Origin of the sequence: Brenneria nigrifluens DSM 30175 = ATCC 13028, assembly GCF_005484965.1 — a bacterium.
In the GTDB taxonomy this organism is placed as follows: domain Bacteria; phylum Pseudomonadota; class Gammaproteobacteria; order Enterobacterales; family Enterobacteriaceae; genus Brenneria; species Brenneria nigrifluens.
Window position 1 is genome coordinate 4,825,138 of record NZ_CP034036.1, and the last position, 57,671, is coordinate 4,882,808.

The window sequence follows — 57,671 nt, forward strand, 5'->3', positions numbered from 1 at the left end:
CTGGATAAAACCGATATCAGCATCCTCAATAAGCTACAGGAAAATGCCAAAGTCACCCATGCTGAATTGGCGAAAGCGGTCAATCTTTCCACCACGCCCTGTTTTAACCGGGTGAAAGCGCTGGAGGAGCTCGGGCTGATCCGCCAGCAGGTCACGCTGCTTTCGCCGCAGCGGCTTGGGCTGCACGTAAACGTGTTTATCCACGTCAGCCTCGACCGCCAGGTGGAAGAGGTGCTGCAACGCTTTGAACAGGCCATCGCCGAGCGTCCGGAAGTGATGGAGTGCTATCTGATGACCGGGGACGCGGACTATCTTCTGCGGGTACTGGTTAAAAATATCAATGAGATAGAGAGTTTTATCCTCAATCATCTGACTCGTATCCCCGGAGTGGCCAATATCCGATCCAGCTTTGCGCTCAAGCAGGTGCGCTATAAGACCACCCTGCCTCTGCCGCCGGAGGGGATGGTGCTGCCGTAGCGGTTAATTTTATTTCGTTATAGAGAGGTTTTTTTAATATAAAGGATAGATTTTGGTGGTTTGTTGAAATTTAAAGGATAAATTTTAATGAATTTAGCAATTTAAATTCATCCGTTTATGGGTAATATGATGGCTATGGGATGACGGTATTTCTCAACGGAATATTGACAACCAGCGGCTACCATTCCTTATTATTTTGCGGAGCGTTATTATGAATCTGGAGAAATTTCCACGTTATCCATTAACTTTTGGCCCTTCCCCGATTACGCCGATGAAAAGACTCAGCGAATATTTAGGGGGAGAGGTGGAAATATATGCCAAGCGCGAAGATTGTAATAGCGGTCTGGCGTTTGGCGGCAATAAAACCCGTAAACTGGAATACCTTATTCCCGAGGCTTTGGAACAGGGATGCGATACGCTGGTTTCCATCGGCGGCATTCAATCGAACCAGACGCGTCAGGTCGCCGCCGTTGCCGCTCATCTGGGAATGAAATGTATTCTGGTGCAGGAAAACTGGGTTAATTACGCCGACGCGGTGTATGACCGGGTGGGTAATATCGAGCTGTCGCGCATTATGGGCGCGGATGTCCGCCTGGATGCCGCCGGTTTTGATATCGGCATCCGGGAAAGCTGGAAAAACGCCATGGAAGAGGCGTCGCAGAATGGCGGCAAACCGTTCCCGATCCCGGCCGGCTGTTCCGAACACCCTTACGGCGGTCTGGGCTTCGTCGGTTTCGCCGAGGAAGTTCGCCAGCAGGAAAAAGAGCTGGGCTTCAAGTTTGACTACATCGTGGTCTGTTCCGTCACCGGCAGCACCCAGGCCGGCATGGTGGTCGGGTTTGCCGCCGACGGCCGCTCCCGCAACGTTATCGGTATTGATGCGTCGGCAAAACCGGAAAAAACCAAGGCGCAGATCCTGCGTATTGCGCAGAACACGGCAAATCTGGTGGAGCTGGGCCAGGAGATCACCGAAGAAGACGTGGTGCTGGATACCCGCTACGGCGGGCCGGAATACGGTCTGCCGAGCGAGGGCACGCTGGAAGCCATTCGCTTGTGCGCCCGTCTGGAAGGGGTGATGACCGATCCGGTGTATGAAGGCAAATCCATGCAGGGGATGATCGGTATGATCCGCAACGGTGAATTCCCCAAAGGCTCGAAAGTGCTCTACGCCCATCTGGGCGGCGCCCCGGCGCTGAGCGCCTACAGCTATATTTTCCGTAATGGCTGAGGATTCCGCTCCACCTCTCTCCTTCGCCGCGGAGTAAAAACGCAGGCTCCTCCCCCTGGCAAGGGCTGTCTCTTATACACAAATCCAAGGAACCTCTAGAGACCATGTGTATTCTGGTCTTGGGTTCATTCTTGGTTCTTTGTTTTTTGCTTTTCGTCGGCGTAAAAAATTATGCTGAGGAATGGGAGGTCTCCCGAATGAGCCGCATGGATGCGGCGAAAGCCAGTGCCGCGCCGGGAGCGCGTCAATGGCGGTTCGACAGGAGACCTCCGATTCCGAAGGCACCGCGAAGCGGCATAATTTCAGCCGATAGCCAGGGTTCGCAGGGCTGCGGCGACTGAGCGCCCTGCGTCGGGCGCGTGCTTCGACGTGGCATAAAAATCCCTTTCTTTTCGCGCACGAAATAGCGCTGAACTCACATATACCGTTAACAGTATATGTGACTAAGAGACAGGGCAAGGGGGAGGCTGGGTGGGGGTCACCGGGCCTGAATTTTTCAGAACGTCAGCTGGGTGGTGGAAAGCACCTCCCGCAGCCCGATAAAGGAGCGGATCTGGCGCACGCCGGGCAGAAAAAGCAGCTGTTCGGCGTGCAGCCGGTTAAAGCTCTGATTATCTTTAGTACGGATCTTCAAAATATAATCGAACTCGCCGGTGACCACATGGCACTCCATACAGCCGCTGATCCGCTGCACCGACGCTTCGAAATCCTCAAACGAGCTTGGCGTCGAGCGATCCAGCACCACCCCGATTAATACCACCAGACCGGCGTTAAGCGCCTGCGGGTCAAGCAGCGCGACCAGGTGTTTAATCAGGCCGATCTGTTTCAGCCGTTCAACGCGGCGCAGACAGGCCGGCGGGCTGAGATTGACTTTTTCCGCCAGCGCTACATTGGATAGCGAGGCGTCCGCCTGCAAAAGGCGCAGGATGGCCGTATCGAAGCGATCCAGCTCATAGGATTTCTTCTCCTCCGCGGGAGGGGTGACGATGGGGGATTTGGCTTTCATGGCGGGTTTCCTCTGGGCGCCTGATAACGCATAAGGATAATAATTGCGCCATTAAGGTATTTTTGGCAATTAAATAAGGGAAAGATCGCTTACGGCCGATAAAAAATTATAAAAACCTATCTCGATAAGCAACGACTGGCGGTTCGTCGTCATAAACCACATGTAACATAAGGTTATATTATAGCTGTTTATGTTATTTCCCGCTTGTTCGCCCCGCTGATAGCCTACAATCAATATGTTAACTGGTTAGGGGCAGGGAATGAAGAATCGTATCGTGGCATTGGCGTTGCTGGCGGGTCTGGCTTCCGTTTCCGGAATGGCGCAGGCGGATAAGCTGGATGATATTCAAAAGGCGGGCGTGGTTAAAATTGCGGTATTCGACAGCAATCCGCCGTTCGGTTTCGTTGATCCGCAAAGCAAAAAGCTGGTGGGTTACGATGTTGATATCGCCGAAGAAATTGGTAAGGCGCTGGGGGTGAAGGTGGAACTGCGCGCCACTAACCCGGCGAACCGTATTCCGCTGTTAAGCTCCAAAAAGGTGGACCTGATTGCCGCGAACTTCACCATTACCGATGAACGCGCCAAGCAGGTAAACTTCAGTATTCCTTATTTTGCCACCGGACAAAAATTCATCGCCCGCAAAGGCGTGCTGAAAACTCCGGAAGACATTAAAGCGCTGCGTATCGGCGCGGATAAAGGCACGGTACAGGAAATCACCCTGCGCGAGCATTATCCCACCGCCAAAGTGATCTCCTACGATGATACGCCGCTGGCGTTCGCCGCGCTGCGTAACGGTAATGTGCAGGCCATCACCCAGGACGATGCCAAACTAGTCGGCCTGCTGGCCAACGTACCGGATGCCCAGAAAGCCGAGTTCGAAATTTCGCCTTTCAGCATCACCAAAGAGTACCAGGGCGTGGGTATTCCCAAAGGCGAGGAACGTTTGACGGAGAAAGTCAACGAAACTCTACTGAACCTGGAAAAACAGGGCACGGCGAAAACGATCTATGACCGCTGGTTCGGACCGCAGACAAAATCGTCCCAGCCGCGCGGCGACTTTACTTTCGCCCCCCTGGATCAACAGCCAAAAGCCTGATTAACGCCATAATTTGCACTTAGACCCGCCGTGCGGGTATAACAGGATTTTGGCAGGTATTCTCCCGGCCCTCTGCTTTGCAGGGGGCATTGTTGTTTATGACACGCGGCGTTTATGAAAATTAGTGACCTATGAAACTGACCGACACGATACTGCAATACGTCGAAGCCTGGCTGCTGGCTCCCCAATACCTCGGCTGGCTGTGGCAGGGTTTTCTGGTCACGTTATGGATTTCCCTCTGTACGATCATCCTGGCGACGTCGCTGGGCTTCCTGCTGGCGGCGGCGCGAGACAGTCAACTGCGCCTACTGCGCTGGCCCGTTATGGCTTACAGCTCGCTATTCCGTAATACGCCGTTGCTGATACAGCTTTTTTTCTGGTACTTCGGCGCCGGTCAGCTATTTCCCTCGGAGATGATGCAGTGGCTTAACATGCCGCACGTCATCACGCTGCTGGGGATGGGCGTGGTGTGGCCCTCGTTCGAGTTTCTCGCCGGACTGTTCGGCCTGACGCTCTATTCCAGCGCGTTTATCGCCGAAGAAATCCGCGCCGGTATCGGCGGCGTGGCGCGCGGACAAAAGTACGCGGCGCTGGCGCTGGGATTAACCGGATGGCAATCCATGCGCTATATCGTATTGCCGCAGGCCTTGAAAATCGCTCTGCCGCCGCTGCTGGGCCAGTATATGAACGTTATCAAGAACTCATCATTGGCGATGGCTATCGGCGTGGCCGAACTCTCTTATGCATCCCGTCAGGTGGAAACCGAAACCCTGCGCACCTTTCAGGCGTTCGGGGTGGCGACGTTCCTGTATATCGCGGTGATTGCGCTGATGGAGGGCTGGGGCATGTGGCGTCAGCAACGTAGCCGGGCCGGGGAGCGCTGAAAATGGATTTCACCATTATTTACGACAACTTCAGTTACCTTATGTGGGGCCGGTTTCCGGACGGCCCGCCGGGCGGGGCGGCGCTTACGCTGGTGATTAGCCTGCTGGCGGGGTTGGCCTCCGCCGTGCTGGGAACCCTCCTCGGGGTGGCGCTGGCGATGTCCCGCGGCTGGTGCGCGGCGCTGCTGGCGATGGTTCTCGGTTTTTTCCGCGCCATTCCGGTCATCATGCTGATTTTCTGGACCTACTTCCTGCTCCCCATTCTGTTCGGCGTCGAGATTCCTGAAATTACCACCGTGGTCTGCGCTCTGGCGCTGATTGCGTCGGCTTATCTGGCGCATGGGGTGAAAGCGGGGATCGTGGCGATTGGCCGCGGTCAGTGGCAGGCCGGGTTATCTCTGGGCTTCAATCGCTGGCGGGTGCTGTGGCATATTGTTTTGCCGCAGGCGCTGAGGATGATGGTGCCGTCTTTTATCAACCAGTGGGTTTCGCTGATTAAGGATACTTCGCTGGCGTACATCGTGGGGGTGGGCGAACTGACGTTTTTAGCCACCCAGGTGAACAATCGCAGCATGGTTTATCCCATGGAGGTTTTCCTGTTCGTCGCGCTGGTCTATTTTGTTTTTTGCCTGTCGCTTGAGCTGCTGGCGAACGGGCTTAACAAGCGTTTCAGCCGGCAGGAAAAGCCGCTAAAACGCTCATGGCTATGGCGGCGTAACCGGCCGGCCTGATGCCATCGGGCGACAATAGCCGCCGTCATTATGGAATGAAAAAAAGTGGGGGAATCAGCGTTAATGCGCGCCATTTTGTTATAGGATACCCGAAAACCATTATCCCCTCTTTGGAACGCTGACAATGAATAAATCACAATCGGGCCATGTCGCCGAGCAAGGCCTGCTGGAGCGTGTGTTTAAACTGACACAACACGGCACCACCGCGCGGACGGAAACGATAGCGGGCTTCACCACCTTTTTGACCATGGTATACATCGTGTTCGTCAACCCGCAGATTTTGGGCGTGGCGGGCATGGATACCAGCGCCGTTTTTGTCACCACCTGTTTGATCGCCGCCTTCGGCAGCATCCTGATGGGGCTGTTGGCGAACCTGCCCGTGGCGCTGGCGCCGGCCATGGGGCTGAACGCCTTTTTTGCTTTCGTCGTCGTCGGGGCGATGGGGCTTTCATGGCAGGTCGCCATGGGCGCGATTTTCTGGGGCGCAATCGGTTTCCTGTTGCTGACCATTTTCCAGATCCGTTACTGGATGATCGCCAATATTCCGCTCAGCCTGCGGCTGGGCATCGCCAGTGGCATCGGGCTGTTTATCGCCATGATGGGGCTGAAGAACGCCGGCATTATCGTTTCCAATCCAGAGACGCTGGTCGCCGTGGGTGATTTGACCTCGCACGGCGTTTTGCTGGGCGCGCTGGGCTTCTTCATTATCGCGGCTCTCGCCTCGCGCCATATCCACGCCGCGGTACTGATTTCAATTGTGGTGACCACCTCGATCGGTTTGCTGCTCGGCGACGTCAAGTTTAGCGGCGTTTTCTCGATGCCGCCGAGCATCACCACCGTGGTCGGGCAGGTTGATTTGGCGGGAGCGTTGAATTTGGGGCTTTCCGGGGTGATTTTTTCCTTTATGCTGGTCAACCTGTTCGACTCTTCCGGAACCCTGATTGGGGTAACGGACAAGGCCGGTCTGGTCGATTCCCGCGGCAAATTTCCCCGCATGAAGCAGGCGCTGTATGTGGATAGCGTTAGCTCCGTCGCCGGGGCTTTTCTCGGCACCTCGTCGGTTACCGCCTATATCGAAAGCTCTTCCGGCGTTTCCGTCGGCGGGCGCACCGGCCTGACCGCGGTGATTGTCGGCCTGTTGTTCCTGCTGGTTATTTTCCTGTCGCCGCTGGCGGGGATGGTGCCCGCTTACGCCGCCGCAGGCGCGCTGATCTACGTTGGCGTATTGATGACGTCAAGCCTGGCGCGGGTTAAATGGGATGATTTGACCGAAGCCGTCCCGGCCTTTATTACCGCGGTGATGATGCCGTTCAGCTTCTCGATCACCGAAGGGATTGCGCTGGGCTTTATTTCTTACTGCGTGATGAAGCTGGCGACGGGACGCTGGCGCGAAATCAGCCCCTGCGTAATTGTGGTGGCGCTGCTGTTCCTGTTGAAAATCGTTTTTATCGACGGGCACTGATCTTTGAATGAACCGGGGGGGCGACCGTCCCCCTGCTACTGCGATATCGCGGATGCCGCTTTTTCTGCGCTATGGCTGGTCAGTTTCATATAACGCGGCGGCGGCCGCTGTTGCCGCCCGATTTCCCCGGTTTTCTTCATGCCCGACCCCGTAGCGTACGTCCACATCACCAGCCGGTTAAGCGCCGGGACGTGCGCGCACGCCCAGGCGAGATAATCATCGATATCGCTCATGACTTCAACGGCTGGAAAGTAGTCGGAGCGCAGGCGCCCCGACGCCGGGTGAAGCTTGAGACTTTCCGCCCGGCACCCGTTCGAGCGTGGAATTTTCATCAGCGACCGGCGAATCGTGCCCAACTGAGTGGCGGCCTCCAGGGGGTCGTGTTGCGCCTCGATCCAGGCTTTTTCCGCCGCGGTCGGCGTTGGCGTATGGGGCGATGTGTTGATATTGACTATCTCGATATCCATACCGACGTCGCCTTCTTCGCTCATCAGAATGGCAATGGTATTTCCGGCGTAGCCCAGGCTGAAATTAGGCAGGTTGGGATCGGCGAAATAGGGGCGTCCATCCGCAGAGGCAAGCAGTGTGGGCAATCGCGGATAGCCGAGAAAATAACACATCATCTCAGCCAGCAACGCCCGGCTTTTTAGATAGCGCTCGCGGCGTTTGGCGGAAAAACCCTGCGTTGATGCAATGAGCTCGTCTGGCAGTCTTTGTAGATCGGGAAGGGCTTCCGTACTTGTCCACCTGACAAAATGGCAGGTCATGGGTTCACTCCGTGAGGACGATAAATTTTGATCATGTTTAAATATATAATAGATGCATATTATCAGACTAAAATATGAACTAAATAAAAATAAATGGATAAATCGGCGATTATTATCCATGAATCACAATTTTCTTCCGAAATACCATTTTTTATCGAAAAATGGTATTTCGCCGGCGCTACAGTAAGCGAATGTCCCCATTGCCCCGCGCCGAGCGCAGTTGCTTTTCATGGACCCGCCGCTGCAATTCGTCCGGCGTAACCAGCCGCAGAGCCGCGGTAGGACACACGCGCACGCAGGAAGGGCCGGCGGCGACACCGGCGCACAAATCGCATTTGTGCGCTTCACTTCTCAGCGTCCTGTGTGGTTCGTCCTCCTGGCCGCTTTCCCTGATGACCACGTTAATCGCGCCAAAAGGGCAGGCAATCACACAGCTTTTGCAACCGATGCAGCGTGACTGGATAACCTGAATGCCGTTGCGATCGCGCACCAGCGCGTCTTGCGGGCAGACGGCGGCGCAGGGCGCGTTCTCACACTGATGACAGAGCACGGGTACGCTGACGTTGGCGTTTTTTATCACTTTTAAACGGGGAAAAAAGTGCGTGGATCGCAGTGTGGCGCTGTCGCCGCCGGCGTGGGCCACCGCGCATGCTATTTCGCAGGTCCGGCAGCCGATGCACTTCTGCGCATCGGCGATAACGAATTGATTAATCATGGCGTTTCCTCCGGGGATGCGTTGACATCGGCCGTCGGCGATATTGCCGCGCCCGCAGACGTAGCGGATGTTAATCTCATCATTTCCAGCATCCCCATGGCGGCTTTGCGGCCGTCGGCAATCGCCGTCACCACCAGATCGGCGCCGCGTACGGCGTCGCCGCCGGCAAAAATCTGCGGATGGTTGGTCTGGCAGGGGAAGCGGCCGACGGCCGGCGCGGTAATATGCCCCCATCTGTCCAGGCTGACGTTCGCCTCTTCAAGCCAGGGCATACTGTGGGCCTGAAAGCCGAAGGCGATAATGACGGCATCGGCGGGCTGCACAAATTCAGATCCGGGGACAGGACGGGGACGGCGGCGTCCGCTGGCATCGGGGACGCCCAGTTCCGTACGCACCAGCTCGATGCCGCACACCTCCCCCTGCTCATTCAGGCAAATTTCCTGCGGCTGTACGTTGAACATAAAATCAACGCCTTCCTCGCGGGAGTTTTTTACCTCTTTTTTCGAACCCGGCATATTGGCCTCATCGCGGCGATAGGCGCAGGTAACCGATACCGCTCCCTGACGGATCGAGGTACGCAGACAGTCCATCGCCGTGTCTCCGCCCCCCAGCACCACGACTTTTTTGCCCGCCATTGAAATATAGGGCTCGTCTTCCAGCTCGGGTAACCCCATCACGCGTTTGGTGTTGGCAATCAGAAAAGGCAGCGCCGCGAATACCCCCGGCGCGTCTTCGTTTTCCAGGCCGGCTTTCATCGAACGATAGGTTCCCACCCCGACAAAGACGCTGTCGAACTCCTGCAGGATGTGAGTCAGGGAGATATCCTTGCCCACTTCGGCATTCAGGCGAAATTCGATGCCCATCTTGCTGAAGATCCCCCGGCGGCGGGCTAAAACCTGTTTATCCAACTTGAAAGGCGGGATGCCGAACGTCAGTAGCCCGCCAATTTCAGGATGGCGATCGAACACCACGGCCTGAACGCCATTGCGCGTCAGCACGTCGGCGCAGGCCAGTCCGGCCGGGCCGGCGCCGATAATGGCGGCCCGTTTGCCGCTTGACCCGACGCGGCTCATATCGGGGGTCCATCCCATTTCCAGCGCGGTGTCGGTAATGTAGCGCTCAATGTTGCCGACGGTGACCGCGCCATACTCCTTGCCCAGCGTACAGGCGCCCTCGCATAAGCGATCCTGCGGGCATACCCGGCCGCAGATTTCCGGCAGGCTGCTGGTCTGGTGCGACAACTCGACTGCGTCCAGGATCCGTCCTTGTTTGGCCAGGCTCAGCAGCGCGGGGATGTTGTTATGCAGCGGGCAGGTCCACTCGCAGATGGCGTGTTTGCCGCAGGAGAGGCAGCGGTCGGCCTGATCCTGCGTCTGTTGAGGCGTAAAGCCGTGGTAAATTTCGTCAAATGTGGTTTTGCGCCGCGGCAGAGGCTTTTTCTCAGCGTCGAGACGCGGCCAGTTTTTTCGTTTATACAGCGGATTGCTCTCGGCGGCTTTAAGCGCCGGGGCGGCGTGTTGCCAGGGAGAGGCGGTGCGCAACGCCATGCTTTGCTGTTTTTCCCGGCGGCGGCTTTCCAGCGTTTGCTCGCTGATTAAGCGCAGCGCCTGGGTCGGGCAGGCTGCTACGCAGGCTTGCCCTTGCGGTCTGCCCGCGCACAGATCGCATTTATGCGCCATAGCGGCGTCATTGGCCGCGTCCGTCACCACGGATACGGCGCCAAACGGGCAGGCCAGCACGCAGTTTTTACAACCGATGCATTTTTCTTCGATGATTTGAATACTGTCGTCTTGCTGCGCCAGCGCCTGGGTGGGGCAGGCGCTGGCGCAGGGCGCATCTTCACAATGGTGGCAGGTGACCGCGGAACGCAGGCCTGGCGTATTGAACGCTTTTATTCTGGGCTGGAACATTCCGGCGCTGGTTGGATATTGATCGTTGTTGTGTGAAATAACGCAGGCGATTTCGCAAGCGCGGCAACCAATGCAATCCTGAGAATTTGCAATAACGAATCTATTCATAACTTCCTCTTCCGACTCCATTACCGGTAAAGAACACAGAAGCGTCTCAGCCCAACGCCGCCAGACCGGCTTGCCGTTGCGGCGTAGTTATCCATCAGATATAAGCGTTTGCTTAGATCCGCATCGGTAGCCTCTGATTTTTGGCGTTCGATTTTTTATCTGGTCACCCAGAAAATGGTTTGGAAGGGGTTGGTATGGATCTCGTCAGGAGAAAATACAACTATCCCCATTTTACTCTGGTTCCAATTAATTTGGGGGATGTCCCCCATTTATTGCTTCTCATCCTAATGATTTCGGTAGGCTGTTACTTTGATGTAGGACATGTAACCAGTCGGTTAATGCAAAATAATGTGGTGAAAAATATTGAATCGATTCAGTTGGTTGTGTATTTACATTCAGGTAACAGCCGTACCAGATATCATCTTGTTTTTATCCCATTTATCGGGTTGATTGAACACGATGTTGCGCCGTGCGGCGGGTGCAAGGGGTCAGACTACCGTGAGCGTGACATCAATATTGTTGCGGGTGGCATTCGAGTAGGGGCAAACCACGTGCGCTTTCTTCACCAATTCTTCAGTTTTGGCCTTATCAAAGCCCGGAACGGTGATTTTCAGCTCGACTTCAATACCGAAGCCGGTGGCGATCTTGCCGATACCGACGCTGCCTTCGATTGACGTTTCGGACGGGAGTGAGACTTTCTCACTTGAGGCCACGCTCTTCAGCGCGCCAAGAAAGCAGGCGGAGTAACCCGCGGCAAACAGCTGTTCGGGGTTTGTCCCCTCACCGCCGCTACCGCCCAGCTCTTTGGGCACATCCAGCTTGACGTCGAGATGTTTGTCTGAGGAAACCGCGCGGCCGTCACGCCCACCGGTGGCTTTAGCATGTGCAACATAGAGAACTTTTTCGATAGACATAATTTTTCCTGTGGTTTACGAGAACACCATTAAGCATAGACCATGACGGCGCGCTATGTGGCGTGGAGTCGGGCGGCAAAGCACAGGTCCTTGATACGTTTAATCGATCGGGTAACGCCGCAGGGGGGCTGCGCCCGGCGATCACTTGTCCTGATGCGCCGCCTGCGCCGCTGATATCGTCGCTATATTTTCTTCTATCCAGTCGGCCAGGATTTTAACGCGCTCGCTGGCTTCTCTGCCCAGCGGGGTCAGGCTGTATTCAACGTGCGGCGGTACGACGGGATAGGCGATGCGCAGGATAAAACCATCGTTTTCCAGCCATTGCAGCGTTTGCGCCAGCATACGCTCGCTGACGCCGCCGATTCTGCGACGTAACTGACTGAAACGGAGCGTTCCATCCAGCAATGCGACTAAAATCAATACCCCCCAGCGGCTGGTGATATGGTTAAGGATTTGGCGGGACGGGCATTTTTCGGCGAAAAGATTTCCCTGCAACGGCGTAGCCGCTGAAGAGACGACGGGTGATATTTTTTCCGACACTATACTTACCTTTATGTGCGTACTTACTTTAAGTTAGTTTGTCGACTATTATGCCAGTTGATGACAGTCAAAAAAAGGAGCTTGGTGATGATTGCGATTACAGGTGCATCCGGCCGGTTGGGCCGGTTAGTGATAGAACAACTGCTGGCGAAACTACCGGCGGGCGACATTCTGGCGTTGGCGCGGGATGTCGACAAAGTCGCTGATTTAGCCGCCCGCGGCGTGCAGGTAAAGGCGGCGGACTACACGCAGCCGGACTCTCTGGTTGCCGCGTTGCAAGGCGTGGATAAACTTTTGCTGATCTCCTCCAGCGAAGTGGGGAAACGTGTGGCGCAACATCGCAATGTGATTGAGGCGGCGCGTCAGGCCAAGGTAAAACTGTTGGCCTATACCAGCATCTTGCATGCCGATCGCTCGCCGCTGGGCCTGGCGAAAGAGCATCGTGAAACCGAGGCGCTGATCAAAGCCTCCGGCCTGCCTTATGTGCTGCTGCGCAATGGCTGGTACAGCGAAAACTATGCGGCCAGCATACCGTCGGCATTACAGTATGGCGTATTTATCGGTAGCGCCGGAGAGGGAAAAATTGCTTCCGCCGCGCGTGCCGACTATGCGGCGGCCGCGGCCGCCGCGCTGACGCAGGACAATCAGGCCGGTAAGGTTTATGAACTGGCGGGTGATGAGCCATACACGCTGGCGGAATTGGCCGCTGAAGTGAGCCTTCAGTCTGGTAAGCCTCTGCATTACCAGAATATGTCCGAGGCGGAATTCAGCGCGGCGCTGGTCGCGGCAGGCCTGCCTCCGGTTATCGCCGATATGCTCGCTGACTCTGATGTCGGCGCAGCCCAAGGCGGCTTGTTTGACGACAGCCATCAACTGAGCCAGTTGATTGGCCGTCCCGCCACGCCGCTGGCGATCGTGGTGAAATCGGCCATCCAATAGGCCGGATAGCGGTCTGGCTGGCATAAGCGCGTCAGGCGTCGCCAGCCTTCAGCGCCGCCGCAGTAATGGGAATTTTGTTTCCATATAGTGATATCATCCGGCATGATACCGTGACGTTCTTATCTCTGCCTGAAACGAACGCTATTAGCCCCTTACCTCAGCATCGGCTTCAATCCGGTTAAATAATATGTTCAGCAGCAATGCCGCCAGACATGAGGCGCTGATGCCGGAGTGCAACAAGGTGCGGACCCAGTTCGGGAACTGATCGTAAAACGTCGGCATCACGATCGGGATCATGCCGAAGGCAATGGCCGTTGCCACCACGACCAGATTCATATTGTCCTTATAGTCGACTCTGGCCAACGTGCGGATACCGCTGGCTGCCACGGAGCCAAACAGCACCACCCCGGCGCCGCCCAGCACCGGCAACGGAATACAGGCCATCACCGTCCCCAGTATCGGCAATACGCCCAGCAGCACCAGGATCGCGCCGCCGGCGCTGACCACAAAACGGCTTTTGACGCCGGTGAGCGCCACCAGCCCGATATTCTGGGCGAACGAGCTTTGCGGGAACGAGTTGAATACCGGCGACAATGCGCTGGAAAGCATATCGGCACGCAGGCCGTTGGCGATACGACGGGTATCCACCGGTGATCCGACAATTTCGCCCACGGCGATCAGCCCGGCGGTGGTTTCCGTTAATAGCACCAGCACAATCAGCAGCATTGAGAGAATGGCGCTCAGTTCGAAGATCGGCCAGCCGAAAGCAAAGGGTTCCGGTATCGCCAGCCAGGTTCCGTCGCCCACGGCAGAGAAATTCACTTTGCCCGCCAGCGCCGCCGCCACACAGCCCACGGCCATCGCCAACAGTACCGACAGGCGCTTCAGGGCTGGCGATCCCACTTTATTCAGCAACAGGATCACCGCCAGCGTAAAGGCCGCCAGCCCGATATTACCGGGCGTGCCCCAGTCCGGCGCTTTGGCATTTCCGCCCATTATCCAGCGGACAGTCACCGGCATCAGCGACAGACCGATTACCGTCACCACCGTACCGGTTACCACCGGGGGGAAGAAGCGGATGATCTGCGAAAAGAAAGGGGCGATCAGTAAACCAATCAGCGAAGCCGCAATCACCGCACCAAACACCGCCGGTAATCCGCCACCGCCGTTCACAATGGTGACCATCGTTGCCACGCCGGCAAAGGAAACCCCTTGCACCAGCGGCAAGCGTGAGCCAAACCAGGGTACGCCCAGCGTTTGCAATAGCGTGGCCAATCCGCTGACAAACAGGGCCGCCGTAACCAACATGCCGATTTGCGGTGCGCTCAGCCCGGCAGCCGAACCGATAATCAGCGGCGGCGTAATAATGCCGCCATACATCGTCAAAATATGCTGTAAACCGTAGGTAACTGTTTTACCCAGCGGCAACTGTTCATCTTCCGGACGGACCGCTGCCGCGCCCCTCTTTTGCGATAGATCCATAGTTTCTCCCGCTAACTGGGTAATTAAGATTTTATTTATCGGGCGTGGATGTTCGCCGGTTACTTAGCTTGCCGCGTGGCGCGGCCTGAGCTTAACTGCCGCGATATGTCGAATAAGAATACGGGCTGACCAGCAGTGGCAGATGGTAATGCTGCTGCGCATCGTCAATAACGAAATCAATGATTGCCGTGACGTAAAGGGTTTGGCGCTGGCTTTGCGCAAAATACCCGCCCAGATCGGCGCACAGGCGGTAGTGCCCGTTGCTCAGGCCATCGGGCGTCAGATCGCGCACGCGGCCATCGGCATCGGTGCGGCTTTCCGCCGCGACCTGCCACTGTCGGCTGTTCTGCCGCTCCAGCCAAACACGTACCCCGGCGGCCGGCTTGCCCAGAGAGGTATCGAGAATATGGGTGCTGATATTACTCATCGTTTAATAGCTCCTTAAAACGCAGCAACACGATTTCTCGCAATTGCTCAGTGGTTTCCTGCTGTTCCTGCTCTGGGGTATTCTGCAACCGGCGCGCCAACTCACGCAGGATGGTTTGCCCGTCACGCCCGGCCGCGCGGATCAGAAACACCTGACCAAAACGCGCCTCATAACGTCTATTACCCTCCTGTAAGGCTTGCGTCAATGCGGCATCTTGTGCGTTCACCGCCGCCTGCTCACGTTGGGAAAACGTCGCTTCCCGCCCCTGTCCTTTGGCTTGCTCGCCGATGCGCGGATGCCGGGCCAGCGCCGCCGCCACTTCCGCCGGGCGCCAGCGAAGCGATGCCTGCCGGCCAAAGAGCACTGCGGCATCCACGCTGGCGAAGGGTCGAGCGGCGGCGACGGCGTCGATCCATGATGTAATATCCACGCAGGGGCGCAGTAAACGCGCCGCCTCATGCGCCGGCAATTGATTAAACTGTTGTAACCTCATACGTCTTCCTCCAATGCCGCTACCCGTATTTTTTGCTACTCATATAAATATAAAAAGGTGTCGCTGATAACGAGATTGTGAAACAAAAGATTCTTTTATTTCTTTGTTGCAACCAATGTGCCAAATAATCAGAGCGGGGCGAGTCTGCATAAAACCCTTAAAAATTGCACCTTAGAAGGCATTTTTCGTTGTTTTGGAAGGTGATGGGACGGCCGTAAAGGGTAAAGAAACGCACTAATTTGGTGCTTTGGCACTCAAAAGGCGCTTCGCTATCGTTTTTTATCAGGGAAACGGGACAGAATGATGAAAAGTAAATATGTTGATCGTCCGGCGGTGCTGGCTAAGGTCAACGCCGCGTCAGTTTGAAAAGGTAACGAAAGCGACGGTTATCTAACGGCGCTTAACCCGGATAGGGATAGTGTTCCGCCCAATGCGCAAGCTGGTATGCAAATTGCTTTATTTAGCTCCTAAAAAAGGAGGAAAATATGAAAGCACTTATCATCGGCGGCGGTATCGGCGGGCTATGCGCGGCTATCGCATTACGGCGCTGCGGTATTGAAACCCAAGTCTTTGAAGCGGTTAAAGAGATCAAACCGGTCGGCGCGGCGCTGTCAATCTGGCCTAACGGGGTGAAGTGCCTTAACTACCTGGGCATGAAAGAGCAGGTGCGCCAACTGGGCGGGCCGATGCACTACATGGCCTATAATGATTACCAGAAAGGCCGTACGTTGACCCGCTTTAGCCTGAATCCGCTGGTGGAAAGCGTGGGCGAACGGCCTTACCCGGTGTCTCGGGCGGCGTTGCAGACTATGCTGCTGGAAACCTATGGCCGCGATAAGGTGCAATTCGGCAAGCGTGTGAGCGGCGTTGAAGAAACCGCCGACGGCGTTACCGCCTGGTTTGAAGACGGCGGCCGGGTGAGCGCCGATCTCCTGGTGGCGGCCGACGGCACCCATTCGGCGATCCGCCCCTATGTGCTGAGTCAACAAGTGGAGCGCCGCTATGCAGGTTATGTCAACTGGAACGGGCTGGTCGCTATCGATGAAACCATCGCGCCGGCCAATCAGTGGACGACGTTTGTGGGCGAAGGTAAACGTGTTTCGCTGATGCCGATTGCCGGCAACCGTTTTTACTTTTTCTTCGATGTACCGCTGCCGAAAGGATTACCGCAAGATCGCAGCACTGTGCGTGACGATTTACGCCGTTACTTTGCCGGTTGGGCCGAACCGGTACAAAAACTGATTTCCGCGATTAATCCTGAAACCACCAACCGGATAGAAATCCACGATATTGAACCGTTCAAGCAGCTGGTGCGCGGACGCGTGGCGCTGCTGGGCGACGCCGGCCATAGCACCACGCCGGATATCGGCCAGGGCGGCTGCGCGGCGATGGAAGATGCGGTGGTATTGGCGATAGCCTTACAAACCAACTCGCTGGGTATTGCCGATGCTCTGCAACGCTATCAGGAAAAACGCAGCGCCCGGGTGAGGGATTTGGTGTTGAAAGCGCGTAAACGCTGCGATGTTACCCACGGTAAAGAGATGTGCATCACCCAGGGCTGGTATGAAGAACTGAAAACCGAAACCGGTGAAGGTATTATCGCCGGCATGCGGGAAACCATCCTGGGCGGGCCTTTGGCATAAGCGCCGGGGTTACGGCAAAGAGCGCTCGCGCAAGCCTGATACTCCTCAGACCAGGGAGGCGCCATTGCGGGACATGGCCCGGCGCCCATAGCAAGCGATAATTTCCCCGGCCACCGCCACGGCGATCTCCGCCGGCAGCTTGCCCTTGACATCCGGCAGCCCCAGCGGGCAACGCATGGCGGCCAGGGCATCGGCGCTGATGCCGCGCTGTCCGAGTTTATACTCGAAGCGCTTACGTTTGGTCAACGAGCCGATCAGGCCAAAGTAAGCGGCGTCGTTCCGCCGCAGAATGCGCTCTGCCAGCGCCAGATCGAGCGGATGATCATGGGTCATCACAATGTAATAGCTCCCCGGCGGACAGGCGTCCACTTCATCCAGTGGATCCTCACTGACGATTTTGTCTATTCCCTCGGGAATGGCGGCCGGGAACTGTTCCGGGCGGTTGTCAATCCAGCGCATGCGCAGCGGCAGCGTGGCGAGGATCCGCGCCAGCGCGCGGCCGACATGGCCGGCGCCGAACAGCGCGACCTGCGGGCGCGGCGGAATTAGCGGTTCGAACAGTACACTGATTGCGCCGCCGCAGCACTGGCCCAGTCGGGCCGCCAGCGGAAAACGATCCAGCCGCAGGGTAACGTCCCCTTTTTTCAGCATGTTACGGGCGATTTCCAGGGCCTGGAATTCCAGATGGCCGCCGCCGATGGTATCGACCGCCCGTTCGGCGGTTACCAGCATTTTACTGCCGCGGTTGCGCGGCGTGGAACCCTGTTCGTCCACCAGAGTGACCAGGACGCAGGGCGCGCCGCGCCGCCGCAGTGCGGCCAGCTCGTCAATCCACGCGTCCATCGTTACCGCCCTCCAGCGCCGTGTCTGTAATATCGTTATGCATTAACATCTGCTGCACCCCCCACAGCACTCTTTCCGGCGTGGCGGGCGCATCGATGGCCGGCTGGACGCGGTAGTCCGCCAGGCTGGCGACGGCGTCTTTAATGGCGCACCAGACGGAAATTCCCAGCATGAACGGCGGCTCTCCCACCGCTTTGGAATGAAACACGGTATCTTCGGGGTTTTTGCGGTTTTGCAACAGCGTCACCCGCAGATCGGCGGGTATATCGCCAATCGCCGGGATCTTGTAACTGGCCGGGCCGTTGGTCAGTAGTTTGCCGTGCTGATCCCATACCAGTTCTTCGCTGGTCAGCCAGCCCATGCCTTGCACAAATCCCCCTTCGACCTGACCGATATCGATCGCCGGGTTAAGCGAATCGCCCACGTCGTGCAGGATGTCGGCCCGCAGCAGTTTGTATTCGCCGGTCAGGGTATCGATCAGCGCTTCGGCGCAGGCGGCGCCGTAGGCAAAGTAATAAAATGGGTGACCGGCCGCTTTGTCGCGATCGTAGAAAATCTTTGGCGTTCGGTAATAGCCGGTACAGGCCAACGATACCTGATTGAAATACGCCTGCTCCACCACCTGTTCAAAACTGAGATAGCGCTCGCCCACGCGCACCTGGCCATTGCGGAATTCAATCTGTGATGCGTTCACCCCATGCTGTTCCATCAGCATATCGATCAACCGCTGCTTGATGGTCAACGCCGCATTTTGCGCCGCTTTGCCGTTGAGATCGGTGCCGGAGGAGGCGGCGGTCGGCGAGGTGTTCGGTACTTTGCCGGTGTCGGTGGCGGTAATTTGGATACGCTCAATATCCACCTGGAACACCTCGGCGACAATCTGCGCCACTTTGGTATTCAGCCCCTGGCCCATTTCGGTGCCTCCATGGTTGAGCTGGATACTGCCATCGGTGTAGATCAGCACCAGCGCCCCTGCCTGGTTAAGAAAGCTGGCGGTAAACGAAATACCAAATTTCACCGGCGTCAACGCCAGCCCTTTCTTCAGTATCGGGTTTTGCGCGTTGAAAGCCCGAATAGCGGCGCGGCGTTGCTGATACTGGGCGCTGTGTTCCAATTGTGCGGTGATCTCTTGCAGTAGGTTTTGCTCCACCGGCTGCTGATAATGGGTGACGTTGCGCGTTTTTTTGCCGTAATAATTGGTTTTGCGCACCTCCAGCGGATCGCATGCCAGATAGCGGGCAATATGGTCCATGATCTGTTCTATCGCCATCATGCCTTGCGGGCCGCCAAAGCCCCGGTAGGCGGTATTCGAGGCGATATGGGTTTTGCAGCGATGGCCGGTAATCAGTACGTCCTGCAAGAAATAGGCGTTATCCGCATGAAACATGGCGCGATCGACAATCGAGCCGGACAGGTCGAGCGAATAGCCGCAGTTGCCGGCCAGATCGATTTTTACTCCGTGCAACAGCCCGTTGTCGTCAAAACCCACGTCATAACGGATATAAAACGGGTGGCGTTTGCCGGTAATGACCATATCATCATGGCGATTCAGGCGCATTTTCGCCGGCCGTCCGGTAAGACGGGCGGCTAGCGCGCACAGACATGCCGGCCCGGCGGCCTGCGTCTCCTTACCGCCGAAACCGCCGCCCATCCTGCGCATATCGACAACCACTTTATGCATCGGGATCGCTAACACCGAGGCCACCAGCTTCTGCACTTCCGTGGGATTCTGGGTGGAGCAATAGACCATCATGCCGCCGTCTTCCGTTGGCGCCACCGAGGAGATCTGGGTTTCCAGGTAAAAATGTTCCTGGCCGCCAACGTGTAACTCGCCTTGAATGCGGTGCGGCGCGCTCGCCAAGGCGCCATCGGCATTACCGCGTTGATGGCGGTGACACTCCTGCACCACATACCCCTCGCGCAACGATTCGGCAACGTCCAATTTCACGGGCAGGTCTTGGTACTCTACCTGTACCGCTTGCGCCGCACGCCAGGCCGTTTCAGGATCTTCCGCCGCCACCACGGCAATCACCTGTCCGACATATTCCACCCGATCTTTTGCCAGCAACGGATCGCCGTGGGTCAAAGGCGCAATGTCAAGTTCGCCGGGCACATCCTGCCAGGTGAGCGTCCGCACCACGCCGGGGAAATCATGGCAGGCGGAAACATCCACCCGGATTAAACGCGCATGAGCGCGATCGCTCAGCCGGGCGGCCAGATGCAGTTGATTAGGAAACTCCAGCCGATCATCAATATACTGTGCCTCGCCGCTGACGTGTTTATCCGCGCTTTCGTGTTTGCGGCTGCGGCCAACGCCGCTGGATAACGATTGGCGAAAGCGCTCGGCCAATTGCGCCTGGGTATACGCAATATGCGTGGTATTACTCATAGGCGGTCACCTCTATCGCTGACAGCGGCGCCGTCAGCGCCATAAAATAACGGCGCAACAGGTTTCGCGCCACCAACAGGCGATAGGCGCCGCTGGCGCGGAAGTCACTCAACGGCGTGTAATCTTGCGCCAGCGCCAGCGCGGCTAATTCGATGGTGGCGCGTTGCCACGGCCTGCCGATTAATGCCTGTTCACAAGCCGACGCCCGTTTGGGCGTGGCAGCCATGCCGCCGAATGCAATGTACGCCTGGCGCACCATCCCCTGTTCGACCACCAGATTAAAGGCGCCGCATACGGCGGAAATATCGTCCTCCAGGCGCTTGGAGACTTTCCAGGCGCGGAACGCCGGCGGCGCGCTGGCCGGCAGCACAATACGTTCGATAAACTCCCCCGGCTGTAATGCGGTCTGCCGGTAATCAAGAAAGAACTTGCTCAGCGGCAGTTCACGCCGGGCCTCTCCCCGGCGTAACACCAACGCGGCATCCAGCGCCAGCAACAACGGCGCGCTATCGCCAATCGGCGAGGCATTGGCAATATTGCCGCCCAGCGTGGCTTGATTGCGGATCTGCCGGGAAGCGAAACGCGCCAGTAGTTCACCAAACGCCGGATGATAATCGGCCAGCATGAGATAAACGTCGCTCAATGCCGCGCCGGCGCCAATCTCCAGCCGTTCCCCGCGGGTGATTTGTTTCAGTTCCGGCACCTGGCCGATGGCAATCATTAGCGGCAAGTCCTGATGGCATTGCGTCACCTCCAGCGCCAGATCGGTCCCGCCGGCCAATAGGCGCGCCTGCGGGTTTTGCCGGTACATCGCCGCCAGTTCATCAATGTTCTGCGGCAACAGGCAGCGTTTTCCGGCCGCCTGCAATGACGTAGCCAACGGGATGCGCCGCAAGCGCTGCAACGTTTGCGCCTGTTGCCGATCGAACTCATCGACCGGACGCTGTTCGCACGCCTGCCGCGCCGCCGCCATAATGGGCCGGTAGCCGGTGCAGCGGCACAGGTTACCCGCTAGCGCCTGCAATATTTCCCCGCGTGGGTAATCATCACCGCTCTTTTGCAGGCAGAATATCGACATCACCACCCCCGGCGTGCAGAAGCCGCATTGCGATCCATGGCAATCCACCATGGCCTGCTGCACGCTGTGCAACTTACCGTTTTGCCGCAAATCTTCGACGGTAATCAGCTGCTTGCCATGCAGCTCGCTGACAAACGTCAGGCATGCATTGATGCTGCGGTAGCGCAACCTGTCGCCGTCCGGCTCCGCCAGCGCCACGGTACAGGCGCCGCAATCCCCGGAGGCGCAACCTTCCTTGGTGCCGCAGCGGCCTAAATTCCGGCGCAGGTAGTTCAAGACCGTGGTGTTGGGATTGATATCCGCTTCGTTTTTTAACGTCTGGTTCAATAGAAACTGGATCATGCCGCCTCCTTGGCCTCGCCGGATTGATACACCACTTTGCCGTCGACATAGGTGCGATAAATGTTGCGATCGTCCCCCAGCGTCATCAGTACGAACAATTGATCGGCCAGTTGGCGGCTGTTTGCATGGCGCAGTGCCTGCAAGGCGGAAACCGCCGGATCCAGCACCACAAAGTCCGCTTCTTTGCCAACCGTAAAGTTGCCGATATTGGCTTCCAGCCCCAGGGCGCGCGCGCCGCCAAGCGTGGCATGATAGAACGCTTCGCCGGCGGAAAGTCGATAATGCTGCAACTGTCCCACTTTGTAGGCCTCCCCCAGCGTTTGCAGCATATTGAAGGTGGTGCCCGCCCCCACATCGGTACCTATTCCCACATTTACCTGTTTCTGCCAGGCCTTTTGCATATTGAACAAGCCGCTGCCCAGAAACAGATTGGAGGTCGGGCAGAAAGCGATCGCGGAATGGGTATCATGCAGGCAGTTCCATTCTTCCTCTTCCAGGTGCAGGCAGTGGGCAAATACGCTTTTGCGGCCGGTCAGCCCATACTGGTGGTAGACATCCAGATAACCGCTGTTTTCCGGGAACAGTTCTTTTACCCACGCCACTTCGTCCGGGGTTTCGCTCAGATGCGTATGCAGATAAACGTCGGGGAATTCTTTGTGCAGGCGCTGCACCTGCGCCAGCAGTTCCGGGGTGCTGGTCGGCGCAAAACGCGGGGTGATGGCATAACTCAGGCGCTGCTTGCCATGCCAGCGCAAAATCAGTTCGCGCGTTTGCAGATAGCTTTGCATCGGAGTTTCCAGCAGCGCTTGCGGCGCGTGGCGATCCATCATCACCTTGCCGGCAATCAGACGCATGTTCAGCCTTGCCGCTTGTTCAAACAGCGCCTCTACGGACTGTGGATGAATCGTGCCGAATACCAGCGCCGTCGTTGTGCCGTTACTCAGGAGTTGTTGTAGGAAAAACGCCGACATCCGCTCGGCATGCTGCTTGCAGCAATATTGGCTTTCCGTCGGGAAAGTATATTGCTGGAGCCACGACAATAGTTGCTCGCCGTAGGCGCCGATCATCTCGGTCTGTGGATAATGAATATGTGTGTCTATAAAGCCTGGCACGATCAGCTTGTCGCGGTAATCCGTCACCTCAACGCCGGCGTGCAGCAATGCCTCGCCCTGCCCCCAACCGCCATACCACGCAATGGTGCCGCCATTGAGCAGCATCAGCCCGTCGGGGATGTGCCGAATATGTTGCTCCAGTTGCTGTGGTTGAGCCACACAGGCTGCAATATCGAAAAAATTGCCGCGAATAGCCGTAGTGAATGACATGTTCATTACCGTATTTCCTCTATCCCAAACCGCACTCGTTTTCTCTGTGCTGGGGCGACCCTGTCGGCGGTTTTTTATCGATCGCAGGTGTTAACCAAAAGTTAGCAATTTACATACCAGAATATTTTTTTGTTTTAAAAACAAAAAGATAAAAACATAAAAATAACAATCAAAAAAACAGGCGATAACAGGAAAATAAGCAAACGGTTGCTTATGTTGATGAGGTCATAGGATGCACCAATACTGTGCGTATGAATGAAATGAAGAAACCGACAACGGCGCCTAAAGGCTGATGGCTCCCTGGAAAATAATGAAACATTGTTTGATAAATTGTTTTAGGTGGTAATGTGTTGTTTTTTTAAAGGTTTTATGTTGCGTAAAAAATTGCGCTGGGATGGGCGTGACCGCCGGGTGATCAACGTCCATCGCGATGTCGTCGCCCGCGGCACCGCGCCGATGATGTCCACGGTCGGGGCATTCCTGCTATTTGGCGAACAACTGACCGTATCAGGCGTCGTCGGTCTTGGCGCCATCGTGATCGATATCCTGCTGATTTTCAGTCAGGGAAATCTTGCCGGCTTTTGCCAGCCCGCCCCGCCCTGGCTTAGTGTCTGTTCAACCGTTTTTCCAGCCGACGCGTAATACGGGAAATCGGGTAGCAGTAGAAGAAAAACAGCAGCAGCAGCGTGAAGTACACCAGAATGGTGAAGTCGATGCGCGACACGGTATTGCTGGCGATGGTGGCCATATCCACCACATCATGCACCCCCACCAGCGAAGCCAGCGAGGTGCTCATGGTGATGCTGGCATACACGTTCATCCACGGCGGCAGCATACGGCGCACGCACTGCGGCAGAATGATGTAGCGAAAAATCTGGCTGCGGCGGAAGGCCATCGACTGCGCGGTTTCCCACTGCGTGCTGGGAATGGACTGTACCGCGCCGCGAAAAATTTCCGCAATGATGGCGCTGGCCGGCAGGCCGAGCCCGATGACTACCTTAATCCAGTCGGGGAAAGGGATATACCTGTGCAGGAAAACGATTTCGAAGGGAAACACATAGGTGGTGAAGTAAATCAACACCAGCACCGGCGCGTTACGAAAGGCCTGCACCCAGAGATGCGTCGCCGCGCGCAGCGGACGCGAAGGCGCCAGCGACAGGCCGCCCACCACCAGCCCCAACAGCGTGCCCAGCAGCATGGCCGACGCGCTAATCCCGATATTGACCCCCAGCCCCCGAAACAGCGCCGGCAGCCAGATCCACAGTTGCGCTACGGCAAGCGGCGCGCTGTCGGTGACCGCCCAGAGCAGATTCAGCGCCACGATCGCCAGCAGCATGATCACCCAGAAATCGGACAATACCGCGCCAAGGAGCGGTCGGTTTTTATGCGGGACCGTTTTTATCACGACATCATTGGCCATAGCCCGGCATCCTCAGGTGATTCTCCAGCCATCTCCCGGCCACGCTGACCAGCCAGGTCAGCACGGCGAAATAGATCAGAATAAGCAGGATCAACTCCAGTACGTTGTCGCGCTGCGACCAGATCATGATGGACTGATAGGTCACATCACCCACGGCGATGGCCGACGCTATCGCCGTCATTTTGACCAGGTCCACCAGATTATTGATCAGCGACGGGAGAGCGAAACGCACCGCCAGCGGCAGCTGCACATACCAGAAAATCTGCCGCCGGCTGAACGCCATCGAACGGGAGGCCTCCAGCGTAATCGACGGCACCGCTTCAACGCCGGCGCGCAGCGCTTCGGCATGGAACACCGCCTTGTGCAGGGATACCACCAGCACCACCCACGCCAGCGGTGAAATCGGGCTGCCGCCCTCCAGATGCTGGCTGATCAGCATATTGAGCACCAGGAAAGCAAAATAGAGCTGTACCAGCGTCGGCGTATTGCGGATCAGTTCAACAAAGGCGCCGACCGGCGCGGCCAGCCAGCGCCGCGGGCTGGTCAGCAGCGCGGTAATAATCACCCCCGCCAGCAGGCTGCACGGGATGGTCAGCAAACAGAGCTCAAGGGAAACCCCCATGCCGCTGAGAAACGCCGCCCGGTCGACCGGGTCCAGCACGAATGAATAGTTCAGACCCAGCGGTTTGAAAAACTCCACCAGCCCGGTCAGGAAAGAGTCCGTCATCATCGTCCTCCCCACGGCGTTGCGGCCGCCGCTATCATGATGTTATTCCCTCTTTCTCGCCGCTCAGGAAGCCGGTTCCAACGGCGCCGCCGGCCATCTCTGCGCGGCCGTCAGCCGTTGCCGCCGAATTTGGCGTGCAGTTCCTGCAATATGGGGTTGGGCGGGGCGATGCCCAGCCGTTTTTCCGTCTCGATGAGCCAGCCGCCGTGGTGCCATGACTGTACGACTCGGTCGACGGCGGCGATAGTGTCGGTCTCGCCCTTGCGCGTCCACACCACCGAGTCCGATGACAGGATCTCACCGGGAATGGCTACGTGGTAGTCCGCCCACTCTCCGCCCTTGCGCACCAGAGGATGTATCAGGGTGGAGTCATGCACCGCCGCCACGCACTGGTTTCCCTTCAGGGCCAGCAGTGAATCGGACGAACTCTTGAAGCCTTTGACCTGCGCGCCGTAGTCCGCGGTCAGCGGGCGGGCGAAATTGCTGCCCTGCGAAAGGCAGACGGGTTTGCCGCGCAGATCCTCCCAGCGGGAGATGCCGCTGTTGCGCAGCGTCAGGGCCGCTCCTCCCACACGGTAGTAGGGGGTCGGCGCGTAGCCCAGAATCTCGGCGCGTTCCTTGGTCAGATCCATGGAGGCGATCAGCAGATCCACCTTGCCGGAGAGCAGAAACTGAGCGCGGGTGGCGGTCTGCACCTGCACCAGTTCCGTCTCGACCCCCAGCCCCTCGGCCAGCTTGCGCGCCAGTTCCGGGTTCCAGCCGATTAATTGCCGGGTTGCGGGGTCAATCGAACCGAAATCCCCGCCGTTGACCAGAACGCCGATAGTGACCTTGCCGCGGGATTTTATTTTGTCCAGCGTGGCGTCGGCCTGCGCCATGTTCGGTAATAGCGCCGCCATTACGAGAGGCATAAACCATTTGCGCCACGCGGTCCGGCGCTGATATTTATTTATCTTCATCGAATATTCTCATCATCCATTTAAAACCAAGAAAAGATAATTCACTTTTCCCAGTACGTTTTGACATTATCGCCAATATATTTATCCAAATAGTTTTCAGGGGCAGGAAAACAACCGACGAAAAAATAAAAAGGTATTTTCCTCTATGGTAATTAGCGCCTCTGCTTTAACGCCAGCGCCTGATCTTCTTCATTCAGCCTGACCCCCGAGGTCAGACGTTTATAATAAGAGTGGCTGGTGTTTAATGCGCCGATAGGATTATGCGCCAGCACCCGGTCTTTGACGATCAGGTAGGTGACCGGCGCCGCGGAGTGTTTAATAAATAACGAGTCATGGCCGACGCACAGCCCGCTAATGACGTTTAAATCCGTTTTTTCCTTATTGCATAATTCCGCCTGCATAAGCGGGTTACACATGGCTTCATACTGACCGGGCTGAATTTTATCCTGATCGTCAATACCGACATTGCACTTATCCTGCGCGCCGACTTTGCACAGCACGCCAAATGCCTGCAGGCCGTTGGCGCGCAGGATATCGGCGAAGATGCGGTTCTCGCGAATCAGGCCGGCGCAGGAGGCGATGCCGATTTTACGCGCCCCAATCTTTTTGGCGAAAACAATAATCTCCTCCACCCGCGTCAACTGGCCGTAATACTGTCCTTCCACCTGCGCGGAGGCTTGCATAATCTTCGCCACCTGCTCATCGTCCGCGTACCTGCCCAGGCTAACCTGCAGCAGGTCGTCACTCTCCGGCGCCGTGGTCAGACACTTCCTTGGGAATTCACTATCCTGACTCTGACAATTGAGGAAATTACATTCCGTACAGCTAAATTTATTGGCCACCACACAACTCCATAACCTATAGCCTGAGCTTCCTTACAAAATAAAGGGTGACGGCCGGAGTTGGAAACTGATGATTCTGTCTATCGATAGTATAAATATGACAATCAAGCAATCACGCCCGGTATTCAATCGCGGGCAGGGCGCGGAAAATTAGCATATGTTATATCGTAATACGGAATTAAATATATATACCCGTCATACTTCAAGTTGCAGGTGCGTTGGCTTTCCTCACTCACCCCGGTCACTTACTGGTGTAAGCTCCCGGGGATTCGCTGCGTCGCCGCCTTCCTGCAACTCGAATTATTTAGGGTATAAAATAATGCTATTGAAAAATTACGCTTTAATTATCTGATATTGTCGTTTGACCGCTCTTTTTATTTATGCGGAGAATAGCAATTCTGTTTACCATTTAGCTAATAATTAATGACATTAAAATAACATTAATTTGTCGCCTCGCCGCCCGAAAGATTACCGCTCCGATGTTCAATTCACGTAATTAAGGAAACCCGATGTCCATATCCTCCTCTGACCGGCCTCTGCCGCAGTCGCTCACTCCCCGGCAGCTGCGCGACGCGCTCGATGCCGCCACGGAAATTGCCCTGATCGACGTCCGGGAGCATGGGTTATATACCCGCGGCCATCTGCTGCTGGCCGCTAATGCGCCGCTGTGGCGACTGGGGCTGCTGATTGGCGATTTGGTGCCGCGTCGCGCAACGCGCATCGTGCTGATTGACGAAGACGGTTCCCTGCTGGAAGAAGCCGCCCGGCGCCTTGAGCGTCTCGGCTATGGCAATCTGGCGCTGCTGAGCGGCGGAACCCTGGCCTGGCAGGCCGCCGGGCTGGAAATCTTTATTGATGAGAACGTTCCCAGCAAAGCGCTGGGCGAAGTCATTGAGGTAGAGGCTCATACGCCGAACATTTCGGTGGAGGAGCTACGCCGGCGCCAGGCGAACGGCGAAAAGCTGGTGATCGTCGATGGGCGCACGCCGGAAGAGTTCGCCAATTTCAGCCTGCCGGGCGCCCACAATATTCCCAATGGCGAACTGCCTTACCGCATCCGGGAACTGGCGCCCGATGCGCAGACGATGGTGGTGGTGAACTGCGCCGGACGCACGCGCAGCATTGTCGGCGCGCAGACGCTGATCGACGGCGGCCTGCCCAATCCGGTCGTCGCCTTGACCAACGGCACCATGGCCTGGCTGCTGGCGGACCTGCCGCTGGAGCAGGGGCGGCGGACCGCGCTGCCGCAGCCGGGCGCCGAAAACCTGAGCGCCGCCCGCGAACAGGCGCGCCGACTGACGCAACGGGCCGGGATCGCGACTATCGACGCGCCGGCGCTGGCCGCTCTGCGCGCCGATGCCGAACGTACGCTGTATCAATTTGATACTCGCACGCACGACGAATATCAGGCCGGCCATCTGCCCGGTTTCCGCTGGGCGCCGGGCGGTCAGCTGGTTCAGGCGACCGATCGTTTCGCCGCGGCGCGCGGCGCGCGCATTGTGCTGGCGGACTGGGACGGCGTTCGCGCCCGGCATACCGCCGCGTGGCTGCGGCGGCTGGGCGGGTTTGAGATCTTTCTCTATGAACCCGGTGCGGATGATGAGCGGGAACAGGGGCCGTCAACGCCGCTCGTCCTGCGCGATAGCGCGCTGCCGCCGGCAACGGAAATTGCACCCCGGCAGCTCAGCCAACTGCTGGAGCGGCAGGCGGCTCAGGTTATTGACGTGGATGATAGCCTGCGCTTTATTCGCCGGCATATCGCCGGCGCGCGCTTTATCGCCCCGCATCGCCTGACGGAATGGCTGCCGAAGCTGGCCGCGGCGGACGATGGGCGCCAGTGGGTGCTGACCTCTAACGATGGCGTGCTGGCCGGCCTGATCGCCGGCGAACTACAGCGCTACGACATCAGCGCCGCGGCGCTGGCGGGGGGCAATCAGGCGTGGTTCGCCGCCGGTTTGCCGGTGGAAAGCGGCGATGAAAACATTCTCACCGCCGAGGAAGACCGGCAGCACAACGGCTATAGCGTCAGCGATCCGGCGCGGCGCGATCGGCTGTTCCGGGACTATCTGGACTGGGAAATCGGCCTGGTGCGGCAGTTGGAGCAACCGGGCGGCGAACTGCGCTTTAACCTGCCGTGATCGGCGTATTACGGCGTTTCGCCGTCAGCCAGACGAAACGCCGTATCAATGTCCTGCGCCAGATCCCGCCAGTCCTCCAGCCCCACATGCAGCCTCACCAGCGGCTGTTGCGTCGCGCCAGGCGGCGTGTTAGGCCAGGCGGGAGGGTTCGGCAATCTATATGCGCCAGACTTTCACAGCCGCCCGTCATTGTGTCTTTGGTTTCATCTGCGCCTTATGCCCGATTTTCAGAGGGTTTCATCTGCGTGGCGTTGTAGTTGGTCACCTTGCCGGTTTGCGGATCGATAGCCACCCGCCGCACCAGCGTTTCCAGCGGCTGACCGTACAGATGTAAATGGCGGATCGGCCGGTCGCCGGCGACATGAATGCTGTGGATATCGTCCGGCAGGAAAGCGAGCGGTTCGCCGGGCCGCACCACTACTTCGCGCACCAGTTGCAGATCGGCCCGATCGGGCTGGCTGCCGTCATCCAGACGCTGGTAAATCCGGTTCAGCTCATCGCCCTCGACGGCGGCGATCGCCGCCCAGGTGGTGTGGTTGTGGGGCAGGGTGCTCTTGCCGGGCAACAGCGAATTGAGGTAGAGCGCCAGATCGTCATCGCCATCCTCGCTGTTCAGGCGGTAACGGGTTGACGTTTCCACCGTTTCCGACGGCGGGGGGAAATCCTCCGGACCGAATAGCTCATGGCGTGCGGCGAGCTGCGCCAGACGATGAGCCACCCGATCGAGAATAACCCGCGACAGTTCCCCCTGCGCCAGAATGGCGCGGATATCGGTCAGCGCGGCGGTGACCGCCTGTTGGCGCTGTATGACTTTGGTTTCTGCAGATGCCATGGTCTTGCTCCTGTCGTTATAAATATATTGTTGTAAGTAACTGAATATAGAGCGGAAAATCCTGCCGGCCGCTAGGGTTTGGCCAGCCACACCTCCGCCAGATTGCCCTCCACGCCGTCGGCGGTGACCGAGTGGTCGTGCACCCGGCGGTTATAGATGGTGATAAATTCGGGCGACACCAGGCTGACGTCCGGCAGTTCCTGCCCGACAATCTGCTGGAAGCGTTGGAATTGCTGCACGCGCCGCGCCGGATCGTTCTCCGTCTGCGCCGTTTCCAGTAACCGATCCACCTCGGGATTGTGATAGTGGGAGGCATTCGAGAACGGCACCCCTTTGCGGAAGTTCTTCGACCAGTAAATACGCTGCACGCCGACGGTCGGATCGAACAGATTGCTGTGTCCGTTAACGGTAAAGGCGAAATCGCGGTTGGTATAAACCCGGCGCACAAAGGTGGAAAGGTCCTGGGAGCGCAGCGTGACGCCGATACCGATTTTGGCCAGCGACGAACGCAGGTATTCCGCCGTTTTGCGCAGATCTTCCGCTATCGGGTTATAGTCGAGGGCTACTTTGAAACGAACCCCGTCGGCGCCGCGCCGGTAGCCCGCCTCATCCAGCAGCGCGTTAGCCTTTTCGATATCAAAGGTATAGGGGGACGGAGCGGCGTCGTGGTACTCGCTGATGCCGGGGGCAATCGGGGAGGTGCTGACTTTGCCCAGACCGAAGTAGGCCACCTGCAAAACGATATCGCGATTGATGGCGTGCGCCACCGCCTGCCTGACGCGCAGATCGCGGAAATGTTCATCGTCCAGATTGAACTGCAACGACGACACGTTATAGGAATAGCTATTGCCCTTGGTTTCAAACCCCAGTTGAGGCAACGCCTTCAGCCGCGCGATATCGCTTAGCGCCACCGGAGAACGGTAGCCCAGATCGGCGGCGTTGGTTTCAAACGCCAGCGAACGCGCGGCGGCGTCCGGGATAAACTTCACCACCAGTTGATCGAGGTAAGGCCGCCCAGGCTGCCAGTAATGGGGGTTACGCTTATACAGCACGTGGCTGCCGCGCACCCACTGGTCGAACACATAGGGTCCGGTGCCTATCGGCGCGCCGTTGTGCGGATTGGTCAGCGGATCTTGGCCCTCGTACAGGTGACGCGGGACAATGGGCGACTCCGCCGCCGCAAACGCCTTGATCAAATAGGGCGCGGGCTTCGACAGCACAATCACCGCCGTGTGGGGATCCGGCGTCTCGATGGCGGTGACATTGGCAAAGGTGCTTGAGCCGCGTGGGTGCACATTCTTCAGCAGATCGATGGACCAGGCGACGTCGGCCGAGGTGAAATCCCGACCGTCGTGCCATTTCACCCCCTGGCGCAGATTAAACGTATAGCGCGTACCGTCGGGGCTGATTTCCCAGGCGGTCGCCAGCTGCGGCTGCGGGTTCAGGTCGTAATCGTAGCTGAGCAGCCCTTCGGTTACCTTGGCGCTGACGCTCAGCGCCGGCGTCGCCACCGTGGTCAGCGCCACCAGCGCCGGGGGCTCATAGTTAATCACCAGCGTCAGCGTGCCGCCGCGCTGCGGTTGAACATCGGCTGCCTGCCCGGTACCGGTCAGCAGTAGTAAAAACGTCGCGGCCATCACTGGCCGCAGCCCCGCTAAACGCAACATAAAAACTCCTGTGCTGGTTAATCCTGAACGGTATAGCCGTACAGCGTACGGGCGGCGTCAGGCGTCACTAATTGATTGTCGATATCCTGGCGCACGGCGGCCCGATCGCGGGTTGACGGTTCGCCCAGCCCGCCGCCGCCTGGCGTTTCCACCACCAGGCGTTCACCGGGCGGGATAATTTGCTGCCCTTTGCCCGACAGCGGCTGCCCCGATCCCAGGCTGACCCGCCCGCCGGCGCCGTTGCGCCCTCCTTCCGCCCCGCGCGCCGGGAAGGCGATGCGATCCCAGGCCGCTCCCAGCGCCATCGGCGCCCCGCCGCCGTGGGATAGCTCAATCACCTGTCCCAGGCCGCCGCGAAACTGTCCGGCGCCGCCGGAATCCGGACGGTACTCTTTGCGCCAGAACACCACCGGGCTGATGGATTCGAGGATCTCCACCGAGACATTGCGCACCCCGCTGGGAAACGAGGTGGTGGAGAGGCCGTCGATGCCCGGCCGGGCGCCGGTGCCGCCGGTGGAAAAGCTGGTGATGGAAAAACGGGGTTGCCGCAGAAAGCTGCCGGCGTCGAAACCGGGCAGGACATGACCGCCGGACAGTTGGATATTCCACAGGCAGGAAGCGCCTTCGGCGGGAACCGCATTGGGTTTCGCCTGACGCAGGCAGCCAAAGATCACATCCGGCAGCATCTGGCCGACGATATGGCGCGAGGTCACCGCGGCGGGATAAGGCGCGTTGAGTATCGATCCCTCCGGCGCCTTGACGGTTATCACCTCCAGCGAACCGGCGTTGTTGGGCACCTCGGAACCGATAAGGCAGCGCACGCCAAATGAGCTGTAGGCGTCGGTATAGGCCTTGACCACGTTGATCCCTTTGGCGACAAACGGCGAGGTGCCGTCAAAATCGATCTCGATGCCCTGTTCGCTAAGGGTCAGCGCCGCGCGCAGCAGGATCGGCGCGTCATAGCCGTCAATCCACATCTCCGACTGCCAGCGCCCCGCCGGCCACCGGCGCACGGCGGCCAGCATCGCCTGGCGGGAATGGGTGAGAATATGCTCCCCCACCGCGAGCAGATCGCTCAGCGAGAATTCATCCAGCATGGCGGTGAGTCGGCGTCCGCCCACCTCGTTACACGCCACCAGCGCCAGAATATCTCCTTCCACCTGCTCGGGTTCGCGCACGTTGGCTTTAATAATCCGCAGTACCGTATTATCCAGCCTGCCGGCCTGGATAAAGCGCAAAATCGGCAGGAACAGGCCTTCATGGTAGATCTGGTGGCCGTCGGGCCCCGGTCCCAGACCGCCGATGTCCACCACGTGCAGCGTCGAGGCGAACAGCGCCACGCTTTGCCCCCGGTGGAAGACCGGCGTCACCATGGTGATGTCGTACAAATGGCCGGTGCCTTTCCACGGATCGTTGGTCAGGAACACGTCGCCCGGCGCCATATCGGACAGCGGAAACTGGCGCAGAAAGTGTTTTACCGACTCGGCCATGGAGTTGACGTGCCCCGGCGTACCGGTGACCGCCTGGGCGATCATCCGGCCGTCAGGCAGAAATACGCCGGCGGACAGATCGCCCGCTTCGCGGGTCGAGGTGCCGAACGCCGTGCGGATCAGCGTCTGCGCCTGCTCTTCCACCACGGCGATCAGGCGATTCCATATCACCTGATACTGGATCGTGCTCAGACTCATGGCTGCGCTCCTCCGGTTTGCTCTTCTTCCAGCAACAGATGCCCCTCGGCCGTCAGCCAGGCGATAAAGCCGCTCTCCACCACGGTGGTGGTTTCCGCTTCGGCGATCAGGGCGGGTCCGCGGACGGCCGTCCGCGGCGGCAGATCGCGGCGGGCAAAGACCGGCGCCTGAAGACGCGCGGACTGATTCGCCAGCAATACCTCACGCCGTTCGCCGCTTTCGTCCGGGGCCAGCACGTCGTGCGGCCTCGTCTCCGGGCGCCCTGCGACCGGGGCGCTCAGCGTACTGACCGTGACCGTCCAACTGATGGCCTCCACCGCCACGTGATCCAGGCTGCGGCCGTACAGCTGGCGATAGACGGCGGTAAAGCGCTGTTGCAGTTCGCCGACCGCCGCCGCCGTCAGCGGGCCTTGCGGCAGTTCGACCGGGACTTCATGCCCCTGACCGGCATAGCGCAGGTAGACGATGCGCCGCAGGGATAACGGCGCGCTATCGCCGCTGGCCTGGCGGACGATGCCGAGCGCCTGATCTTCCAGATCGCGCAACAGGGTTTCCACCGCGTGCTGGTCGAGCTGCGCCAGCCGCTGGTAGAAGCTGCGCACCGCCTGATAGGCGATCGGCGCCGACAAAAACCCGAGCGCAGAACCCACCCCGGCGGAGTGCGGGATCACCACGCGCCTGATCCCCAGCTTGCGCGCCAGCCGGGCGGCGTGTAGCGGCGCGGCGCCGCCAAAGGCCACCAGGGTGTAGTTCTCCACCTGCTTGCCCAGCTCGGTGGCGTGCACCCGCGCCGCATTGGCCATGTTTTCCGCCACGATTTCCGTGACCGCCAGCGCCGCGAGATCGGTGTTCAGCGACAGCGGCCCGCCAATTTGCTGCGCGATCGCCTGAGCGGCCAGTTGGGGATTAAGGGTGATTTTACCCTGCGCGAAGGTGGCGGGATCGATAATGCCGAGCCGCACATTGGCATCGGTAATGGTGACCTGCGTGCCGCCCAGCTGGTAACTTACCGGGCCGGGCTGCGAGCCGGCGCTGTCGGGGCCGACCTGCACCCGGCCCAGGGTATCGATGCGGGCGATCGATCCGCCGCCCGCGCCGATCTCCACCATTTCGATCACCGGGATCCTCACCGGCAGGCCGGATCCCTTCTGGTAGCGGTGTACCCGACCAAATTCGAAACTGCGGGAAATCTGCGGCTGGTAGTCGTCGATAAAACAAATTTTGGCGGTGGTGCCGCCCATATCGAACGACAGCACCTGCGGCGTCTGTAGCTGTTCGCCGGTTAAGCGGGCCAGAATGGCGCCGCCGGCCGGGCCGGACTCCACCAATCTCACCGGCTGGTCGATCCCGGTCGCCAGCGTGGTGATCCCGCCGCCGGAGGTCATTAAAAACAGCGGGGCGTTCAGCCCCTTGGCGGAGAGAATCTGCTCCAGCCGCGTCAGATAGCCCGCCACCAGCGGCTGTACGTAGGCATTGGCGCAGGCGGTGGACAGGCGTTCATATTCGCGGATTTCCGGACAGACATCGCTGGAAAGGGTGATCGCCAGGTCCGGCAACCACTGACGCAGGATTTCCGCCGTGCGCCGCTCATGCGCGGGATTGGTGAAACTCTGCAAATAGACGATGGCGACGCTATCGATCTCTTCGCGCTTTAGCGTCTGCGCCAGCTGGTGCACCGCCGCTTCATCCAGCGGCGTCAGGATATGGCCCCGGGCGTCGATCCGCTCGGCGATGCCGAAACGCCACCGCCTTGCCACCAGCGGACTCGGCTTATGCAAAAAGATATCGTACTGGGCAAACCGGTCTTCAAGACCGATTTCCACCAGGTCGCGGAATCCCTGCGTGGTAATCAGCGCGGTGCGCGCGCCCTTGCGTTCGATCAGCGCATTGGTCGCCAGGGTGGTGCCGAGAATAACCAGCCCGACATCCGCCGGCTCGCGGCCGGCGCGCCGCAATACTTCCTGCGTGCCGTCCAGCACTCCGCGTTCAGGAGAGCTCGTCGTGGTCAGCACTTTGGTGGTAAACGATGTATCGCCATCCAGCAGCACGACATCGGTAAAAGTACCGCCGACATCCACCGCCAGCCGGGGTTTATTACTTACATCCGGTACAGACATGCAAATTCCTTAACGTCGCCATAGCCCGGTGGATTTCAGAGATGCCGGCGCAGCACGTCGGCCAGCCGGGCAATCCCCGTGCGGATCTGCTCGTCGCTCTCCAGGGCAAAACAGAGGCGCAGCCGGTTTTTCGCCGCTTCGCCGTCAACCGCCCAGTCGGGACCGGGATTAAACGCCACGCCGACGGCGGCGGCCGGTGCCACCAGGTCGCGGGTGTCCACGCCCTCGGGGAGGGCCAGCCACAGAAAAATCCCGCCTTTCGGCAACCACAGCCTGACGCTATCGCCCAGTTCCTGTCGCACCGCCGACGCCAGCACGTCCAGTTTGCGCGCCAGGGCGTCGCGCAGGCGCGTAATGTGGGCATCAAAATGGGTGGAAAAATATTCGGCGACGATGATCTGATCGAGGGCGCCGGTGCCGCCGTCCGTTTTCAGCGACACCAGCTGGCGCAGAATGGCCGGAACCGCGCTGAGATAAGCCACGCGCACCGCCGGCGCCAGCGTTTTGGAAAAGGAACCGACGTGGATCACCTGCTGCGGGCTCAGCGCATACAGCGCCGGCGGCGCTTCATTCCCCTGCCAGACGATGTCGGCGTAGCATTCGTCTTCAACGATCAGGGTACGGTAGCGCGCGGCCAGCTCCAGCAGCCGGTGACGGCGCTCCAGCCCGAGGATCGCCCCGGTAGGATTCTGCACGGTCGGGATGGTGTAGATAAACTTCGGCGTCACGCCGCTTTGCGCCAGCTCTGAGAGGATGGTCGCCAGCGCATCGATGCGTATCCCTTCGTCATCCAGCGGAATAGCGACGATATTCACCTGGCGGCCGCGCAGTTTCCGCAACGCCCCGGCGTAAGAAAAGGCTTCCACCAGTACGGTGTCTCCCGGCTCCAGCAGCAAGTTGTTCACCAGATCGAGCGCCGGCCCGGAACCGGAGGTGATCAGAATATCGTCGATATCCGCCGTAATGCCGCGCGTCGCCAGCTTGCGGCCGACAAAGCGGCGCAGATTCTCATTTCCCTGCGGCCCGTGGCCCTGATTGTAAATCGCCAGACTGCGTCCCTCGCGCAGAATGGCTTGCTGCGCCGCCTCGGCCAGCGCTTCCAGCGGGATCAGCTCCGGCGCGTTGTGTCCGGCATCGAAGGTAAAGTCCGCCAGACCCCGCCACACCGGCGTGGGAGCGGGCAGATCGGCGCGAAACAGCGGACGGGCATCGAACGGGGTGGCACTCATCATCTCATTCCTGAATAACGGCGAATCCCTATTCTCGTAACATTCGATTTCCCCTCACAAATAAATATAAAAGCTATGGAATTGCGCTTGATGAATAAAGTGAACTCCGGTCGCCTGTAGCCAGAAATCCATTAGGTATATTTGATTTAAGACTAATAAAAGGCGGATTAAGTATTTAGCTTTTAACTCTATTTTGCTTTTAATGACTCTGCTTATATACGGGAGAGTGCTTTATGGTGTCTGTACCTATACCCGTCCGGGACATACCGCAGGCGAACGCCGCCCGGACCCTGGTGCGAATTAATGACGTGCATCTGACGCTGGGGGACACCCCGGTGCTGCAGGGCATCGATCTACAGGTTTCCCAGGGGGAAGCCCTGACCATCATCGGCCCTTCGGGCTCGGGAAAGTCATCGATCCTGCGCTGTATCAACGGCTTGGTGACGCCGCACCGGGGAGAGATCTTCATCGGGGATACCGGCGTGCATCAGCTGAAAAATGAGAGCGAGCGCATCGCATTACGTAAACGCATTGGTTTTGTTTTCCAGCAATACAATCTGTTCCCGCATCTTACGGTGCTGGAAAACCTGATGATTGCCCCCATTCGTATTCTGCGTCAGCCCAGAGAGCGGGTGAAAGCCCGATCCATGGCGCTGCTGGCGCGCGTGCGGCTGGAAAACAAAGCCCATAGCTACCCCGGCGAGCTTTCCGGCGGCCAGCAGCAACGGGTGGCCATTGCGCGTACCCTGGCGATGGACCCGGAACTGGTGCTGTTCGATGAAGTGACGTCGGCGCTGGACCCGGAAACCGTAGGCGAGGTGCTGGCGGTGATCCGCGAACTGATCGGCGAAGGCATGACCAGCATTCTGGTCACTCATGAAATGCGCTTCGCCCAGGAGGTCAGCGATCGCGTGGTATTTACCGAGCACGGCCGTATCGTTGAGCAGGGTACGCCGGAACAGGTATTCCGCCATCCGCAGAACCTGCGCACGCATACCTTTATCAATGCGTTGCGCAACTGAGTAGCGTTTTACTGAATATGTCAACCTGATAACCGTTCATATAGATATCCCGGTTTTAACAGGTAAGATGGTTTTTATCCGCCCCGCTTATTACCCCGATCGCGCAGCGGCGCCGCGCGCTTTTCCCATCTCAACCTAAATGCGGGTAGCCCGCCTGTTCAGCAGCGGCGGCGCGCTGCGCCAGCAGATCGACATTGCTCGCTCCCTTGCGCTCGAACCAAAAATCCTGGTCGCTGACGAAGTATCCGGCACCAGAAATACCAATGCCTGTGGAGAGCCTGAATATCCTGTTGCTCTGGGCTCTTTGGGGGACAAAGGGTTCTGTCGGCCGCTTAGCCACGGTTCGTCGCTGTTCTGTCAGGAAAGGGGGTGATCTGATCTTGTTAACGCCAAAAGTTCGATTTATGCAACAACGCGGGTATTGCATTGAATGAAATCGAGCTTAAGCGAATAGCGCTTTATATGTTCCCCTAGCTTCTTTTTAGTGCAGTTGCGCGACAAATTTGCACCAAGATTGCTTTGTTATCTTTCTTTCCGCTTCGTTAAGTGTGTTTTTTATCCGCCATAAAATAGTGAAAATACTATTTTTTTCAATTAATTAAATAAATTCCTTTTCCTTGGTGTGGTTTTGGCGCGCCCTTTGCTTAATTTCTGGCACAAGCGTTTCTCGTGGTTGATTAATGTAAAACGGATGTGCCATATGCGGCGCTCGTTGCACCGCGGATCGTTAAGTATCACGTATACAGGGGACATGATGAATAACGCGTTATCCGCACCAGAAGAACACACCAGCATATTGGCTGAGTTGCAAACCGCCATCCGTTTCATTTACGGCGCCTTATCTCCGGCGGAGAAGAAGCTGGTGGATGTCATTCTGGCGCATCAGCATCACCTGGCGAGCTACAGTGCAACTGAATTGGCGCAACTGGCCGGTGTTTCCAAATCCACCGCCGCGCGCGTGTTTCGTCGTCTTGGCTTTCAGGATTTCAATCAGTTTCGTATGAAATGCCGCGGGATTGAGCCAATGGGGTATTCGCCGCTCAGCAACCTGGAGCAACGTACGCCGCACCCGATGACGGTACGCGAACGGCTTGATGCGCATATCAAACGGGAACGCGAAAATCTGGCGGGAATGCAGCGCGACAGTATGCCGGAAGAGCTGGAACGGGCGGTACAGCTCATGCGCGATGCGCGCCGCGTCTGGGTGCTGGGATTTCGCAATAGCTATGCCCCCGCGTTCTATGCCCAGTCGCTGTTTTCTCATGTGCTGAGTGATGTGCAACTGGTGAACGATCCCGCCGCAAAATTTGCCGATGTGCTGGCGGATATCCATGAGACGGACGTGCTGTTCGTGGTGGATTTCCCGCGCCAGGTTCAACTGCTCTCTCATTTGGTTCGGGTGGCGAAAAATTACCAGGCCCGCATTGTGGTGCTCAGCAACACCCTTGTTTCCGATGTCTGCGCGCTGGCTGATGTGGTTATCCCCTGCGCAGCAAAACACAGCGACATTTTTGATTCCTACACCGCCGCCGTCAGCATGGTCAATTTTATCGGCAACCAGCTGGCGGCCTGTTGTTCCGAGAAGGCAAGCCAACGCATGCAGCGCATGGAAGATATTCATCGGCAGATTGGCGACCTGTATCAACCCGCTCCGCTCTCATCGGCGGACGACAAAAACCGTGGTTAATCCTGTTGCACATTGACTTTCTATATCGAGGACATTCGTGATGTTGATATCCACATTCGCAAAAATGCACAAATTGGGTTGTACGGCGCTACTGTCTCTGTCCGTGCTGGTCTCACAGGCCTATGCGGCGGACCCCGTCAAAGTGAAATTCTCGCTCGACTGGCGTTTTGAAGGCCCATCGGCTCCGTTTTTAATGGCCAAGGCCAAGGGGTATTTCACCCAGGAAGGACTGGACGTACAGATTGATTCGGGCAACGGTTCCGCCGGGGCGGTGACCCGCGTGGCGACCGGCGCCTATGATATGGCATTTGCCGATTTCAACGCGTTGATCGAACAGGAATCTCAGCATCCCGGCACCGGGATCAAGGGCGTTTACATGTTGTATAACGCCACGCCGGCCGCCGTGTTCCTGCTGAAAAGTTCCGGGGTGAAAACGCCAGCGGATTTGCAGGGCAAAACCATCGCCGCCCCGGTATTCGACGCGGCGCGTAAAGCCTGGCCGGCCTTTGCCCGAAAAGTGGGGCTGAGCAAGGATGCGGTCACCTGGCAATCAGCGGACCCTACCGTTACCGCCAACCTGCTGGTGCGTAAAAACGTCGATGCCATTTCCGGCTTTTACTTCACTAACCTGCTGAACCTGGAGGCGCGCGGAGCCAGGGAGAATGACCTGGTTATCTTCCCGTATGCGCAATATGGCGTCGATCTCTACGGCAATACCATCATTGCCAGCAAAGAGATGCTGGAGAAACACCCGGATACCATCAAAGCCTTCTTGCGCGCCTTTAACAAAGCGGTGCAGGAAACCCTCGCCGATCCCGTCAGCGCAGCCAGGTTTGTCAAACAACAGGATTCACTGATCGACCTGCCGCTGGAAACCCGCCGCCTGCAACTGGCGTTTGGTCAACTGGTGGTGACGCCGGAGACCAGGGAAAACGGTCTGGGCGATGTGGATACCCAACGCTTGAATAACTCCATCGGCGATGTGGTCGCCGCGTTCGATTTGCCACAGACCCCTAAGGCGGATGCGTTGTTTACCAGCGAGCTGTTGCCGGAGCGGGCAGATCGCGCAGTGCGGTAATTTCCGTCAGGCAGCATGATTTCAGGTGGTGATAAATGAGTTTCGTTAAGTTCGAGAATGTCAGTCTGGCGTACAACAACAGCGAACAGCTGGCCATAAAGAATATTAATTTCAGTATCAATGAAAATGAGTTCGTGGCGCTGGTCGGGCCTTCCGGCTGTGGTAAATCGACATTCATGAAGTTGACTTCGGGGCTGATCTCGCCAAGCGAGGGCTACGTTTTCGTCAACAAGCGCGAAGTGGCGGGGCCGCAGAAATGCGTCGGCATGGCGTTCCAGGCGTCCAACCTGCTGCCGTGGCGCACCACGCTACAAAACGTCATGCTGCCAATGGAGATCGTGGAACCTTACCGTTCTACGCTGCGTAAAAAAAAGCGTGAGTATGAAGAACAGGCGCGCGCCTTGCTCAAGCGCGTTGGGCTGGGTGGGTATGAAGACAAATTTCCGTGGGAACTCTCCGGCGGCATGCAACAGCGCGCCTCCATTTGTCGCGCGCTGATCCACAAACCGCGTTTGCTGATGCTGGATGAACCGTTCGGCGCGCTGGACGCGTTCACCCGTGAAGAGCTGTGGTGCATGGTGCGTGATCTGTGGCAGGAAGCGCCTTTCACTGTGGTGCTGGTCACTCACGATCTGCGTGAAGCGGTGTTCCTGGCGGATACCGTGTACGTGATGAGTGCGCGACCGGGCCGGATTATTGCGCGCCGGGAAATCGAGCTTCCGCGCCCACGCGATCTTCAGGTGGCCTACACCGATGCCTTTTCTCGCTATGTGCTCGAACTGCGCGAACATATTTCTTCCCAGCGTCATGCATAACGGAGAGCTTATCGTGATGTCTCGTCGTACGTTAATCAAGATTGCGCCCTGGGCTCTGCTGGTCATGCTCGGGATTGTCTGGCAGGTGGTGGTGGTGGGACTTGATATCCCCGGCTACCTGTTTCCCTCACTGAGCGACGTGTGCCGCTCATTGGTCGCCGACTGGCGTCCTATCGCCGCGCATTCATTGCAGACGCTTTACACCACGTTGGCGGGTTTTGTGCTGGCGGTCGCATTCGGACTGGTGTTGGGCGTGGCCGTGGGCGCCTCCACGCTGGTGTACAAATCGGTATATCCGCTGCTGGTGGGATTTAACTCCATTCCCAAGGTGGCGTTTGTGCCGGTACTGGTGGTGTGGTTCGGCATTGGCACCATACCGGCTATCGCCACCGCTTTTCTGATCTCCTTTTTCCCGGTGGTGGTCAACGTGGCCACAGGGCTCGCCACCGTGGAGCCGGAATTGGAGGATGTGCTGCGCTCGCTGGGCGCGTCCCGCCTCGACATCCTGAAAAAGGTCGGGTTGCCCCGTTCACTGCCTTACTTCTTCGCCTCATTGAAAGTGGCGATCACCCTGGCGTTTGTCGGATCGGTAATTTCAGAAACGGTGGCCTCCAACCTGGGCATTGGCTATCTGATGATGTCCGCGAGTTCCAACATGAATATGGCGCTGGTGTTCGCCGGATTGATCGTTATCGGCGCGATGGGGGTGGTGATGTATGAACTTTTCGCTTTTGTCGAAAAGCGGATGACGCACTGGGCGCATCGCTGATGCGGATCGGCGGAAATATAAGAAGGTTATCTCATGACTGGCGATTTATGCATTAACGGCGAACGTTTGATGGCGTCGCTGTATGAACTGGGCAAGATTGGCGCGTTGCCGCAGGGCGGCGTGTGCCGGCTGGCGCTCAGCGAGGAAGACAGGCAGGGGCGGGATTGGGTCGTTGCGCGCATGCGGGCGCTGGGGCTGGATATCACGGTGGATGCCATCGGCAATACCGTTGGCGTCTACCCCGGATTGACCGATGGGCCGGCGGTGATGATGGGATCGCATATCGATACCGTGGCGACGGGCGGGCTGTATGACGGTAACTACGGCGTACTGTCCGGGCTGGAGGTGATTGCCACGTTGAAGGATGCGGGCCTTCACCTGCGTCGGCCGATTGCGGCGGCTTTCTTCACCAACGAGGAGGGCTCGCGTTTTCAACCCGACATGATGGGCAGTCTGGTCTATCAGGGCGGATTAGCACTGGAAACGGCGCTGGCGACGCGAGGTATTGACGGCGTCGCCGTGGGCGATGCGCTACGGCAAATCGGCTATGACGGCCCGGCCCCGGTGGGCAATAACCGCGTGGACAGCTATTTCGAACTGCACATCGAGCAAGGGCCGGTGCTGGATGAGGAAGGGCTCGCCATTGGGGTGGTGGAAGGCGTGCAGGGCATCTCCTGGAGCGAATTCCAACTGCAAGGGGTTGCCAACCATGCGGGCACCACGCCGATGCGTTTACGCCGGGATGCCGGGTACGTGGCGGCGCGTATCGGCGTTTTTGCCCGCCAACTGGCGCAAGAGCTGGGGGGCGATCAGGTGGCGACCGTCGGGCACGCGGTGTTCAGCCCTAATCTGGTCAATGTGATCCCCGATACCGTGACGTTGACGGTGGATTTGCGCAATACCGATGCCGAGGCGCTGTATCAGGCGGAACAGCGTCTGTGGGCATTCGCCGCACAGGCGGCGGAAGAGGAGGGAGTAGCGCTGTTACGCAAAACGCTGGCCCGTTTCGAACCGACCCCGTTTGCGCCGGAAATGGTGGCGCTGGTCGCGGCGCAGGCCCGTGAACGCGGGTTACCGTCCCGCCGCATGCCGAGCGGCGCCGGGCATGATGCGCAAATCATGGCGGCCATGTGCCCGGCCGGGATGATCTTTGTTCCAAGCCGGGCGGGGTTAAGCCATAACACACAGGAATTCACGGCGCCGCAGGATCTGATCGCGGGCGCGAACGTTCTGCTGGGTGCGGTGATACAGCGCGCCGATCGCGCCTGATACCGAATGCGTTTACAGGAGAAAATACATATGGCGCGTTATGTCAATGTCGCTATCGGCCAGTTAGGGCCGGTCAATAAAAAAGATTCCCGTGCCGCCGTGGTGGCGCGTCTGATGAGCCTGATGCGGGAAGCGCATCGGCTGGGGGCGGAACTGGTCGTCTATCCAGAGCTGGCGCTCACTACCTTTTTCCCGCGTTGGTATATCGAAGATGAAGCGCAACTGGACAGGTGGTGCGAGGCCGCAATGCCGGGAAAAGAGACGCAGCCGCTGTTCAGCCTGGCGCGGGAATTACAGGTGGGTTTTTGCCTGGGTTATGCCGAACTGAGCGTGGAACAGGGGGAAAAACGGCGTTTTAACACCGCGATCCTGGTGGATAAAAACGGCGACATCGTCGGCAAATACCACAAAGTGCACCTGCCGGGGCACCGTGAGCATGAACCCTGGCGCGCGTTTCAGCATCTGGAGAAACGCTATTTCACGCCGGGCAGTGAATTTCCGGTGTTTGACGCCTTTGGCGGCCGGTTCGGCATGGCGATTTGTAACGATCGCCGCTGGTGCGAAACCTACCGCGTCATGGGGCTGCAAGGCGTGGAAATGGTGCTGATCGGCTACAACACCCCGGTGCATAACGCCCCCGCGCCGGAACACGATGACCTGTCGCTGTTTCATAACCAGCTCTCCATGCAGGCCGGGGCATATCAGAACGGCACCTGGGTGGTCGGCGTGGCCAAAGCGGGGACGGAAGAGGGCGTAGAGCACATTGGCGGCAGTTGCATTATTGCCCCGTCCGGCGAAGTGGTGGCCAGTTGCGTCACCAAAGGCGATGAGGTGGCGATCGCACGCTGCGATCTCGATTTCTGCCAGATCTACAAACGCACCACGTTCAATTTTGACTTACATCGTCAGCCCAACGCCTACGGCCCCATCACCATGCTCAAGGGTGAAGCGCTGCTGGCGGACGGCAGCCCGCGTCACCAATGAGGTTAACCATGGCGGAAGAGAAAAGCGTGATGGAAATGCAAGTGGTTGGCCGCGAAGTACCGCGCGTTGATGGTCTGGCCAAGGTCAAGGGCAGCGCGGTGTACGGTGACGATATCACCCTGAAAGGCATGCTGTACGGCGTATGCCGCTATGCGGACATCGCCGCGGGCCGTGTGGAAGAGGTCGATCTCAGCGCGGCATTGCAGGTGCCGGGCGTGGTGAAGATCGCCACCTGGAGCGACGTCCCCGGTGAGAGCCACATCGGCGTGGTGATAGCGGACTATCCGCCGCTGGTGAAGGAGAATATCGCCTTTCGCGGCGACGTGATCGCGGTGATCGCGGCCGAAAGCTATGAGGCGGCCTGTCTGGCGGCGGATAACATTCGCGTGCGCTACACGCCGTGCGCGCCCATTACCCGCGTGGAGGATGCGCTGAAGCCGGATGCCAGGCTGATCCACCCCGGCAGCGCCGGCAACGTGATCAATCACCACCATACCATCAAAGGCGATATTGAGGCGGGCTTCGCCGTCTCCAGCCATATTTTCGAACGGGAATATGAGGTGGGTTATCAGGAGCACGCCTACATTGAACCGGAATCGATCATCGCCTGGCTTGATGATAACGAACAAATCATGACGCTGTCGGGGTCGGTGCAGAATGCTCACCGCGTGCGCGGCTTTGTCGCGAAATACCTTGGTCTGCCGCAGGCGCTCGTCAACGTCAAACGCGCCGTCATCGGGGGCTCCTTCGGCGGTAAAGACGACATTATCGACCATCTGGCGTGTCGGGCGGCGCTGTTATGCCATTTGACGGGCAGACCGGTCAAGTTTACCTACAACCGCGAACAATCGATGCGCGAGAGCTACAAACGTCATCCGTACAAGATGAAATACAAAATCGGATTGGATGACGACGCGCGTATTCAGGCCATCAAGATTGACGTACTGGCGGATGGCGGCAGCTACGCCGGGCAGACGCCGTTTGTGACCTGGCGCAGTTCGGTGCAGGCGGCGGGACCGTATCGCATTCCGAACGTGCGGGTCGATGTGACGGGGGTATACACCAACAACAACTACACCTCGGCGTTTCGCGGCTTTGGCGCGCCCCAGGTGATCCTGGCCAACGAGTCGCTGATGGATGAAGTGGCCGCCGCGCTTGGATTATCGCCGCTGGAACTGCGCCGGCGCAATATCCTGCGGCAGGGGGATACCAGTATGGCGGGGCAGGTGTTCAGCGAACACCGGGTTTCCGCCGAAGAAGTGCTGGCGAAAGCGGCTGACGGCGCTGATTTTATCGCCAGGCGCGAACGCTATCGGCAATTGAATGCGCAGGGCGGGCCGATCAAATACGGCATCGGCCTGGCGTTAAGCCACCGGGGATGTTCACTGGGGGCGGAGGGATTGGATGCCTCGTCGGCGCTGATTCAGGTTAATGCGGACGGCAGCGTCAATATCTCCACCGCGGTATCGGAGAATGGTCAAGGGCTGCAAACGGCGATGTCGATGATTGCGGCGGAAGCCTTTGGGCTGCCGCTGTCGTGGATCATGTTTACCGATCCCGCCACGGCGATGATTGCCGACGGCGGCTCCACCGTGGCGTCACGCGGTACGCTAATGGGCGGGCAGGCGGTGCTCAACGCAGCGGGCAAGATCAAACGGCGCATGGCCGAGGCCGTCGCGGCGCAGTTGGGGGCGCACGGGCTTGATGATTTGATGTGGCGCGACGGCAAGGTATTCAACCGCGCCGATCTGAATCGCAGTATGGATTTCCGTCAGGCGGTCGCACTCACCAGGGCCGCCGGCGCTAATCTCTCCGCCTACGGCTGGCATGTGGCGCCTGCCATTCACTGGGATGAAGAAAAGGGGTGCGGCAGTCCTTATTTCACCTGGGTGTACGGTTGTCAGGTGGCGGATGTGGCCGTAGATACCCGTACTGGAAAAGTCACGCTGCTGGATATTACCGCGGTGCATGATGTGGGCAAGGTAGTTAACCGCGTCGGTTTTGAAGGCCAGGTATACGGCGGCGTGGTGCAAGGGATGATCGGTTACGGCATGCTGGAAGATTTCAATATCGAAAACGGGGAAGTGAAATCGGAGAATTTCGATACCTACCTGCTGCCGACCATCCGCGACATACCGAACATCCGGGTGATTGCGGTGGAAAATCACGATCGGGCCGGTCCTTACGGCGCCAAGGTGATTGGCGAACCGGTGTTGGAGCTGGGCGGCGCGGCGCTGAACAACGCGGTGAGTTTTGCCGTTGGCCGCTGGAATCGCACGCTGCCGCTGACGCTGGAACAGGTGCGGCTGGGCTACAACCTGAAAAAACCGGCGCGGCAGAGCGAAGCGCAAGCCCATGATGGTGAACGCAAGCAAGTGCTTCGTCTCAACACCCTTGAGGTCAGCCGGCCCGCCAATCTGCAACAGGCGTTGGCGCTGCTGGCGCTGGAGGGCGCACAGGCATTGGCGGGCGGCACGGATGTGCTGGTGCAGGCACGTTTGAAAACGACGCCGGTACGTCTGGTGAATATCGCCGGGCTGAACGAATTACACGGCATCAGCGCGCAAGGCGATGGCGTCAGCATTGGCGCGGGCATCTGTTTTACCGATCTGGCGGCCGATGCGCGCTTAGTGCGGGATTACCCGCTGCTGGTCACCGCGTGTCGTACGGTGGGGTCGTTGCAACTGCGCAACCGGGCGACGGTGGGGGGCAATATCGTCAATGCCGCGCCCTGTGCGGACTCCGTCCCGCCGCTGATGGTCTATGGCGCCGAAGTGGAACTGCGCAGCGCCGGCGCAAGCCGCCGCATGCCGCTCGAATCCTTTATCATCGGCGGTTACCGTACTCAGTTGCGAGCGGGGGAATTATTAACCCGCATTATTCTGCCGCCCCCGCCGACGGGCGCGCTGCGCCCGTTTTATCTGCAACTGGGGCGGCGTAGCGCCGTGAATATCACGCGCCAGAGCCTCACCGCGCTGTTTCGATTGGATGCGCAAGGGCGTATCGAACTGTGCCGTCTGGCGGACGGCGCGGTGTTCGGCAAGCCTCAGCGGCTGACGGCGGTAGAGCAGGCGCTGTTGGGCAACCCACCGACGCAGGCGGTTATCGATCATGCGGCGGCGGCGTTGGAAGGGATGGTGACGCAGGCTATCGGCGGTCGCTGGTCTGCTCCTTACAAAATCCCGGTTTATCTCGACATGTTCCGTCAGGTGATGGCGGAACTGGCTGAGCAGGAGTAACCCATGATTGATGTAGAAATGAAGATTAACGGCATTCGGGTGCGGGCCAGCGTCGACGACAATACCCGCTTGCTGGATTACCTGCGTGACGATCGCCGGCTGACCGGCACCAAGGAAGGGTGTTCCGTCGGAGAGTGCGGCGCCTGCTCTGTCATCATGAACGGGCGCGCGGTCTGCTCTTGTCTGCTGCTGGTGGCGCAGTGCGATGGCGCGGAGATCACCACGGTGGAAGCGCTGCATCAGGATCCGGTGGGGGTTAAACTGCAAAATGCCTTCATTCGCCACGGCGGCGTGCAGTGTGGTTTCTGCACGCCCGGCGTGCTGATCAGCGCCAAGGCGCTGCTGGATGCCAACCCACGGCCGGACGACGAAGAGATTCGCGAGGCGCTGGAAGGCAACCTGTGCCGCTGCACCGGTTACCAGCCGATTATCACCTCCATTAAAGCGGTGTTGGCCCAGTGATGATTCTGGAGCGATCGGCATGAAACCCAAGGTCTGTCTGATGCTGGCGGCGGGCCTCTCCAGCCGCATGGGGCAGTGGAAAATGATGCTGCCCTGGGGCGAGGGAACGGTGCTCGACGGCGCGCTGGCCGCGGCGCTATCTTTCTGCGATCGCGTGGTGCTGGTCACCGGTTTTCGCGGTGCGGAGTTGAATTGGCGCTATGGCGGCCACTCGCGCATCACCTTGCGCCACAATGAAGGCTTTACCCAGGGGATGTTTTCCTCCATTCGCCGTGGCGTGGAGGCCGTGGACGAGGGGCATTTCTTTCTGGCGTTGGGGGATATGCCGGCGGTCAGCGGGGCGGTATACCGCACGCTGTGGCGACAGCGCGACGCGAGCTGTCTGATCCCGGAATACGCACAAGGAAAGGGTCACCCTGTGCTGTTGCCGCCAGCCATGCGCGCGGCGGTACTGGCGGCTGGTAACGACTCGTCGATGAAAGCGCTCATTGCGCGCCACGGCCAACGGCGGGTGTCGGTGGCGGATGGCGCGATTCATTGGGATATGGACACGCCGGAGCAGTATCAGCAGTTGCTGCGGCGTCGTTAGCCGTCGGATCGGGTTAACGGATATCGCTTAGCCGGTACTTTTTGATTTTTCGATACAGGGTGGCAACGCTGATATCCAGCTCTTGCGCCAGTTGCGTTTTGCTCACGCCGCGGTGTAGCGCTTCCTCGATGCGTTGGTGCTCCAACTGTTTCAGGCTGGGAGGAACGGCGCGCGCAGCGTCATCCGTGGGAGCCGTTTCAACCGCAGGCGGCACTGCCGCCGCCGTACTATGAAAGTGCGGCGGCAGCAGCGTCGGATCAATCACCTCGCCGTCGGGCACGATATTCACCAGATACTCCACCAGATTACTCAATTCGCGCACATTGCCCGGCCAGCGGTAATGGCGCAGCAATGCCATGACTTCCCGGCTAACGCCAGGGTAGGTACTGCCGATGCGCCGGGTATGCAGGTTGAGAAAATGGTGCACCAGCAATTCGATATCCGCCGTGCGCTCCCGCAACGGCGGGATCGCCACCGGAATCACCTTCAGACGATAGTAGAGATCTTCGCGGAACGTTCCGTCTTCGATCGCCCGCGCCAAATTCTGGTGGGTAGCGGAAATGATTCGGATATCCACGGCCACCGGCTTACCGGCCCCCAGCGGCATCACCTCGCGCGTTTCCAACACCCGCAGCAGCTTGGCCTGTAATGTCAGCGGCATATCGCCGATTTCGTCGAGAAACAAGGTGCCAAAATGGGCGGACTGAATCAGCCCGGCCTTGCCGTTGGGCGCGGCGCCGGTAAACGCGCCTTTGACGTAGCCGAACAGTTCGCTCTCCAGCAGATGCTCCGGGATCGCCGCACAGTTGATGGCAATGAAAGGATGCAGGCTGCGCCGTCCTACCTGATGAATCGAACGTGCCAGCACCTCTTTACCGCTGCCGCTCTCCCCGGTGATCATAATGCTGGAGGGGCTGTCGGCAAAACGGGCGATGAGCTGTTTTAGCGCCTGAACCGCGGGCGCATTGCCGATAAACTGTCCGATACGGGGTTCGCTGCCCGCCTTATCGACCGGCGCCGGGCGTTCGGACTGATGAAAGGCAAACAGAAACAACTGGCGGTTTTTTCCGTTGTGGTGCTGGCCGATCGCCACTTCCTGCCGGGTAGCGAAGGAAATCACGTGCTGCGCATTGCCGTTGGCGAAGTCTTTACTGGCGACCAACGGGCGGATGGTCACCGGGGTCTGGGCAAGCGTTTCCCAACGGGTATTGAGCAGCGTTAGCGCATTCTGATTGGCGAAGGTAATGATGCCATGCTCATCAAGCACCAGAATACCCTGATCCATACTGTTGATAAGCGTGGTAAACAACACATCCATGCCATCGTTGGTGGTGGGACTTTTCGTCAGGTTGGCAATCAACAGCGAGGAAATATGCCGCACGTAATCGGAAAAAACGGTGATATTTTCCTGTAACCGTTGTTGCTGTTCCTGGTTGATCGCCGCGAGGCTGATCACGCCCAGACAGCGGCCTTCGTGCATCACCGGCAGGCCGAGAAAGGCCAGTTCGCCACAGCTGCCGTACCGATCGCAGCTTTGGCAAATCGGATCGTGCTGCGAATGAATGACCGCTTTCTCTTGCTTGTTATCAATGACGTATTGCAGCAGGCGGGTATTATTCGACGGATGGCCGATACGAGAACGATACGGGCCGCTTCCCGCGACGCGCAGCAACTGGTTATCGACGATTTCAACTTCAAGCCGCAATACCTGACTGAGCATCTGCGTAAAATGCCGGATCGTGGGCTGGATATGCATCAGAGACAGGGTCTTGCTCGTCATGGGCTACGCTCTTGTATCGGGTAACATCGGCACCTGCCGGGAAGGCCAACGCCGCGCGGCGGTTTCTCATTTTGAGAATGCGCATCATCTCTTCGCCTGCCGCACGAGGCGTGATGAGGTGATGGCGCACTGCCAGTGCGGAAAATATCGGGCAACGGCACCGTGAGCGGCCACGCCACGCGGCGTGATAGCTCATTTTTTCCTGTTTTTGATTATTCGACATTGCGCTTTTTGCTGCAACTACAAACTGGCACAGATATTGAACCTGTCAAGGGTGAATAACTCCATCAACATCATCAGGATGCCAACATGTCAACGTTTTCACTACGGATGCGGATTGCCGATAACGCTCACTTTGCCCCACAGGGAAGCGCCCTGTTCAGCCGCGAACAGGCGGAACAGGCGCGCGCCTTTCATCGGCGGATGCCGGGATATAGTCCTACGCCGTTGCACTCACTGGCGGCGTTTGCCGCGGAACTGGGGGTGGGGCGGGTGTTGGTGAAAGACGAATCTCGGCGTTTCGGGCTGAACGCGTTCAAAATCCTCGGCGGGGCGTATGCCATTGCCCGTTGCGTATGCGAAAAATATCATTTTTCCCTTGCCGACTTTTCTTTTGAGCAAGGCCGCGCCGCGCTGCCGGAACGTATCACCTTTGCCACCACCACGGACGGCAACCACGGACGCGGGGTAGCCTGGGCCGCCAAGGCGCTGGGGCAACAGGCGGTTGTCTATATGCCAAGGGGCGCTTCGGCCGAACGGGTGGCCCATATCACCAGTCTGGGAGCGGAGTGCATCGTCACCGACATGAATTACGACGATACCGTGCGCCTGACCATGCAAACCGCGCGGGAAAAGGGGTGGGAAGTGGTGCAGGATACCGCCTGGCCGGGTTACGAAAAGATCCCTTCATGGATTATGCAAGGGTATGCGACGCTGGCGGTGGAGGCTGTCGAGCAGATAGCTGAGAATCACTGGCCGGCGCCGACCCACGTCTTTCTTCAGGCCGGCGTGGGGGCTATGGCGGCGGGGGTGCTGGACTATCTGGTCAACTGCTACGGTGCGGAACCGTTGCGCGCGGTTATCGTTGAGCCGGAGCGCGCCGACTGCCTGTTTCGCTCCGCACAGCAAGGGGAGGTTGTCGCCGTGGGCGGCGCCATGGACACCATGATGGCGGGGCTGGCCTGCGGCGAACCCAATCCGTTAGGCTGGCCGCGTCTGCGGGATTGTTGCCGCCAGTTTATCTCCTGTGAAGACCGGGTAACGGCGCTCGGTATGCGCGTATTGGGCAATCCGCTGGGGCAGGACGCGCGTATTGTTTCCGGCGAGTCGGGCGCCGTCGGTATGGGCGTGCTGGCGGCGATATTGCACAGCCCCCGGCGTAAGGCGCTGCTGGCTCAGTTGGGGCTGGATGCCTCCTCCTGCGTGCTGGTGGTCAGTTCCGAAGGCGATACCGACCGTCAACACTATCGGGAAGTGGTGTGGGAAGGGCACCCGCAGATGGGTTAATCACCCCCAACCTGCAACAGGAGAGCCTCATGAAGCGTTTACTTAAAGGCGGTACGTTGATCGATCATCAGGGGCGGTATGATGAAGATCTGCTGATCGAAAAGGGGCGGATCGCGCGGCGCGGGCGTCATATCGCCGCCACGCCGGAGATGGAAGTGATTGATGCCGCCGGATGTCAGGTGATGCCGGGCGGCATTGACGTACATACCCATTTCAATATTGATGTGGGCATTGGCCGCAGCTGCGACGATTTTTTTACCGGCACCCGTGCGGCGGCGTGCGGCGGCACCACCACCATTGTCGATCACATGGGCTTTGGGCCGGCGGGGTGCGATCTGCATCATCAACTGGCGCGTTATCATGCCTATGCCGACGGTCAGGCGGTGATCGACTACAGTTTCCACGCGGTGGTACAGCATGTGGACGCGGCGATCCTGGATGAAATGGCCTCGATGGTGGCGCAGGAAGGGATCAGCAGTTTCAAACTCTACCTGACCTACCAGTATAAGCTGGATGATGCGGCGGTATTGCAGGCGCTGCAGCGGTTGCGTCAGGTGGGGGCGTTAACCACGGTGCACCCGGAGAATGATGCGGCGATCCGGTTGCGCCGCGCGGCCTTGCTGCGTCAGGGCAACACTGCGCCGATCTATCATGCCTTAAGCCGACCGCTAGCCTGCGAGGCGGAGGCGATCGCGCGCATGATCAATCTGGCGGCGCTGGCGGATAACGCGCCGCTGTATATCGTCCACCTGTCCAACGGTCTGGGGCTGGATTACCTGCGGCTGGCGCAGCGCAAGGGTCAGCCGGTGTGGGCGGAAACCTGCCCGCAATACCTGCTGCTGGACGACAGCCGTTACCTGGAGCCAGACGGGATGAAGTATATTCTCAGCCCGCCGCTGCGCGGGCGGGCTGAGCAAGAGGCGCTGTGGCAAGGGCTGGAGGACGGCAGTATCGCGACGCTGGCGACCGACCACTGTAATTTTTCTCTGCGTCAACGCCAGGCGCTCTCCGACGGCGATTTCAGCCGTTGTCCCAATGGGCTGCCGGGGGTGGAAAACCGTCTGGCGCTGCTTTACTCCAGCGGTGTGGCGGCGGGGCGCATCAGCCCTGAGCGGTTTGTCGCGCTCACCAGCGCCCGCCCGGCACAGCTGTTTGGCCTGTGGCCGCGGAAAGGAAACCTGATGCCCGGCGCCGATGCCGATCTGGTGCTGTTCGATCCGCAGCGTCGCGCCACGCTACGCCATGATGAGATGCATGATAACGGAGACTACTCCCCCTATGAGGGAATGACGTGCCGCGGCTGGCCGATCATGACCCTGAGCCGGGGAGAGGTTGTCTGGCGGGATGGCGTGTTTAGCGGCCGCGCAGGTCATGGCCGCTTTCTGCGCCGCGAGCCGTTTAGCGCGCCGCCTGCCGACGCGTTATTTTGACACCACCGCCAGCGTGGCGGGCTGGAGCGATGTCGCGCTGGCGCCGTTTTTCACCTGGAGGATCTCCGCCAGCACGCTGATGGCGATCTCTTCGGGCGTTTCGGCGCCGATATCCAGCCCGATGGGCGAACGCAGGGCGGCGATGGCGGCGGCATCAACGCCGTTTTTCTCCAGTTCGGCGCGAAAGGTCTGGATCTTGCGTCGGCTGGCCAGCAGCCCCAGATAGCGCACCGGGTTGCCAATGGCGTGCTCCAGCGCCTCCCTGTCCTGATGATTGGTGGCGATCACCACATAGCTGTGATGGTCCAGCGTCAACTGCCGGATACCGGCGGTAAAACTCTCAGCGAGCAACTTGCGGCTGGCGTCGGGCAGGTCTGGATGGTCCAGATTTTCCGGCCAGGTATCCACCAGCGTAATTTCGAAGCCGAGCGGCGCGCCAACCACGGCGATGGCCCGGTTAACGTGGCCCGCGCCCAGCAGCACCAACTGCGGGCGACGCGGCTGCACCGCGATATGTACCTTCATGGCGCCGCCGCAGTCCGAGCCCACCGCACCTTCGCCCTGACGCGCCATGCGCCCGCTGAATATGCGGGATTCCCCTAGCGCCAAGGCCTCTTTAGCCTGTTCCAGCACCAGCCGTTCCATCATACCTCCGCCTATGGTTCCCGTACTGTTGCCGTCCTCATCGACCAGCATGCTGGCGTTATGGCGGGGCGTCGAGCCCCGGCTTTCCACGATCTGGATAAGCGCGAAGGCCCGGTTGTTTTTTTCCAGTTCCGCTGCGTGAGTAAAAAGCCCCATTCCGTTCCCCGCGTAAATAATGAGTGAAGATGGGGTAATGCAAGTTTTGTGCCTGCGCATTCCATGCCTTGCGGCGCGAATGAAGCGGCGGCTGAGGCTGGCAACTGCGCATTATTTTCTCAAAATGAGAAACGCGATTATTAATTTGCAAAAACGCCGCGCTGAGCCAAATAACATCGACCCGGCGCCGTCATCATACTTATTTCGTCTGGTCGGCAGAGGGCGATATCGCGCGTTATTACTGGCAAGACCCAACGAGTGCCCCATTTCTGGCCTGCATATTGCTTTTGCGTAGTGACAACAAGTAATAACAATTAAATAAAGGAGAGCAATGTGGGTGATGTGATGCGTCCCATTCCGTTTGAGCAATTGCTGGAGAGAATGTTTTCCGAATACCGGCAAAGTCGCGCTATTTTTGGCATCCCTGAGAGCCAGTTCTATCGCCGCAACCCCAATCGGCACATGCGCGTGTTCGGTGAAGTCTGCGATACCCCGGTGGGACCGGCGGCAGGGCCGCATACCCAGTTGGCGCAAAATATCATTACCGCATGGCTGACCGGCGGCAGCTTTATCGAACTGAAAACGGTGCAGATTCTGGACAGGCTTGAACTGGAAAAACCCTGCATCGATGCGCAAGACGAAGGGTTTAATACCGAATGGTCTACCGAGTTCACTCTGGTGAAAGCCGCCGATGAATATTTGAAGGCGTGGTTCGCCCTGTGGTTGCTGGAGTGCCTGTTCGCGCCGCGCGCGCCTGAACAGGGGCGCTCGTTTATTTTCAATATGAGCGTGGGCTATGACCTGAAAGGCATTCGGCAGGCGCCGATGCAAACCTTTATCGCAACCATGATGGATGCCGCTGATTCACCTGCCTTTCAGCGCTATCGTCAGACGTTGGCACACTGGGTTTCCGGCGCCGATACGCTGCGTGATATCGCCTCGCAAGCCAGCCGGGCCGCGCTGGCGGCCCTGCCGGAACGCATTCCTTCCCGGCTGGTCAGCGGCGTCACCTTATCCACCATGCACGGGTGCCCGCCCGATGAAATCGAAGCGATTTGCCGTTACATGCTGGAAGAGAAAAAGCTGCACACTTTCGTGAAGCTGAATCCCACGCTGTTGGGCTACTCGCGCGTACGCCAGATCCTGGATCGCTGCGGATTTGATTACATCCAGTTAAAAGAAGCCTCTTTCCTGCACGATTTGCAGCTTGAACGGGCGCTGACCATGTTGGCGCGTTTGCTGACGCTGGCGCGCCGACAGGGGTTGGAATTCGGGGTGAAACTCACCAACACGCTGGGGGCGGGCAACCATAAACAACGCCTGCCGGGGGATGAAATGTACATGTCCGGCCGGGCGCTGTTCCCTATTTCGATTAACGTCGCCGCCGTGTTATCGCGCCATTTCCAGGGAAAATTGCCGATCTCCTATTCCGGCGGCGCCAGCCAGCTCAATATTCGCGCCATTCATGAAACCGGTATTCACCCCATCACCATGGCGACCGATCTGCTCAAACCCGGCGGCTATCTGCGCCTTGCCGCCTGTGCGCAAGAACTGGAGACGTCTGCGGGCTGGGAATTGACCACGGTGGATGTCGACCGACTGGAGGCGCTGGCGCAAACGGCGTTAACGGCGGATTACCACCAGAAATCCTGGAAGCTGGAAACGTCGATAGACGCGGGCGGCGTCTTGCCGCCTGCCGATTGTTGCGTTGCCCCCTGCGTCAGCGCGTGCGCCATCCATCAGGATATTCCCGAATATTTGCGCCTGGCTGGGGCGGGGCGCTATACCGAAGCGCTGGAGCTGATTTATCAGCGTAACGCGTTGCCGGCGATTACCGGTCATATCTGCGATCACCAGTGTCAGTCCAACTGTACCCGGCTGGATTACGACAGCGCGTTGAATATCCGTGAAATCAAACGAATCGCGCTGGAAAAGGGCTGGGCGGAGTATCAACGACGCTGGTGTAAACCGGCGGGGTCGGGCAGCCGCCACCCGGTTGCGGTGATCGGCGCCGGTCCGGCGGGCCTGGCTGCGGGATATTTTCTGGCGCGGGCGGGGCATCCGGTTACGGTGTTTGAGCGGGAACAGAGCGCGGGCGGCGTGGTTCGCCATGTGGTGCCGCAGTTCCGTATTCCGGTAGAGAAGATCCGGCACGATATCGATTTTGTCGCGCGGCACGGCGTACAGTTTGAATATGGCTGCGACGGTGGGCTGACGATCGATATGCTGCATCAACGCGGATATAGCTATGTTTGCGTGGGGACAGGCGCCTATCGCAGCCGTGATGTGACGCTGGCCGGGGACAACCGCGCGGTGTGGCCGTCGTTCCGGTTCCTGCGGCGCTTCAACCGTGCAGAACCGTTATCTCTCGGTCGTTCCGTCGGCGTGATTGGCGCAGGGAATACCGCGATGGATTGCGCGCGTGCCGCTTTGCGCGTACCTGGCGTTGAGCAGGTGACCATTCTTTACCGTCGCGGTGAACGAGATATGCCTGCCTGGCGCGAAGAGGTGGAAGAGGCGCGCCGCGCCGGGGCGGCGTTCCGCTTCTGGGTTAACCCGGAACGGTTTGATGCGGACGGCGCGGTGACGCTGCGGATCATGCAACCCGGTGAGCCGGATGCCCAGGGCAGAGCCCGCCCGCGGCCAACCGATCGTACCGAGGCGCTGCATCTGGATGCATTGATCTCGGCCGTTGGGGAAGATCCGGACTACGAGGCGCTGGCCCGGCTGGGCATCCCGCTGGCGGCAAACGGCGTGCCGGTGGTGGATAGCACAACCCAGGAAACGCAACGCGATAATGTGTTCCTGATTGGCGATGCGCAAAGCGGCCCGGCATCCATTGTCGCCGCGATGGGCGCGGCGCGGCGCGCCGCGGACGCCATTTTACGCAGAGAGAATCTTCAGGACGACCATGCCGCCAAACGCTGGCTGAATACCGATCCTGCGGATATCTACCGCCGTAAAGGGGCGATCGAGGTAAAACTGGTCGGCGCGGGTGAGCAGGATGCGTTTGCGCAACAGGAAGCGCAGCGCTGCCTGTCGTGCAACTATGTGTGCGCCAAGTGCGTGGATGTGTGCCCCAACCGCGCCAATATCTCCCTCGCGGTGCCCGGATTTCGCGATCGTTTCCAGACGCTGCATATCGATGCCTATTGCAATGAATGCGGCAACTGCGCCCAGTTCTGCCCGTGGGACGGTAAACCGTACCGGGATAAAGTGACCATCTTCAATTTACGTCAGGATTTTGCCGCCAGCAGCAATCCCGGTTTTCTGTTGGATGAGGACGGCGTTCTGGTGCGCCATGAACAGCAGATTTATCACCTGGCGATCGATCGGCACGGCGTCATTGCCAGCGCTCCAGCGGAATTGGCTGACATGTGCCGCATTATTTCAACGGTTTATCATCATCATCACTATTTGCTTGGCGCAGTGGAGGAGTAATTCATGCTGATTTTGCGTAATGCTACGGCGGTGCAGTTTGACCCCGCCCTGGTAGATGAGAACGTGGATATCGCCATTGACGGCACCGCGATTGTTGCCGTGGGAAAAAATCTGACGGCGCGCTATCCGGCGGCGACGGTGAAAGAGATGCAGGGGCGGCTGGTCATGCCGGGTATCGTCTGCGCCCACAACCATTTTTACTCCGGGCTGGCGCGCGGGATTCTGGCACGTATTGAACCTTGTCCGGATTTTATCTCCACGCTAAAGAATCTGTGGTGGAAACTGGACCGCGCGCTGGATGAAGAATCGCTGTATTACAGTGGGCTGGTTTGCTCGCTGGAAGCCATTAAGCAAGGGTGCACGTCGGTGATCGATCACCATGCC

At 58.7% G+C, this 57,671-nt stretch carries 50 protein-coding genes (2 of these 50 only partly in view); 25 read left to right on the forward strand and 25 right to left on the reverse strand.

Annotated features, from left to right (window positions below):
* Both EH206_RS22680 and EH206_RS22685 read left to right on the forward strand, forming a co-directional pair.
* Positions 1 to 477, forward strand: partial view of an Lrp/AsnC family transcriptional regulator gene (locus tag EH206_RS22680; protein ID WP_009115092.1) — the 3' portion only. 9 nt of this gene lie to the left of the window's left edge; 477 of the gene's 486 nt are visible here — the last part of the coding sequence; its start codon lies off the left edge, out of view; its stop codon occupies positions 475 to 477.
* Between the two features lie 211 nt (positions 478 to 688).
* A complete protein-coding gene (locus EH206_RS22685) occupies positions 689 to 1,705 on the forward strand; it encodes a 1-aminocyclopropane-1-carboxylate deaminase (RefSeq protein ID WP_009115093.1) in 1,017 nt (338 codons plus the stop codon).
* A gap of 496 nt (positions 1,706 to 2,201) precedes the next feature.
* On the opposite strand, the gene EH206_RS22695 is transcribed toward EH206_RS22685, so the two are convergent.
* Positions 2,202 to 2,711 (reverse strand): Lrp/AsnC family transcriptional regulator, encoded by a 510-nt coding sequence (locus EH206_RS22695; RefSeq protein ID WP_009115094.1) that lies wholly within the window; start codon positions 2,709 to 2,711, stop codon positions 2,202 to 2,204.
* A gap of 259 nt (positions 2,712 to 2,970) precedes the next feature.
* On the opposite strand from EH206_RS22695, the gene EH206_RS22700 reads away from it, so the two are divergent.
* The 4 genes from EH206_RS22700 to EH206_RS22715 all read left to right on the forward strand — a co-directional run bounded on the left by EH206_RS22700 (position 2,971) and on the right by EH206_RS22715 (position 6,884).
* Positions 2,971 to 3,807 (forward strand): ABC transporter substrate-binding protein, encoded by an 837-nt coding sequence (locus EH206_RS22700; RefSeq protein WP_009115095.1) that lies wholly within the window; start codon positions 2,971 to 2,973, stop codon positions 3,805 to 3,807.
* Between the two features lie 131 nt (positions 3,808 to 3,938).
* A complete protein-coding gene (locus EH206_RS22705) occupies positions 3,939 to 4,691 on the forward strand; it encodes an amino acid ABC transporter permease (RefSeq protein WP_009115096.1) in 753 nt (250 codons plus the stop codon).
* 2 nt (positions 4,692 to 4,693) lie between these two features.
* Complete coding sequence (locus EH206_RS22710) at positions 4,694 to 5,422, forward strand: amino acid ABC transporter permease (RefSeq protein ID WP_009115097.1); 729 nt, start codon at positions 4,694 to 4,696, stop codon at positions 5,420 to 5,422.
* Between the two features lie 124 nt (positions 5,423 to 5,546).
* Positions 5,547 to 6,884 (forward strand): NCS2 family permease, encoded by a 1,338-nt coding sequence (locus tag EH206_RS22715; protein WP_009115098.1) that lies wholly within the window; start codon positions 5,547 to 5,549, stop codon positions 6,882 to 6,884.
* Between the two features lie 35 nt (positions 6,885 to 6,919).
* On the opposite strand, the gene EH206_RS22720 is transcribed toward EH206_RS22715, so the two are convergent.
* The 5 genes from EH206_RS22720 to EH206_RS22740 all read right to left on the reverse strand — a co-directional run bounded on the left by EH206_RS22720 (position 6,920) and on the right by EH206_RS22740 (position 11,838).
* Positions 6,920 to 7,651 (reverse strand): 4'-phosphopantetheinyl transferase family protein, encoded by a 732-nt coding sequence (locus EH206_RS22720; RefSeq protein WP_009115099.1) that lies wholly within the window; start codon positions 7,649 to 7,651, stop codon positions 6,920 to 6,922.
* Positions 7,652 to 7,829: 178 nt separating this feature from the next.
* Positions 7,830 to 8,363 carry a 4Fe-4S dicluster domain-containing protein gene (locus tag EH206_RS22725; RefSeq protein WP_040344221.1) on the reverse strand — a complete coding sequence of 178 codons (534 nt, stop codon included), beginning with the start codon at positions 8,361 to 8,363 and terminating at the stop codon, positions 7,830 to 7,832.
* Positions 8,363 to 10,384 carry a formate-dependent uric acid utilization protein AegA gene (gene aegA, locus EH206_RS22730; protein ID WP_009115101.1) on the reverse strand — a complete coding sequence of 674 codons (2,022 nt, stop codon included), beginning with the start codon at positions 10,382 to 10,384 and terminating at the stop codon, positions 8,363 to 8,365. Before aegA ends, EH206_RS22725 begins: the two co-directional genes overlap by 1 nt.
* Positions 10,385 to 10,872: 488 nt before the next feature.
* Entirely contained in the window at positions 10,873 to 11,298 is a 426-nt protein-coding gene (locus tag EH206_RS22735) for an organic hydroperoxide resistance protein (protein ID WP_009115102.1), read from the reverse strand.
* Positions 11,299 to 11,439: 141 nt separating this feature from the next.
* Positions 11,440 to 11,838: a winged helix-turn-helix transcriptional regulator gene (locus tag EH206_RS22740; protein WP_009115103.1), complete on the reverse strand. Its 399-nt coding sequence runs from the start codon at positions 11,836 to 11,838 to the stop codon at positions 11,440 to 11,442.
* 87 nt (positions 11,839 to 11,925) lie between these two features.
* Between EH206_RS22740 and EH206_RS22745 the strand changes: the two genes are divergently transcribed.
* The gene (locus EH206_RS22745; RefSeq protein WP_009115104.1) at positions 11,926 to 12,777 is read left to right on the forward strand and encodes an SDR family oxidoreductase; all 852 of its coding nucleotides are present in this window, start codon (positions 11,926 to 11,928) and stop codon (positions 12,775 to 12,777) included.
* A gap of 144 nt (positions 12,778 to 12,921) precedes the next feature.
* Here the strand turns inward: EH206_RS22745 and EH206_RS22750 are convergent, their stop codons facing one another.
* The 3 genes from EH206_RS22750 to uraD form a co-directional block, all read right to left on the reverse strand.
* Complete coding sequence (locus tag EH206_RS22750; protein WP_009115105.1) at positions 12,922 to 14,259, reverse strand: nucleobase:cation symporter-2 family protein; 1,338 nt, start codon at positions 14,257 to 14,259, stop codon at positions 12,922 to 12,924.
* Positions 14,260 to 14,350: 91 nt separating this feature from the next.
* A complete protein-coding gene (uraH, locus tag EH206_RS22755; protein ID WP_009115106.1) occupies positions 14,351 to 14,686 on the reverse strand; it encodes a hydroxyisourate hydrolase in 336 nt (111 codons plus the stop codon).
* Positions 14,679 to 15,179 carry a 2-oxo-4-hydroxy-4-carboxy-5-ureidoimidazoline decarboxylase gene (gene uraD / locus EH206_RS22760; protein WP_009115107.1) on the reverse strand — a complete coding sequence of 167 codons (501 nt, stop codon included), beginning with the start codon at positions 15,177 to 15,179 and terminating at the stop codon, positions 14,679 to 14,681. Before uraD ends, uraH begins: the two co-directional genes overlap by 8 nt.
* 485 nt (positions 15,180 to 15,664) lie before the next feature.
* On the opposite strand from uraD, the gene hpxO reads away from it, so the two are divergent.
* Positions 15,665 to 16,822: an FAD-dependent urate hydroxylase HpxO gene (hpxO, locus tag EH206_RS22765; protein ID WP_009115108.1), complete on the forward strand. Its 1,158-nt coding sequence runs from the start codon at positions 15,665 to 15,667 to the stop codon at positions 16,820 to 16,822.
* Positions 16,823 to 16,867: 45 nt separating this feature from the next.
* Here the strand turns inward: hpxO and xdhC are convergent, their stop codons facing one another.
* Genes xdhC through guaD form a run of 4 tightly spaced genes read right to left on the reverse strand, consistent with a single transcriptional unit; the run spans position 16,868 to position 22,802 of the window.
* Entirely contained in the window at positions 16,868 to 17,665 is a 798-nt protein-coding gene (gene xdhC / locus EH206_RS22770; protein ID WP_009115109.1) for a xanthine dehydrogenase accessory protein XdhC, read from the reverse strand.
* Positions 17,649 to 20,054 carry a xanthine dehydrogenase molybdopterin binding subunit gene (xdhB, locus tag EH206_RS22775; protein WP_009115110.1) on the reverse strand — a complete coding sequence of 802 codons (2,406 nt, stop codon included), beginning with the start codon at positions 20,052 to 20,054 and terminating at the stop codon, positions 17,649 to 17,651. Before xdhB ends, xdhC begins: the two co-directional genes overlap by 17 nt.
* Complete coding sequence (xdhA, locus tag EH206_RS22780; protein WP_009115111.1) at positions 20,047 to 21,474, reverse strand: xanthine dehydrogenase small subunit; 1,428 nt, start codon at positions 21,472 to 21,474, stop codon at positions 20,047 to 20,049. The genes xdhB and xdhA overlap by 8 nt, the downstream gene beginning before the upstream one ends.
* A complete protein-coding gene (gene guaD, locus EH206_RS22785; protein ID WP_009115112.1) occupies positions 21,471 to 22,802 on the reverse strand; it encodes a guanine deaminase in 1,332 nt (443 codons plus the stop codon). The genes xdhA and guaD overlap by 4 nt, the downstream gene beginning before the upstream one ends.
* Before the next feature lie 363 nt (positions 22,803 to 23,165).
* On the opposite strand from guaD, the gene EH206_RS22790 reads away from it, so the two are divergent.
* Positions 23,166 to 23,438, forward strand: coding sequence for a hypothetical protein (locus EH206_RS22790; protein ID WP_136163943.1), 273 nt, complete (start codon positions 23,166 to 23,168; stop codon positions 23,436 to 23,438).
* Here EH206_RS22790 and EH206_RS22795 read toward each other — a convergent pair.
* The 4 genes from EH206_RS22795 to EH206_RS22810 all read right to left on the reverse strand — a co-directional run bounded on the left by EH206_RS22795 (position 23,401) and on the right by EH206_RS22810 (position 26,744).
* The gene (locus EH206_RS22795; RefSeq protein WP_009115113.1) at positions 23,401 to 24,216 is read right to left on the reverse strand and encodes an amino acid ABC transporter permease; all 816 of its coding nucleotides are present in this window, start codon (positions 24,214 to 24,216) and stop codon (positions 23,401 to 23,403) included. The genes EH206_RS22790 and EH206_RS22795 overlap by 38 nt on opposite strands.
* The gene (locus EH206_RS22800; protein ID WP_198008306.1) at positions 24,206 to 24,946 is read right to left on the reverse strand and encodes an amino acid ABC transporter permease; all 741 of its coding nucleotides are present in this window, start codon (positions 24,944 to 24,946) and stop codon (positions 24,206 to 24,208) included. Before EH206_RS22800 ends, EH206_RS22795 begins: the two co-directional genes overlap by 11 nt.
* Before the next feature lie 107 nt (positions 24,947 to 25,053).
* Positions 25,054 to 25,902 carry a transporter substrate-binding domain-containing protein gene (locus EH206_RS22805; protein WP_009115115.1) on the reverse strand — a complete coding sequence of 283 codons (849 nt, stop codon included), beginning with the start codon at positions 25,900 to 25,902 and terminating at the stop codon, positions 25,054 to 25,056.
* A 152-nt stretch (positions 25,903 to 26,054) separates the two neighbouring features.
* Positions 26,055 to 26,744 (reverse strand): DUF1847 domain-containing protein, encoded by a 690-nt coding sequence (locus tag EH206_RS22810; protein WP_009115116.1) that lies wholly within the window; start codon positions 26,742 to 26,744, stop codon positions 26,055 to 26,057.
* 509 nt (positions 26,745 to 27,253) lie between these two features.
* Between EH206_RS22810 and EH206_RS22815 the strand changes: the two genes are divergently transcribed.
* Positions 27,254 to 28,882 (forward strand): rhodanese-like domain-containing protein, encoded by a 1,629-nt coding sequence (locus EH206_RS22815; RefSeq protein ID WP_136163945.1) that lies wholly within the window; start codon positions 27,254 to 27,256, stop codon positions 28,880 to 28,882.
* 8 nt (positions 28,883 to 28,890) lie between these two features.
* Here EH206_RS22815 and EH206_RS22820 read toward each other — a convergent pair whose 3' ends face one another.
* The 6 genes from EH206_RS22820 to EH206_RS22845 form a co-directional block, all read right to left on the reverse strand.
* Positions 28,891 to 29,037 (reverse strand): PLP-dependent transferase, encoded by a 147-nt coding sequence (locus EH206_RS22820; protein ID WP_136163946.1) that lies wholly within the window; start codon positions 29,035 to 29,037, stop codon positions 28,891 to 28,893.
* Between the two features lie 59 nt (positions 29,038 to 29,096).
* Entirely contained in the window at positions 29,097 to 29,714 is a 618-nt protein-coding gene (locus EH206_RS22825) for a cysteine dioxygenase family protein (RefSeq protein WP_009115118.1), read from the reverse strand.
* Between the two features lie 71 nt (positions 29,715 to 29,785).
* A complete protein-coding gene (locus tag EH206_RS22830; RefSeq protein WP_009115119.1) occupies positions 29,786 to 31,381 on the reverse strand; it encodes an ABC transporter substrate-binding protein in 1,596 nt (531 codons plus the stop codon).
* 17 nt (positions 31,382 to 31,398) lie between these two features.
* Entirely contained in the window at positions 31,399 to 33,069 is a 1,671-nt protein-coding gene (locus EH206_RS22835) for a hydantoinase B/oxoprolinase family protein (protein ID WP_009115120.1), read from the reverse strand.
* Positions 33,066 to 35,186 carry a hydantoinase/oxoprolinase family protein gene (locus EH206_RS22840; RefSeq protein ID WP_009115121.1) on the reverse strand — a complete coding sequence of 707 codons (2,121 nt, stop codon included), beginning with the start codon at positions 35,184 to 35,186 and terminating at the stop codon, positions 33,066 to 33,068. Before EH206_RS22840 ends, EH206_RS22835 begins: the two co-directional genes overlap by 4 nt.
* 35 nt (positions 35,187 to 35,221) lie before the next feature.
* Entirely contained in the window at positions 35,222 to 36,418 is a 1,197-nt protein-coding gene (locus tag EH206_RS22845; protein WP_050815629.1) for an aminotransferase-like domain-containing protein, read from the reverse strand.
* A gap of 230 nt (positions 36,419 to 36,648) precedes the next feature.
* Between EH206_RS22845 and EH206_RS22850 the strand changes: the two genes are divergently transcribed.
* From EH206_RS22850 to EH206_RS22900, 11 genes are all read left to right on the forward strand, one after another.
* Positions 36,649 to 37,437, forward strand: a complete 789-nt coding sequence (locus EH206_RS22850; protein WP_009115123.1) for an amino acid ABC transporter ATP-binding protein — start codon at positions 36,649 to 36,651, stop codon at positions 37,435 to 37,437.
* Positions 37,438 to 37,576: 139 nt separating this feature from the next.
* Positions 37,577 to 37,810: a hypothetical protein gene (locus tag EH206_RS22855; RefSeq protein ID WP_136163947.1), complete on the forward strand. Its 234-nt coding sequence runs from the start codon at positions 37,577 to 37,579 to the stop codon at positions 37,808 to 37,810.
* Between the two features lie 378 nt (positions 37,811 to 38,188).
* Entirely contained in the window at positions 38,189 to 39,124 is a 936-nt protein-coding gene (locus EH206_RS22860) for a MurR/RpiR family transcriptional regulator (protein WP_168709110.1), read from the forward strand.
* A 40-nt stretch (positions 39,125 to 39,164) separates the two neighbouring features.
* Positions 39,165 to 40,202: an ABC transporter substrate-binding protein gene (locus EH206_RS22865; protein WP_009115125.1), complete on the forward strand. Its 1,038-nt coding sequence runs from the start codon at positions 39,165 to 39,167 to the stop codon at positions 40,200 to 40,202.
* A gap of 35 nt (positions 40,203 to 40,237) precedes the next feature.
* Positions 40,238 to 41,017, forward strand: a complete 780-nt coding sequence (locus tag EH206_RS22870; protein WP_009115126.1) for an ABC transporter ATP-binding protein — start codon at positions 40,238 to 40,240, stop codon at positions 41,015 to 41,017.
* 16 nt (positions 41,018 to 41,033) lie between these two features.
* Positions 41,034 to 41,786, forward strand: a complete 753-nt coding sequence (locus tag EH206_RS22875; protein ID WP_040343548.1) for an ABC transporter permease — start codon at positions 41,034 to 41,036, stop codon at positions 41,784 to 41,786.
* 33 nt (positions 41,787 to 41,819) lie between these two features.
* Entirely contained in the window at positions 41,820 to 43,055 is a 1,236-nt protein-coding gene (locus EH206_RS22880) for a Zn-dependent hydrolase (protein ID WP_009115128.1), read from the forward strand.
* Between the two features lie 30 nt (positions 43,056 to 43,085).
* The gene (locus tag EH206_RS22885; RefSeq protein ID WP_009115129.1) at positions 43,086 to 44,039 is read left to right on the forward strand and encodes an N-carbamoyl-D-amino-acid hydrolase; all 954 of its coding nucleotides are present in this window, start codon (positions 43,086 to 43,088) and stop codon (positions 44,037 to 44,039) included.
* A gap of 29 nt (positions 44,040 to 44,068) precedes the next feature.
* A complete protein-coding gene (locus EH206_RS22890; RefSeq protein WP_040344230.1) occupies positions 44,069 to 47,278 on the forward strand; it encodes a molybdopterin cofactor-binding domain-containing protein in 3,210 nt (1,069 codons plus the stop codon).
* Positions 47,279 to 47,281: 3 nt separating this feature from the next.
* Positions 47,282 to 47,740 carry a (2Fe-2S)-binding protein gene (locus tag EH206_RS22895; protein WP_009115131.1) on the forward strand — a complete coding sequence of 153 codons (459 nt, stop codon included), beginning with the start codon at positions 47,282 to 47,284 and terminating at the stop codon, positions 47,738 to 47,740.
* A gap of 19 nt (positions 47,741 to 47,759) precedes the next feature.
* Positions 47,760 to 48,329: an NTP transferase domain-containing protein gene (locus EH206_RS22900; RefSeq protein WP_009115132.1), complete on the forward strand. Its 570-nt coding sequence runs from the start codon at positions 47,760 to 47,762 to the stop codon at positions 48,327 to 48,329.
* Between the two features lie 13 nt (positions 48,330 to 48,342).
* Here the strand turns inward: EH206_RS22900 and EH206_RS22905 are convergent, their stop codons facing one another.
* Positions 48,343 to 50,109, reverse strand: a complete 1,767-nt coding sequence (locus EH206_RS22905) for a sigma-54 interaction domain-containing protein (RefSeq protein WP_009115133.1) — start codon at positions 50,107 to 50,109, stop codon at positions 48,343 to 48,345.
* Positions 50,110 to 50,418: 309 nt separating this feature from the next.
* On the opposite strand from EH206_RS22905, the gene EH206_RS22910 reads away from it, so the two are divergent.
* Complete coding sequence (locus tag EH206_RS22910; protein WP_009115134.1) at positions 50,419 to 51,615, forward strand: diaminopropionate ammonia-lyase; 1,197 nt, start codon at positions 50,419 to 50,421, stop codon at positions 51,613 to 51,615.
* 29 nt (positions 51,616 to 51,644) lie between these two features.
* Positions 51,645 to 53,045: a dihydropyrimidinase gene (gene hydA / locus EH206_RS22915; RefSeq protein ID WP_009115135.1), complete on the forward strand. Its 1,401-nt coding sequence runs from the start codon at positions 51,645 to 51,647 to the stop codon at positions 53,043 to 53,045.
* On the opposite strand, the gene EH206_RS22920 is transcribed toward hydA, so the two are convergent.
* The gene (locus EH206_RS22920) at positions 53,037 to 53,846 is read right to left on the reverse strand and encodes an XdhC family protein (protein ID WP_009115136.1); all 810 of its coding nucleotides are present in this window, start codon (positions 53,844 to 53,846) and stop codon (positions 53,037 to 53,039) included. The two genes, hydA and EH206_RS22920, sit on opposite strands and share 9 nt — an antisense overlap.
* Before the next feature lie 333 nt (positions 53,847 to 54,179).
* Here EH206_RS22920 and ygfK point away from each other — a divergent pair, with 333 nt between their 5' ends.
* Both ygfK and ssnA read left to right on the forward strand, forming a co-directional pair.
* The gene (ygfK, locus tag EH206_RS22925; RefSeq protein ID WP_009115137.1) at positions 54,180 to 57,287 is read left to right on the forward strand and encodes a putative selenate reductase subunit YgfK; all 3,108 of its coding nucleotides are present in this window, start codon (positions 54,180 to 54,182) and stop codon (positions 57,285 to 57,287) included.
* Between the two features lie 3 nt (positions 57,288 to 57,290).
* Positions 57,291 to 57,671, forward strand: partial view of a putative aminohydrolase SsnA gene (ssnA, locus tag EH206_RS22930; RefSeq protein WP_009115138.1) — the start only. It continues 951 nt past the right edge of the window; the window shows 381 of its 1,332 coding nt (coding positions 1-381); its start codon is at positions 57,291 to 57,293; its stop codon lies off the right edge, out of view.

Excerpts from the sequence above, each read along its gene's own strand:
- EH206_RS22685 (WP_009115093.1), top strand. The coding sequence starts at position 689 with ATGAATCTGGAGAAATTTCCACGTTATCCATTAACTTTTGGCCCTTCC.
- EH206_RS22695 (WP_009115094.1), bottom strand. The coding sequence starts at position 2,711 with ATGAAAGCCAAATCCCCCATCGTCACCCCTCCCGCGGAGGAGAAGAAA.
- EH206_RS22700 (WP_009115095.1), top strand. The coding sequence starts at position 2,971 with ATGAAGAATCGTATCGTGGCATTGGCGTTGCTGGCGGGTCTGGCTTCC.
- EH206_RS22705 (WP_009115096.1), top strand. The coding sequence starts at position 3,939 with ATGAAACTGACCGACACGATACTGCAATACGTCGAAGCCTGGCTGCTG.
- EH206_RS22710 (WP_009115097.1), top strand. The coding sequence starts at position 4,694 with ATGGATTTCACCATTATTTACGACAACTTCAGTTACCTTATGTGGGGC.
- EH206_RS22715 (WP_009115098.1), top strand. The coding sequence starts at position 5,547 with ATGAATAAATCACAATCGGGCCATGTCGCCGAGCAAGGCCTGCTGGAG.
- EH206_RS22720 (WP_009115099.1), bottom strand. The coding sequence starts at position 7,651 with ATGACCTGCCATTTTGTCAGGTGGACAAGTACGGAAGCCCTTCCCGAT.
- aegA (WP_009115101.1), bottom strand. The coding sequence starts at position 10,384 with ATGAATAGATTCGTTATTGCAAATTCTCAGGATTGCATTGGTTGCCGC.
- EH206_RS22735 (WP_009115102.1), bottom strand. The coding sequence starts at position 11,298 with ATGTCTATCGAAAAAGTTCTCTATGTTGCACATGCTAAAGCCACCGGT.
- EH206_RS22745 (WP_009115104.1), top strand. The coding sequence starts at position 11,926 with ATGATTGCGATTACAGGTGCATCCGGCCGGTTGGGCCGGTTAGTGATA.
- EH206_RS22750 (WP_009115105.1), bottom strand. The coding sequence starts at position 14,259 with ATGGATCTATCGCAAAAGAGGGGCGCGGCAGCGGTCCGTCCGGAAGAT.
- uraH (WP_009115106.1), bottom strand. The coding sequence starts at position 14,686 with ATGAGTAATATCAGCACCCATATTCTCGATACCTCTCTGGGCAAGCCG.
- uraD (WP_009115107.1), bottom strand. The coding sequence starts at position 15,179 with ATGAGGTTACAACAGTTTAATCAATTGCCGGCGCATGAGGCGGCGCGT.
- hpxO (WP_009115108.1), top strand. The coding sequence starts at position 15,665 with ATGAAAGCACTTATCATCGGCGGCGGTATCGGCGGGCTATGCGCGGCT.
- xdhC (WP_009115109.1), bottom strand. The coding sequence starts at position 17,665 with ATGGACGCGTGGATTGACGAGCTGGCCGCACTGCGGCGGCGCGGCGCG.
- xdhB (WP_009115110.1), bottom strand. The coding sequence starts at position 20,054 with ATGAGTAATACCACGCATATTGCGTATACCCAGGCGCAATTGGCCGAG.
- xdhA (WP_009115111.1), bottom strand. The coding sequence starts at position 21,474 with ATGATCCAGTTTCTATTGAACCAGACGTTAAAAAACGAAGCGGATATC.
- guaD (WP_009115112.1), bottom strand. The coding sequence starts at position 22,802 with ATGAACATGTCATTCACTACGGCTATTCGCGGCAATTTTTTCGATATT.
- EH206_RS22790 (WP_136163943.1), top strand. The coding sequence starts at position 23,166 with ATGTTGCGTAAAAAATTGCGCTGGGATGGGCGTGACCGCCGGGTGATC.
- EH206_RS22795 (WP_009115113.1), bottom strand. The coding sequence starts at position 24,216 with ATGGCCAATGATGTCGTGATAAAAACGGTCCCGCATAAAAACCGACCG.
- EH206_RS22800 (WP_198008306.1), bottom strand. The coding sequence starts at position 24,946 with ATGATGACGGACTCTTTCCTGACCGGGCTGGTGGAGTTTTTCAAACCG.
- EH206_RS22805 (WP_009115115.1), bottom strand. The coding sequence starts at position 25,902 with ATGAAGATAAATAAATATCAGCGCCGGACCGCGTGGCGCAAATGGTTT.
- EH206_RS22815 (WP_136163945.1), top strand. The coding sequence starts at position 27,254 with ATGTCCATATCCTCCTCTGACCGGCCTCTGCCGCAGTCGCTCACTCCC.
- EH206_RS22825 (WP_009115118.1), bottom strand. The coding sequence starts at position 29,714 with ATGGCATCTGCAGAAACCAAAGTCATACAGCGCCAACAGGCGGTCACC.
- EH206_RS22830 (WP_009115119.1), bottom strand. The coding sequence starts at position 31,381 with ATGTTGCGTTTAGCGGGGCTGCGGCCAGTGATGGCCGCGACGTTTTTA.
- EH206_RS22835 (WP_009115120.1), bottom strand. The coding sequence starts at position 33,069 with ATGAGTCTGAGCACGATCCAGTATCAGGTGATATGGAATCGCCTGATC.
- EH206_RS22840 (WP_009115121.1), bottom strand. The coding sequence starts at position 35,186 with ATGTCTGTACCGGATGTAAGTAATAAACCCCGGCTGGCGGTGGATGTC.
- EH206_RS22845 (WP_050815629.1), bottom strand. The coding sequence starts at position 36,418 with ATGATGAGTGCCACCCCGTTCGATGCCCGTCCGCTGTTTCGCGCCGAT.
- EH206_RS22850 (WP_009115123.1), top strand. The coding sequence starts at position 36,649 with ATGGTGTCTGTACCTATACCCGTCCGGGACATACCGCAGGCGAACGCC.
- EH206_RS22855 (WP_136163947.1), top strand. The coding sequence starts at position 37,577 with ATGCGGGTAGCCCGCCTGTTCAGCAGCGGCGGCGCGCTGCGCCAGCAG.
- EH206_RS22860 (WP_168709110.1), top strand. The coding sequence starts at position 38,189 with ATGATGAATAACGCGTTATCCGCACCAGAAGAACACACCAGCATATTG.
- EH206_RS22865 (WP_009115125.1), top strand. The coding sequence starts at position 39,165 with ATGTTGATATCCACATTCGCAAAAATGCACAAATTGGGTTGTACGGCG.
- EH206_RS22870 (WP_009115126.1), top strand. The coding sequence starts at position 40,238 with ATGAGTTTCGTTAAGTTCGAGAATGTCAGTCTGGCGTACAACAACAGC.
- EH206_RS22875 (WP_040343548.1), top strand. The coding sequence starts at position 41,034 with ATGTCTCGTCGTACGTTAATCAAGATTGCGCCCTGGGCTCTGCTGGTC.
- EH206_RS22880 (WP_009115128.1), top strand. The coding sequence starts at position 41,820 with ATGACTGGCGATTTATGCATTAACGGCGAACGTTTGATGGCGTCGCTG.
- EH206_RS22885 (WP_009115129.1), top strand. The coding sequence starts at position 43,086 with ATGGCGCGTTATGTCAATGTCGCTATCGGCCAGTTAGGGCCGGTCAAT.
- EH206_RS22890 (WP_040344230.1), top strand. The coding sequence starts at position 44,069 with ATGGAAATGCAAGTGGTTGGCCGCGAAGTACCGCGCGTTGATGGTCTG.
- EH206_RS22895 (WP_009115131.1), top strand. The coding sequence starts at position 47,282 with ATGATTGATGTAGAAATGAAGATTAACGGCATTCGGGTGCGGGCCAGC.
- EH206_RS22900 (WP_009115132.1), top strand. The coding sequence starts at position 47,760 with ATGAAACCCAAGGTCTGTCTGATGCTGGCGGCGGGCCTCTCCAGCCGC.
- EH206_RS22905 (WP_009115133.1), bottom strand. The coding sequence starts at position 50,109 with ATGACGAGCAAGACCCTGTCTCTGATGCATATCCAGCCCACGATCCGG.
- EH206_RS22910 (WP_009115134.1), top strand. The coding sequence starts at position 50,419 with ATGTCAACGTTTTCACTACGGATGCGGATTGCCGATAACGCTCACTTT.
- hydA (WP_009115135.1), top strand. The coding sequence starts at position 51,645 with ATGAAGCGTTTACTTAAAGGCGGTACGTTGATCGATCATCAGGGGCGG.
- EH206_RS22920 (WP_009115136.1), bottom strand. The coding sequence starts at position 53,846 with ATGGGGCTTTTTACTCACGCAGCGGAACTGGAAAAAAACAACCGGGCC.